This window comes from Mediterraneibacter hominis, assembly GCF_014287475.1.
Taxonomy (GTDB): domain Bacteria; phylum Bacillota; class Clostridia; order Lachnospirales; family Lachnospiraceae; genus Mediterraneibacter; species Mediterraneibacter hominis.
The window spans coordinates 115,343-173,013 of record NZ_JACOPF010000005.1 but is presented as its reverse complement, the minus strand read 5'-3'; the positions used below and the strand labels follow the sequence as shown (position 1 = coordinate 173,013).

Genomic DNA, 57,671 nt, shown 5'->3' with positions numbered 1-57,671 from the left:
GCCGCCGTTACCAGAATCACCTTTGATAAGACCGGCACCCTTACTTACGGGACGCCAAAGGTTATAAAAGTCCTCTCTGTCCTGCCCGAATATACGGAAACACAGTTGTACGCCATGACCGCCTCAGCCGAACAGTTCTCAGAACATCCCCTCGGCAAGGCCGTAGTGAACTGTTACCGGCGCTCCTTTGCCTGTCCGCCGGAGAAAGCCGAACAATTCCGGATGATCCCGGGTCGCGGTGTTTCCTGTCTCATATCTGGAAAAGAGGTGCTGGCGGGCAACACAGAACTGTTCCGTGAACACGGCATCCCTCTCCCTTCACAGCTTCTAAAGGAAGCAGAAAGCTATCTTATGCAGGGATGTACAATCATCTACACAGCGTTCGGACAGAAAGCTGCAGGATGTCTGATTCTCTCCGATACAGTGCGCAAGGAGAGCGCCAATATGATCAAACAGTTAAAAGCCTCCAGGGTATGTCCCGTCCTTCTAACAGGGGATCACGAAAATGCCGCCGCGGCAATCGCAGGCAGCTTGCAGATCCAGGAGGTACATGCAGGCTGTCTCCCGGAAGATAAATTAAAATGGATTGAACACTATCAGAAGCAGGCAGAATCGGTCTGCATGATAGGCGACGGTATCAACGACGCGCCCGCGCTGAAAAAGGCGGATGTCGGAATTGCCATGGGAAAGGTGGGGAGTGATATCGCTGTCGACGCGGCAGACATCGCCCTGGTGAACGACGAGGTAAAAGAACTTCCTCATCTGGTGGCACTCTCCAGAAGAATGATGATCACGATCAAATGTAATTTAAGCTTTTCTATGGGGCTGAACTTCCTTGCTATCGTACTTGCCATCACGGGGATTCTAAACCCTGTTGTCGGTGCGCTGGTACATAATGCGGGGAGCGTACTCGTCATTGCAAATTCCGCGTTACTGTTAAATTGGAAGCACCGCGGTTAATATTTATGAACACTCTCTTATTTTTACAAATCTCTAAAACCATAAAATAATACAGAAAGCAGTAAGTTTGAAAAAATTTACTGCTTTCTGTATATCCGCTTTTGAACAATGAATAATTTTTATCTATAAAGTAGAGAAAAAATACAGGCAACACATCCTATCCGTTCTTTCTACGCTGTAATCGTAAGAATCTCTTCAGCTATATTTCTGGAGTGGTCAGAGATCCTCTCCAAGCATACCAGCGCGTCTAAAAATACAATTCCCGCATCTGTATTGCATTGGTTCTTTGCAAGGCGTTTCATATGCTCTGCACGCAGTCGGATCTCCAATTCATCTGCCTGACTTTCCTTTTCAATCACTTTCAAGGCTTTCTCTTTACTGTGTTCTTCCAAAGCCTCTACCGCATAACGGAAACTGTCTGCGCAGACCTCTATCATTTCTTTTAGTTCTTTGCTTCCCACATCGGAAAACATCGTTTTTCTTTCCTTCAGTGTTTCCGCAAACTCAGAAATATTTTCACAATAATCACTGACACGCTCTATATCCGAAATAATCTGAAGCAGGCTGGCAATATGCTGATGCTCCTTTTCATTGATAGACAGAGAATTCAGTTTAATCACATAGTTGCTGATTCCTCTGCACAGCCCGTCAACCGTATTTTCTTCCTCTTTGATGTCAAGAATGTTCTGATAGTCCTTTGTAAACATTACCGATTTTGATTTGTCCATTGTTCCCTTCACAATTCTTCCCATACGGCATACTTCGCTTACAACTGACTGAAGCGCAATTCCCGGCGTCTCCAACATTCTTTCATCCAGAAGCACTTTGTTATCTTCCACTTCTGTCTTGTCTTCTTTTTCAATTTTCTTTGCAAGCTTAATAATCCAATCAGAAACAGGGAACAAAATAACGGTCGTTCCAATATTAAAAATCGTATGCACTGTACTGATCTCCGTCTGAGTAATCATCCCCAAACCGGCCTGCGGATTGATAACTGCAAAGAACAAGATTCCAGCTATACTGAAAATAATCGTGCCTATAATATTGAAAAGCAAATGCATAATTGCTGCTGTTTTTGCTGTTTTCTTCGCACCGATACTAGACATAATCGCCGTTACACAAGTACCGATATTCTGCCCCATAATAATATATACTGCGGCGTTGAATGGAACCAGCCCCGCAGCCGCAAGACTCTGCAAAATCCCCACTGACGCAGAAGAACTCTGGATTACTGCGGTCACAACTGCTCCAGCAATAATTCCCAGGAACGGGTTATGTCCTAAAGTTACGAAAATGTTGCGGAATCCTTCTGATTCCTCCAACGGCGCTACAGCCGATGACATAGTTGTAATACCAATAAATAAAAGTCCGAATCCAATGATAATACTTGCTATATCTTTTGTAGAACGTCTCTTTCCTGTCAGCATTACAATGACCCCAGCCATAACTGCAATCGGAGCAATATTGCCCGGACTTAAAAACTTTGCCCATTCTACACTGGACACAAGCCATCCCGTCACCGTTGTTCCGATATTTGCCCCCATTATAACGCCCATTGCCTGCGTCAAGTTCATAATGCCTGCATTTACAAACCCTACCACCATAACAGTCGTGGCCGATGAACTTTGGATTACTGCCGTAATCAGAGCACCGAGCAGTACACCAAAGAATTTATTCTTTGTCAGAGCTTCCAGCAGTGTTTTCATCTTGCTTCCGGCTGCATTTTCAAGTCCCTGCGCCATAATCTGCATACCGTAAATAAACATTCCCAGACCCCCGACAAAGGGGATGATGATGCTTACATAATTCATAATTTCCTCCTAAGGTGTTCCCTCATTTTATCCTTCATACCGTATAAAAACACAGTACATAATTACGATAACATTATCATCCTCAAAAAACAACAAAATTTTACTTATATTTGCATTATATTTTACTTTTATGTAACAGTTCAGCCATACAGGGTGCGGGAAGCATAAAACATGCCTGCATGTTTTTGCGGGCGTACATCTGTATGAGCTTAAGCGCCTATCAATGAGTAAAACGGTGGCGGCAGCCACGATAAGAACGCAGTGCGGTTTTACGAATGGCACGGGCTGAACTGTTGCCTTTTATTTTTTCATCTTCGGTTCAAAGATAAATGAGGCCAGATAACCAAAGATCAATGCCGCAGAAATTCCCACCGCGCTTGCTTTAAAGCCTCCCATAAAAATTCCTATAAATCCATGTTTGTCTACAGCTTCTTTTACTCCCTGCCACAGTACATTGCCAAAGCCAAGAAGAGGAACACTCGCGCCTGACTTAGCAAACTCCAAAAATGGTTCATAAATATTGCAGAAACCTAAAACGGCGCCCGAGCATACAAGAAGTACCATCACTCTTCCCGGCATTAGTTTTGTCCGATCTAATAAAATCTGTATTACCGCGCACAGCAAACCGCCGATTAAAAATGCTTTTACGTAATCCATTCTTCTGTCCTCCTATTAACAATGTTCCAATACAATCCCATGAGCAATACCAGGCACACTTGCACCTTCGTTAAAGCTTACCGTAGACATTAACGCACCCGTAGGTACGAAAAGTATACGTTTCCATTCTCCCTTTTCTATTTTGGGGAGGATAAACGCAGCAAGTGTCACTGCCGCACAACCGCAGCCGCTTCCGCCTGCATGTGTATCTTGTGTCTCCTGGTCAAAAATCGTCATGCCGCAGTCCATATGTTTGCTCTTTATGTCATATCCTTTTCCTTTTGCCAAATCAAATAAAATAGACTGTCCGATATACCCCAGATCTCCTGTAATAATTCTGTCGTAATCTTCTGGATTTCTCCCAAAGTCTTTCATATTCTGTACAATTGTGTCTGTTGCTGCGGGAGCCATGCATGCTCCCATATTCTGTGAATCCTTCAATCCATAGTCCACGATTTTTCCTACTGTTACGCCTGATATTCTTACATGGCTCTTTTGTGTTCCGACAAGAAATGCGCCGCTTCCCGTTACTGTCCAGTGTGCAGATAATGGTCTCTGATTTGCATATCCCAATGGAAAGCGGAATTCCTTTTCCGCACTTCCAAAATGACTAGATGTAACAGCCAGCATATACTCTCCATATCCTGCGGCAACACTCATTGCACTTAAAGCCAGCGCCTCTCCTGATGTCGAACATGCACCATATAAACCAAACATCGGAATTTGAAGGGCTTCCACTCCCATCGAAGTTGCAATTCCCTGACGCAATAAATCTCCCCCATACAAATATCGCACTTTTTCCGCGTCCACATGTGCTTTTCCCAATGCCAGCACACACGCCTCTTTCTGCATTGTACTTTCTGCTTCCTCCCATGTCTGCGCTCCAAACAAGTCATCCTGATTAACCATATCAAACAATTTTCCCAGAGGTCCCTCTGACTCTTTGCTGCCAACTACTGATGCACTGCTAAGCAAAAAAGGGGCCTGTGTAAATTCAATGCTCTGGCTTCCTCTAATCTGTTCCATAGTCTTTCCTCACTTTTTCCTGAAATTCCAGCTTTTTTCTTCTTTATTATCTCTAATATAATGTAAAAATATACATTTTCGGACAAAGCCCGTCCTCCCGAAGGAAATGTATTATGGCATGCCCTTTTGGGTATACATTTTCTATCATATGTATATTTTTCCTTTTTTTAAGAATACTAACCAAAAAGGAGGATTTTATAATGGATCGTGTACAAAAAATGAAACAGCAGAAACAATATGAAAAATATGTTAAAACAAAAACGCCTGTTCACAACGTATGGCTTAATATGATAAAAGCATTTTTCACTGGGGGTATGATTTGTTTTATCGGTCAAGTTATCTATCATTACTGTGAGCTGCAAAATCTTTCCAAGGATGATTGCAGCAGCTGGACTTCTATGCTTCTTATTTTAATGAGCGTCATTTTAACAGGAACAAATCTCTATCCGCGTTTGGCAAAGTGGGGTGGAGCTGGCGCGCTCGTGCCAATCACCGGTTTTGCTAACTCTGTAGCAGCCCCCGCAATTGAATACAAAAAAGAAGGTCAGGTTTTCGGTATCGGCTGCAAGATCTTTACCATAGCCGGCCCTGTAATACTGTATGGAATCACTATAAGCTGGGGACTTGGACTACTATACTGGATATGGACAATCATAAAATAAAATATAAATTTAACTAACAAAAATACCTTTCTCGTTTGGAAGAAAAGCTTTAACAGAAGGTACGCCAAAAACACTGTATCAGAACACAGGGCAGGACTCGCTTTACCTCATCCGTTCGAGTGGTTCTAAGCACAAAGTATCTGTGTGTCCATTGGAACACGCAGATGCTTTGCACTAAGAACCAGGCGAACTGTATTCGGAACGCTCCTTGTCAATGCCCTGCTTATCTGACACAGTGTTTTTGGCTGTCACTTCCAGTCAGAAGTTTTTACCTGTCATTCGGAAGGCAACTTTGTTAGTTAAATTTCATTAAAAAGAAATCAACTTCACGCTGCCGCGAGTTCCCAACCAGAAAAATTTGTTTACTTCTGATTGGAATATATAGCAGCGTGAAGTTGAGCTCTTCCGCCTGGAAATATAAACTTAAGCTGGCGAAAGTGTAAGCGCAAGAGGGCGTGTGTTGCAAAAGTGAGGAATTTCGGCGAAGCCCTGACGAATGTTGCAATACACGCCCTCTTGCGCGGATCATTTTCGTCGATTAAATTTATATATTTCTATCTTTCTTCTCTGAAGTAGTTATTTCCGCAGCTTTTTGGCTGTGCATGTTCTTTGCTTTGTCTCATACTTGTGACAATCAACACGATAATCGTTGCCACATATGGCAGCATATCATAAATCTGCGCGGGCAATCCAGGAATGTTTACATACATACGCATAATTGTCAAACCGCCGAAAATCAGCGCAACAAGCATGCCTCGCGCCGGACTCCAGGTAGCAAAAATAACTAAAGCAACTGCCAGCCAGCCGTAGCCGCTAACGCATCCGTGCACCCACACACCAGAGGTTGTAACCATGCTCATATACATACCGCCAATTCCACAGATGCCTCCGCCTACTACTGTTGCAATATACTTATATTTGGTGATTGAGATTCCCGCTGCGTCCGCAGTCGCCGGATCCTCTCCCACTGCCCTTAAATTCAATCCAATACGGGATTTATTAAATACCCACGCCATGATAATTGCAACAACAATGGCAAAATATACCACCCAATTGTACTGGAACAAAAGCTTTCCAAGTACCGGAATGTCTGACAGCACAGGAATATGCAGTTTAGAAAATGTATTCTTCGTCACTTCGGATACTGCCACATATCCTCCTGCTTTCTGCCCGATATATTCGCCAAAAAAATTGCCAAATCCTGTACCAAATATCGTGAGGGTCAGACCCGTTACATTCTGATTTGCCCGAAGTGATATGGTAAGGAAGGCATAAATCAATGCGCCAAGTGCTCCTGCCAGAAAAGAAACAATTAAGGCAATCAAAGCAGATAACACTCCACTGGGATCTCCGCCGGCCTTTACAACACCTTGTTCATAATAATAAGAACCAGCCAGCCCGGTAATCGCCCCCATAAACATCATACCTTCTACACCGAGATTTAAATTTCCAGATTTCTCTGTCAAAATCTCCCCCAACGCTCCTAGAAGGAGTGGAGTTCCCGCAAGTACTGCCGCAATAAACAGACTGTTTAATGTACTAAGCATGTGTCTCCTCCTTTCCTCTGCGAATCAGCCGGTAGGAAATAAAGAACTCACATCCCAGCATGAAAAACAGAATGATACCGATTAACAGGTCTGAAGCAGATGCCGGAATCTTAAAGTTTGTCTGAATTGTGTTTGCCCCTCTTTCCAGCATTGCGATAAATACAGATACAACCAGCATGCCGAACGGATTCATTTTCGCCAGCCAAGCCACCGTAATCGCAGTAAAACCAACACCTCCGGCAGTTCCCTCTGTAATCGTATAATCCGCCCCCGCAAACTGCAGCATCCCTACCAGACCGCACAGGGCGCCTGAGAGAAACATTGTACGGATAAACACTTTACTTACATTAATTCCCGCATAACGCGCCGTATTATTACTTTCTCCTACAACAGCAATCTCATACCCTTGTTTCGTCTTGTTAAAATAAATATAAGCTGCTACTACCAGAACCAGCGCAAGAATCCAGCCCCAGTGTACGCCAAATACCTTTGTCAATCTGGCGCCCGGCACAAGCATACCAATTTTAGGATAGCTGCTTCCTTCCGCTTTCCATGGCCCATTCATCAAATATTTTACAAAGGCCAGCGCTATATAGTTTAACATCAAAGTAAACAAAGTCTCATTTGTTCCCCATTTTGCTTTACAGACAGCAGGCAGTAACCCATAAATTCCTCCGGCTGCAATTCCGGCAAGCATCATCAAAATAACAAGCGGCAATTTGGGAAAAATGTGAGCAGTGAACAAGCCAAATGCGCCCGCAGCCACTGCGCCTACCAGGATCTGCCCTTCTCCGCCTATATTCCAAAACTTCATCTTGAATGCGAAAGAAATCCCAATTGCCGTAATTAGAAGAGGCACTGCTATTTTGATTGTTTCATGGATAACTGTGCGTGACCCCCAGGCTCCCTTTATCATCGAAGCATAGACAGAAAAAGGATTATGTCCCAATGCCAGAATCAAAAGTCCTCCTGTCACTAAAGAGAGAAGAAATGCAACGCCCCGTATCCCCCATGCTTTCTGTTGTGAAAGAGCATCTCTTTTTGCCATGCGAATAAACGGCTCTTTCATCTGTCCTGCATTTGAGCTCATGCGCTCACCTCCTTCTCATTTGTATCTTCCGTATGTATCATCATAAGCCCAATATCCTCTTTTGTGACTTCACAAGGATTCACAATTCCGCTTATCTTTCCGCCGCACATGACCATAATACGATCTGAAAGCTGCATGAGCACATCTAGATCCTCCCCGATAAAGATAACAGCTACGCCTTTTTTCTTCTGTTCATTTAATAAATCATAAATACGATACGAAGAATTAATGTCCAGTCCTCTTACAGGATACGCCACAATCAGTACAGAAGGATTACATGCAATCTCCCTGCCTAAAAGTACTTTCTGTACATTACCGCCTGATAATCTTCCCACAGGAGTCTCTACTCCCGGAGTGACGATTTCAAGCTCACCAATCAGTCTTTGTGCCAGTTCCTTTGGAGTTTTCCGGTCTACAAAAATCCCTTTCTTATTTTTGTAGCTGCGCAAAAGACAATTGTCCGTCATATCCATGTTCGCCACAAGTCCCATTCCGAGACGATCTTCTGGGACAAACGCCATAGAAATTCCTTTTTTTACAATTTCATCTGGCTTTAATCCAAGTATTCTCTCTTTCACAGGTTCCTTCTCATCTGAACCATTGTACAAGACAGAACCACCAATGGATGGATACAGCCCTGCGATTACCTCGCATAACTCTTTCTGCCCGCTTCCGGCAATCCCCGCAACTCCCAAAATTTCTCCTCCGTATGCGGTAAAGGAGACATTGTCCAGAGCTTTTACCCCATCTCCATTTAAACAGGTCAAATCGATCACCTGCAGTCTTTCCGGCCCTCGCTTGACAGCCGTTCTTTCAATCTCTAAACTAATCGGGCGCCCTACCATCATTTCCGTAAGCTGAGCCTGGTTTGTCTGCTCTGTATTCACTGCGCCAATATATTCTCCTTTTCTTAGGATAGCAACCCGATCTGAAATTGCCAGCACTTCCTGCAATTTATGTGTGATGATAATAATAGATTTACCATCTTTTTTCATATTCTTAAGCACCGCAAACAGTTTGTCCGTCTCCTGCGGGGTTAAAACTGCAGTAGGCTCATCCAATATCAGAATATCTGCACCTCTATACAGAACTTTCAATATTTCAACAGTCTGCTTTTCCGAAACAGACATGTTGTAAATCTTCTTCGCCGGTTCTATTTCAAATCCATAACGTGAAGCCAGCTCTGCCACTTTTTTATTGACTTCTTTCCTATTTACAACAGCCTTTCCTTCCAGTCCCAGGACAATGTTCTCCGCCGCTGTCAGGACATCCACCAATTTAAAATGCTGATGAATCATTCCAATTCCAAGAGAAAATGCATCTCTGGGCGAACGGATCGTGACCGCCTTCCCGTCTACATATATTTCTCCATGATCTGGAAAATATATTCCTGAGAGCATATTCATCAGAGTCGTTTTTCCACTCCCATTTTCTCCCAGGAGCGCCAGAATTTCCCCGTTTTTCAATTCCAGATTTACATCTTTATTTGCGGTTACTTTTCCGAATGTCTTTGTGACACCATGCATTTTCACAGCATATTCTGTCGTCGCACCCAATTCTTCACCCTCCTTTAGATTCTCATTTGTATTCCAGCGATAAAATTGAGAGGTGCCGAAAAACCGACACCCCTCTTTTTTAAATCGTTTGCATGTAAGCAGACTATTCCACTACATTGCATCCGTCAATAATATACAACCAGGACGGTGCGGACTGTTCTTCCTGCTCATGGTAATATTCGCCTTCTTTTACTTCGTATTCTTCTCCCTCTGGGCTTACGCCTTTCAGTGGGCCTGCGAATACATGAAGTTCTCCTGCTTCAATAGCAGCAGCGGCTTCATCAATTGCCTCCTGGGTTCCCTCAGCAGCAATCGCTTCGTTTAATGGAGAAAGATATACTGCTCCGTCTTTATATCCCTTGCACCAATCTACCGGAATTTCTTCTCCGTCGATCACCGCCTGTACTGCCTCTGTTACGTAGATTCCCCAGTCAATACGCGGAGAAATCAAAGAAGCATTCGGAGCTGCCTCACTCATATCATTGTTGTATCCAACCTGCCATACGCCGTTTTCTTCTGCTGTGGTAGCTGGTGCTGTGGAATCAGAATGTTGGGAAATCACATCACATCCACGCTCAATCAAAGCCTTTGCCACCTGTGATTCTACCGTTGGATCATTCCAGGAGTTTGTATACATAATGTCCATTGTGACATCTGGATTTACGCTTTTTGCCCCCAGATAAAATGCTGTATATCCACTGATTACTTCTGCAAATGGAAATGCTGCAACATATCCGAGTTTATTACTCTCTGTTTTCATTCCTGCCGCAATTCCTGCCAGATAACGTCCCTCATAAATAGAAGCAAAATAATTGTGGAAGTTATCTAAACCAGAATCCTTTGCCTGGAGTCCTGTCGCATGGCAGAACTGTATGTCCGGATATTCTGCTGCCACTTCTTTTACATAATCCTCATATCCAAAGCTCGTGGCAAAGATAATATTACATCCTGCGTCAACCAGTTCACGAAGAGCAGTATCACACTCCGCGCCTTCTGGCACATTATATTTGTTTACAATCTGGTCGTCTGAAAGTCCCAGTTCTTTCTGCATCTCTTGTGTGCCAAGATCCTGATTATAAGTATACCCCATATCACTTGGATCAGAAATATGCACAAATCCAACCTTAATGTCCTCTTTCGCGATTCCTCCTGAAGCTTCTGTTTTCTTCGCATCATCTGAACCGCCTGTCTCTGCCGCCGGAGCTCCGCATCCTGCAACAACGCCGACAATCATTGCCGCGCACAGCACTGCACTTAGCACTTTCTTTTTCATATGCTCTTTTTCCTCCTTTATGAATCCTTTTCCTGCAAGTTTCCTACAGAAAAAAAACAGCTATCCGAATGTTGAACTGCATTGTGGATAGCTTTATATTTACCATAAAAATTGTACACCTAAATACAAAAGAAGTCAATAGCGGAAACTACCATCTCTGAAAGAAGAACAGACAGGCTCCAATTCCTTTTCCTATCGCCATGCTCAATATAAAAAGCGGAATATATCTTACGATTTTGGCTCTTCTTATAAATACCGGAAAAACATTTAATATTTCCGCCAGAGCCATTGCCCAGCAGCCCACAAAGATTCCTGCAAGAAGACCGAATACAGGAAGCAGCCAGAATCCATACGGGATCTCTATCTGAAAGACGAAAAATAGATTCCCCAGAATCCCTCCAAACGCTACACTGTCCTCATACAAAAGTATTTTGTCCGCTGTGTGCGTACGATCCGCGAAATCTGCTACCACTCCCAGCTCTATAATAAATGAAAAAAGTCCCCCTGCAACTACTATGCCAGCACTAACTCCGATAACCGCCAGAAGAATTTGACTGCCCCACATCCAGTTCTTCCTCCTTTCTGGACGCGTCTTCCACTAGTGTCGTCTGAATGTCATTTTCATAGAGACGCATCTGCACCTCCATCGGAGTCGGATCCACTGTAAACCGCTTCTTTCCAAAGTGGTTAAAAAACACTAAAATGCCGATTGTAAGCCCGATTGAATAGGATACCTCCAGAATCGTAAATCCATCCGTAGAATTACCTGTCACCAGTTCATAAATCTGTGAAAACAGCTTCGTCACATCTACGTCATTATTAAATGACATAATGGAAAATGCGGCGCCGCAGAATGTAATCAGCACTACAACTGCCGTCTTTGCTATATGCCAAATGAATGCCGGAGTTTTTTGTTCTTCATATGTTACAATAATGTCCTGTTCTCCTAAATTTTGTATTTCCAACCCTGGATATTTTTCATGGATGCAAGCAATAATCTTTAATATAGAAATGACAAACCGCTGTTTTCCACTTTTACGTATTTTGAGAATACGCAAGGCTTTGATTTTTGGAATCAAGGTTTTGTCACTGCACTCAAAAGACACAATATCTCCCAGAGTAACATCCTGCTTTGTAACTTCTATATTACGTTCCCCTTTCAGATATAGTGTCTGATTAGACGGCATATTCCTGCACCTCCGTTCCCTGAATCAGCACTCCTTCACTGCTGTTTTGCCTGTCCGTATTTCCATAATAATAGATCGTTCCGGTCACAACTGCCGCCAATACGATAACCAGTAAGCAAAGCCAAACTCTCTTTCTTCCCTGCCCCATTCTTTTCACCTGTCCTTTCCATACAATTCTCATTTTCTGCCTTACGACGCTTTCTACATATAGTATCCAGTTTTTTGCTGAAAATATGCAGAAAAAGAACAAAGTGGGCAAGCCCACTTCAGCTCCTCTGCCCCTCACTCCTGAGAGACTTGTCCACTTTGCGCGCCGCCGTAATACCGCAAAGCGGTAAAATTTCCTTATTGCGGCGTGCGCAGTCTCCGCTGCCGCTTCGGTCGGTGCTAAACGCGTGCCACTGGCACGCAGCACCCCGCCCGGAGGGCTTTTTGTATAATAGGAAATTTATCGAAATTTCCTAATTATACAAAAACAGCCGGAGAGGTATTCCTACTTCTCCGGCTGTCTATGTTATTTTCTTTTATATTCTGCTCCTTTTTAACATAGGATGTGCTGATTTTTTTGGTCTTTTAAATTGCTTCTCTGTGTATAGTCTCCTTTGCAGCACTTCCCGGAGCAATGTTCTGCGGATATTTTTTCCAATGAACACTGCCTTTGAATCTGGCATCTCCTCTATACCGGTAATACTATATGCGTGCTCTACCACATCAAATCTAAGCCATGCTGTGCCCGTCTTCATATAGCCTTTTGCCCTGCATATATCTCCGAACACTCCAGCCACGACTCCCTGCAGAAACAAAAGCAGTTCGTTTTCATTTCTCAGCTCCACCTCTTTTAAGCCGATGCTTTCCAGAGGCGATGCTTTTTCCACATTTGACTCTTTTCCTTTTAATGCATGTATCCCTTCTTCTTGTTCTAAGAGGGCGTCCCACCATTCCCGCGGCTGTTTTGTATAGTGCGTGAGACAAATTTCTGCTTTTGGATTTATGCTGCTTAGTTCTTCGCCAAGCGCCGCAAGCTCCTTGGAATCTGCATTTTCCATTTTGGAAATCAAAACCGTTCCTGCTGCCTTTACCTGATCCTCATATATCTCCCGAAATTCCTCTTTATACCGACTGGACATCTTCCCATTCAGTATAGTCACCGGCCTTAGAATTCCAATGCGTTCATACTGAATTTTTCGGATATTTTCAATAATTCTGCTCAACATTCCTACGCCGGTAGGCTCTACGATCAGATATTCCGGATCCACTGTATTGGCAATTGTCAGAACAGAAGCAGCAAAATCTGTTTTCACCGAACAACAGATGCACCCTTCCGTCATCTCCCATATATTCAAGGTTTTATCTCCCTCAGAAAAGCCGTCTTCCAGGAAATCCGCATCTACCCCGACCGCGCCGAACTCATTTTCCATCACCGCAAAATCTTTTTTTGTACGCTTTGCCAGTTCTTTGATAAATGTCGTTTTCCCCGCTCCCAGAAATCCGGATACCACTAAAATTTTCATACCGCTGCCGCTTTCTTCATTAATCCGCAATCTTTACAACAGGCTTAATCAGATCCGCCGGCTTGTCTCTCATCATAAACAGCGCTTCTTCCAAATGCTCCCATCCGTCAAATACATGAGACGCCAAAGGATGCACGTCCAGTTTGCCCGCAGCCACTAAAGCTCCCAGCTTCTCCATACGCAGGCGTCCGCCCGGCATAAGGCCGCCGTTAATCTGTTTATGTCCCATTCCAACGCCCCACTCTACGCGTGGGAGCGTCACATAGGTTCCGCTTCCTAAATAATTGACATTTCCGATTTTCCCGCCTGGCTTTAAGCATTTAACAGCAGACTCGAATGTTTCACATCCTCCGCCCGCTATTACGACTTTGTCTACCCCTTTTCCGTCTGTCATTTCCAGCACCTGTTCCTCGATCGTGCCATTTTTATAGCTTACAAATTCTGTCGCTCCATACAATTTCGCAGCTTCCACGCAATTTTTACGTGTTCCCACCGCGATAATTCTGGAGGCGCCGCGCAGCGCCGTACCAGCCACAGACATAAGGCCAACCGGACCGATTCCTATTACGAGTACGGTATCTCCAAACTGTACGTCTGCAAGCTCTACTCCGTGAAATCCAGTAGGAACCATATCAGAAAGCATGCATGCATCTACAGTTGAAATATTAGATGGAAGAATCGCAAGATTGCCGTCTGCATCATTTACATGGAAATATTCTGAAAATACACCATCTTTAAAATTAGAAAATTTCCATCCTGCCAGCATACCGCCGGAATGCATAGAATATCCTGCCTGTGCTTCTAAGGAATTCCAATCTGGAGTGATCGCAGGGACAAGTACTCTGTCACCGGGTTTAAAGTCTTTTACTAATGTTCCTACTTCTACAACCTCCGCGCAACATTCGTGTCCAAGAATCATATTATGTCTTTCCCCAATAGCGCCTTCCCACAGAGTATGGACATCTGACGTACAGATTGCAACTGCCAGAGGACGGCAGATTGCATCCATAGGCCCGCACTGGGGTCTCTCTTTCTCAATCCATCCAGATGCGCCTATTTTAAGCATTGCATAGCCTTTCATATCATTTACCTCCTTAAGTATTATCATTTTCTGTTCCGTCGATTATAACAAAACATGATTGTAATTACAATTTAAAAATTGATAAGTTTTTGATTATTTTTATCAATAAGACCTACTTCTCTACTATCTGCTCATTTTTCGCAGATTTTCTATGATTTTTTTCTCCATTCTGGATACCTGAACTTGTGAAATTCCTAATATCTTTCCGACATCAGCCTGTGTTTTATCTGCAAAGTAACGCAGATATATCAATTGCCGGTCCTGGCTTTCCAGTGTTTCCAGCAGCTGCTTTAAAAGCATTGTATCCAGTATCCTCTCTTCTTTCTGTTCTTTTTCTTCCAGCTTGTCCACCAGACGGATCTCACTGCCCTCCTTCTGGTGAATCGGACGGTAAAGAGATTCAACCTCTCCCCCCGCTTCCATTGCCTGTACAAGCTCTTCTTTCTCTACCTGCATTTTATCTGCAAGTTCTTCCAGTGTCGGCTCTCTTCCAAGCTTTCCTGTCAATTCTTCTCTCGCCTGAAAGCTTTTATAGGACAATTCCTTTAATGAACGGCTTACTTTAATCATTCCATCGTCTCTTAAAAACCTCTTGATTTCACCAGAAATCATAGGAACAGCATAGGTAGAAAATTTCACATCATAGGATAAATCAAATTTGTCAATTGCTTTCAAAAGACCAATACTCCCTATCTGAAACAAGTCTTCCGCTTCTGCGCCCCTGCCATGAAACCGTTTCACCACACACCATATCAAGCCGATATTTTCTTCCACCAGCCTTTCCCTCGCTTCTTTATCCCCATCGTGAGATTTTTTAATTAAAGCGATTGTGTGGTCCATGACTCCCTTCCTTTTCCAATAGTTTTTTTCATTTTTACCTTCGTCCCCTGTCCAATCTCTGATTCAACCTCTACACTGTCCATAAATGCTTCCATAAAAGCAAATCCCATACCGGAACGTTCCAACTCAGGTTTTGTCGTGTACATCGGCTGCATTGCTTCCTCTACATTCTCGATTCCTTTTCCTGTGTCTTCCACTATCACACTAATCTGGTTTTCCTCTATCTGACAAAAAATAGAAATTTTATGTATTTCATTTTCATATCCATGAATAATCGCGTTTGTCACCGCTTCCGACACAGCCGTTTTTACATCGGAAACCTCCTCCACTGTAGGATTTAACTGCGTCATAAAAGATGCCACTGCCACACGCGCAAACCCCTCATTTGATGAACGACTGTCAAAAATAATCTCCATTTCATTTGTGTTTTTCATACTTTTTCCTCCTCATATATCTGCATAATTTTTGTCATCCCTGACAAAGTCAGTATTTTACGGATTCTTTTATTTGCATGTACTGCCCATATTTCTCCCCCTATCAGGCAGATTGTCTTATATCTTCCCATAATAACACCGATTCCCGAACTATCCATAAAGTCTGTGTCAGCAAAATCAAATATAATATATTTAATATGATCTTTCTCTATAATCTTATCCGCCTCTCTTTTCATAGCTTCTGCGTTATGATGATCTACCTCTCTTGGCAGATAGATAGTCAGGCAATTTTCCTGCACCTGATACTTCATAATTATACTCCTCCTGTTGGTTCCATTTAAAAAAGAAGGACATGCATCTGTTACATATCCTTCTCTTTCGTAATCTTTCTTTTTATTCTTCCGTATTTCCATCCTCTGCTGCCTGCTGCTGTGAAATTGTATCCAGATTTGCCTGCGCCTCCGCCGCCTTATCCGTATCAGGAAACAACTCCGTCAGACGCTTCAGATACGTAATGGCATTGTCGTTATCCCCATTTCCCATATAGGCAAGTCCAAGATTCAAGAGCGCGCCTCCGTTATCATAGGATTCATCCATCCGCACCACAGCGCTCAACTGCGTAATTGCGTTGTCATAGTTTGCAACCTCCAGAGATTCATTGCCGGCATTGTATTTTATATCACACGCTCTCGGATAAATATTTCCTGTCAGCTCATCATAGCGCGCCTGCCCTGATTCTCCCAGAACCTCTCTGTTTACATTTATCAGCGTATCTGCAATCACATCTTCTGAATAGCTGCCTGAGTCATACTGTGAGGAGGCTGCCATCAGATTTTCATAGCTTTCCACCGTCTGCGCCGCTGTCTGTGCATCTGCCTCGGCGTCCTCACCGGAAGCCCTGTAGTTATCCAATGTTTTCTGCAACGCACTTGCCTGGGATTCCAGAGAATTAATCTGCTCGCTGTATTCTAGTATTTCTTTATTATGTGACTCTGTTTTTGACTGATTTACGGCAGGTGCAATCAAAAACCACACGATAGCAGCTCCAATCGCTGCCCCCACCAGTATATTCATTACAGTAAAATGACCTGCCAGCTCTTTTATCGCAGAATTTTTCGGTTGTATGATCGTTTCGTTACCCAAATGATACTCAACGGTCTCGCCTTTTTTATTTTTCTCTGCCTTTCTGTTTCTTTTTCCCCTGACATTCATCAGCTCATGCATATAGCGCAGCGTCATCTCGTTGGTTGTATCCAGCTTCCGCGCCGTCTTTAGCACCTGCCGCGCTTTCGCATACTGTTCCGTATGCAGGTAAAGCAGGGCAAGCAGCTGATATGCTTTTAAAAAGGACGGATGGTCGGTCACTACCTTTTTCAACTGGATAACCGCCAGGTCTTCTCCATTCTGCGCGCAGTAGGAAAGACACTGGTTATATTTTTTTATCGCCTGGTTTATCGTCTCAAGCTTACTCGCAGAATTCTGTACTTTATTGATAAAATAATTCGCTATATTATCACGAGGCTTTAAATTCTTACTGATGATCCATTCCACAAGCCCCTCTGACACTTCACCTCTGCCATAATAGACAAGCCCCAAAAGATTACGCGCCGCAATGTTCCCCCGGTTATACTGCAAACTTCTGCGAAGGGATAAAACAGCACCGGACATGTCGCGTATCTGTGCTTTCTTAAGTCCATCATTATACCAGTAATTAGACTGATATATGATTTTCTTCGTATAATCCATTTATACTCACCATAATCTTTCTTTACTTCGTCTGGTCCATTACTTCTCTTAAAAGATCGGTCATATCTGACAAATCCTCCTGGTAAACAGCATCTTCAATATCTTCTACTTCCAGACTCGGCTTGAATTTCTTCAGTTCTTCTTCATAATTCAACATCTCTTGACCTCCTGCATAAGCTCTTTTATCCTGCCTGCCAGATAAAGAGAACCCAGACAGTAGACAGTCCGCCCCTGGCGATGTTCTCTTATATAGGACACTGCCTGCTTTATATCCTTTTGCATTATGACAGGCTTGTCTGTATACTTCTGAAAAATCTCTTTTAGTATCTCCGGCTGTACTGCCCGTATGTTCTCTATTGCTGTCACCACGTAAAAATCTGCCGGCACCTCCTTACAAAGGATATGTATCATTTCTGTATAATTTTTCTCCTGTACAGCAGAAAATAGAATGATTCTCTCTTTTTCCGCTTCTGATACACTTTTGGCGAACGCTTCTACTGCGCTTGTATTGTGTGCTCCGTCTATATAGAAATCTGGCAGTACTTCTTCCATCCTGCCTGCACGGCAAAGCTGTGAAAGCGCCCCTCTCCATCTGTCGGGATGTCCCTTTGCACCAAATAAAAACCGCATGGTTTCCATTGCAAGCATCGCATTTTCTGTCTGATAAATCCCAATATTTTTCAGGCTCCATGTGGTATCTCCATAATACGCATTTGAACAGGAAAATGCAATATGTTTCTTCTTGATTCCTAGAATTTCGTACGCATCTTTCCCTATTTTTTTACACATGCATTTCATTTCGTATGCCTTTTTTTCGATAATCTGGTTACTTTCTGTCTGTCCTTCTGCAAAAAATACCGGAACGCCGCTTTTTATAATTCCTGCCTTTTCCGCAGCAATCTCACTGAGCGTACTGCCTAAATATTCCATATGATCCATTCCAATTGAAGTAATAACAGTTGCAACAGGACATTTTACTACATTCGTCGCATCCAATCTTCCTCCAAGTCCGGTTTCCACGACCGCATACTCTACGCCGGCTCTGGCAAATGCAGTCATTGCCATGCCAAATAGAAACTCAAAAAAAGTAGGGTGCGGCAATCCAGCTTCTCTCATCTGTCCGACCACTTTTAATATTTCTTCAAAAAGTCTGACAAACGCATCATCATCTATTTCACAGTCGTTTATTATAATTCTTTCGTTTATTTTTATAAGATGCGGAGAAGTAAACATTCCTACCGTTCTCTTTTCACTTAAAAGCATGGCGTTTAAATACGCACACACAGAGCCTTTTCCATTCGTTCCCGCCACATGCACTACTTTTATATGCTCCTGTGGATTTCCCAGGTATGCAAGAAATTGTTCTGTATGTGCAGGTTTATTTTTCTTTGAAAATTTAGGTATATTTAAAATATAATCTGTCGCTTCCTCATATGTCATCTTATTTTTTCGTTTCCTTATCTATAAATGCATTTCGTCCGGTCTCTACGGCATCCGCCTCTTTGGCAACCTCTGTAAGTATTCCATCATTATACTCATATTCCACTGATTCCCTGAAAATCGTATTGCTGGATCCAACCTGAGCCACCTTGATAATATCACCATTCTCTAATTTGGAATCCTTTAGATCGATTCTTGTATTATTTAGGAATGTACCGCTTTGCTTTTCATCATTAATATATACCTTACTCTGTTTCGTAAAGTTTTCACCATATATGCTGTACGTACCGTCAAGCTGCTCCACTACCTCTGTGATGGCTGCATCTTTGACCCCCATTACCATATGCCCTTCCGTGACAGGACACCCTTCATCTCCATATACATACTGCTCTCCATAGAGCAGATCATACTGTAGAAGCTCTAAATCGGCCAGATAATTTTTTGTCTGTCTTCTCTCCTGATGATAATTAAATACTGTACCAGAATGAATATCCAGGCGTTCAAACACCTCCGCCATAATCTGGTATGCCGCCAGATTCATATCTTTTTTCTCCAAACCAATGTTATCCCAAATGACATAATTTGTATTGTACAGATATTTGCTCTTTAAATCTTTTGCCTCCAGTCCCATTGTCGGAAGATGATCCCCGTAGAATACCAGTACGGTCGGTTCGTCCCGTTCTTCTACTGCCTCGATCAACTCTCCTGCGAATTTGTCCATCTCATGCACCATGTTGACATAATATTCCCAGGCATTTCGTTCTCCCTCGTCTTCTACACCGCTGACTACAATCTCTGGGTTCTCAATCTTTTTCTCCGTTGGATATTCTCCGTGTCCCTGCACACTGATTGTAAATACAAAATCCTGCCCCTCTGTCGTGTCCATAGATTCCATGATATTCGGCACCAGAATATCATCTGTCGCCCATCCATTCGGCGTAGTCTGCAAGATATTCATAAACTCTTTGCTTGTAAAATGATCAAATCCCATATGATTGAATACCTGCGCACGGCTGTAGAAATTTCCGCCATTGTTGTGCAATGCTTCTGCGCCGTAGCCCAAACTGGTCAACGCCGTAGCGGCGCTCTCTAACGTCTTCGTCTTAGCATAGGTTTTATAGGGGTATTCTCCAGGCCCAAAGAAACGCATACTCATTCCTGTGAGAACCTCAAACTCTGTATTTGCCGTTCCCGCACCTACAGAAGGCGCTTTAAAATATCCACTGGAATATTCATCGAACAATTTTCTTAAATTTGGAATCGGATCCTCTGAAAACTGCAGCCACTCTACTTCTGTAGGATCAAAGAAGGATTCCAACTGTACAAACATAATATTGGGAAGCTGCTCCTGGCTTCTGTCAGTCTCATTCTTTGTAATTTCCCTGTCATTACTGATTTCCATCATCGTTTCTTCACTGTATCCGGACGGCTTGGAAATACCTGTATTAAAAATACTCGCCGTAAAGCAATATGGAAAACCGTAGTCTTCATAAGCAAACGCAATATTTCCAAAATAATTGGAAACAACTCTCTTATCAATTGCAAAATTTGTCAGAAGCACATAGGCGCCAATCCAAAACACCACGCCCAAAAGCGCTATAAAACGGTGCATTTTACCGGTATACTGTCCCCCGCGGCGCCACATAGATATGACCCACAGCACCACTGCGGCAATACCGACAATCAAAAGAATCAGTTCAAATGTATTAAAATAATTTCCCGTAAGTGACAGCGCGTCAGAGAGCACCTTCAGATCCTGCGCATTAAACGGCGTAACCCGTTTTAAAAGCAGGTATCCATTACAGGTTCCTAAAAATAGCCAGAATACACTTAAAAGAATACGTGCAAACAGTCTTCTTCTTACTAGATATACAATAGAAAATGTAGCAAATATTAAAAACGCGTTAAACAGGAATACCTTTGGTGAGCCTGTCAGATACTCCCAAGCCTCAAAAAAGGAATGTCTCGAAATTACTTCGATAAAGAAGTTCAATATACATGCAAGTACATAGTGAAGCGGCAGAGAAAACCGATCCATCATCCGGTACACAGGCTGCATCTTTTTTGCAAATCTGCTGTTCCGGCGTTCCTCTAATATTTTCTGACGGCGCTCTTTGCGTTCCTTCCAATGTCTTTTTATATCCTCTTTTTTCAAATTTCTTATCTTTGAAAAAAATCCTTTTATATCAGGCTTTTTGATATGAATGCGTTTCATGTATACCCTCTTTTCTTTACTTCTTTAATCCTGCCATTCTCTCCTGTACCTGCGTGAGCATCTGCGTATATTTTTCTAATTTTCCGCGTTCTTCTTCCACTTTAGCCTGCGGCGCCTTGCTGACAAATTTCTCGTTTGAGAGCATCCCCTGCGCCCTCTGAATCTCTTTTTTCAGCTTTTCTTCTTCTTTTTCAAGACGCTCTCTCTCCTGCTCAAAGTCCACTAAATCCTCCATGGGAAGATAGACCGAAGCGTCCGGCACTACAACCGAAACCGCATCGTCAGAAAGTGCCGGTTTTTCTACTAAAATAAATATCTCCGCCGCGTTCATAAGCGGTTTTACAGAATCTGTAAGAACAGCAAAGCCTTCTGAGAGCTCCTTGTCCTCCGTAATAATATATACCTTTGACTTTCTGTTATTCTCCACATTCATTTCCGCGCGGATGTTACGGATGCCGCGCACAATTTCTTTCATATGCTCGACAACTCTCTCTGCCTCTTTATACGCTCTCTCCTCTGCATAAACCGGCCAGGAAGCCATCATCAGAGAGTCCTCCTCCGGTACAAGCGCAGCATAAATTTCTTCTGTGACAAACGGCATAAACGGGTGCAGCATTTTCAAAGCCTGTCCCAACACGGTCTTTAATGTCCAGAGCGCCGCATTTGCCGCTTTCGGAGCTTCTTCTTTATGATAGATACGGTATTTCGCCATCTCAATGTACCAGTCACAGAACTCATCCCAGATAAAGTCATACACCTTCTGCACAGCAATGCCAAGTTCAAACTTGTCCATATTCTCTGTCACGTCTTTTGCTAAGATGTTGACTGCCGACAGAATCCATTTGTCAGCCAGTGTCAGTTCTGCCTCTGCGGGTGTTTCCAGGCTTTCATTTTCAATATTCATCAGAATAAACCGAGATGCATTCCACACCTTATTTGCGAAATTTCTGCTCGCCTCTACTCTCTCGGTATAGAAACGCATATCATTGCCAGGGGCGTTTCCTGTAACCAGGGTAAGCCTTAACGCATCTGCCCCGTACTGATCGATAATTTCCAGAGGATCGATTCCATTGCCAAGAGATTTGCTCATTTTACGTCCTAGTGAATCTCTGACGAGCCCGTGAATCAGTACTGTATGGAACGGCGATTTCCCTGTATGTGCATACCCAGAAAATACCATGCGGATTACCCAGAAGAAAATAATGTCATACCCTGTCACAAGAACATCTGTCGGATAAAAATAGTCCAGATCTTCTGTCTTTTCAGGCCATCCAAGCGTAGAGAACGGCCACAGCGCAGAGGAAAACCATGTATCCAGAGTATCTTCGTCCTGTGTAAAATGTGTGCATCCGCAGTGTGGACATTTTTCCGGTACTTCTCTTGCCACTGCAAATTCTCCACATTCGTCACAGTAGTACGCCGGAATCCGGTGCCCCCACCAGATCTGTCTGGAAATACACCAGTCTTTAATGTTTTCCAGCCAATGCAGATAGATTTTGTCAAAACGTTCTGGAACGAATTTAAGCTCTCCTGTCTTTAATGCGTTGATCGCAGGCTTCGCCAGTTCCTCCATCTTTACAAACCACTGCTGCTTAATCAGCGGCTCTACTGTCGTGCCGCAGCGGTCATGTGTACCGACATTGTGAGAATGCGGTTCAATTTTAACAAGATACCCCTGCTCCTCCAGATCTTTTACAATGGCCTTTCTCGCCTCATAGCGTTCCATACCCGCATATTTGCCGCCCTTTTCGTTAATGGTAGCATCGTCATTCATAATGTTGATTTCTTCTAAATTATGACGTTTTCCAACTTCAAAGTCATTCGGGTCATGTGCCGGTGTAATCTTAACCGCACCCGTACCAAATTCTTTGTCTACATAATAGTCTGCCACAATCGGAATTTCTTTATTTACAAGCGGCAGAAGAACTTTTTTCCCTACAATGTCTTTATACCTCTCATCATCAGGATGCACTGCAATCGCTGTATCCCCCAGCATAGTTTCCGGCCGGGTCGTCGCGATCTCCAGGAAACGATCTGTTCCTACAATTGGATATTTAATATGCCAGAAATGTCCTTCCTGTTCTTCATGCTCTACCTCTGCATCAGAAAGAGAAGTCTTACATTTCGGACACCAGTTAATAATTCTGGAGCCTTTATAAATATAACCCTTTTCATACAGACTGATAAAAACCTCTTCTACTGCTTTGGAGCATCCCTCATCCATCGTGAAACGCTCTCTGTCCCAGTCACAGGAGATTCCCAGCTTTTTCAATTGGTTTTCAATCGTACCCGCATATTCTTCTTTCCACTGCCAGGTTCTCTTTAAAAACCCTTCCCTGCCTAGTTCCTTTTTATCAATGCCTTCTTCTTTTAATTGGTTTGTAACCTTTACTTCCGTAGAAATTGCAGCGTGATCTGTTCCCGGCACCCAGAGGGCATTATACCCTTCCATTCTCTTATACCGGATCAAAATATCCTGGAGTGTATTGTCCAGGGCATGTCCCATGTGTAATTTTCCAGTAATATTCGGAGGCGGCATCACTGTCGTAAACGGTTTTCTGCTCCGGTCTGCTTCTGCATGGAAATACTTGTTCTCGCACCATCTTTCATACAGTTTTTCTTCAATCTCTTTTGGATTATAAGTCTTTGCCAATTCCTTACTCATAATATCCTCCTTATCGCCCTCTCATTTTTTCCATTCTTTGTTACAATTTGTGCTATACCGTACATATATTCAGGCAGACAGAATGTTTTCTTTTTGCATTTCACATAGAATTCACATTTTAAGAATGAAAAACGCCCTTTACATCTTGTAAAGGGCGAAGAATTCCGCGGTACCACCTTCATTTATATGCTTACAGATAATGACATGTGCTCATAAAATCTTCTTTGCCTGTACATTTACCTGTTCATACATCTCTTAGTCCTGTAACGTAGACTGCCAACGTGATTTCTTACTGATAGTTTTAAACAAAATGATAAACTATGCTGTCGATTCAGAAATCCGGTTCAGAAGCTACTTTCCATCATCCTTTTTCTTAAACTGCCTTCCAGCCTGCGGACAGTCCTCTCTGTAAGAAGTAATGCTGTACTCTTCTTCTTCAGCACCTTTATATTTTAACAAATTGTTAAGTAATAATTAACTAATGCTTATCATATCTTTCCAGCGCTGATTTGTCAAGAAGTTTAGACAATCTTAAGAAAAAGCAAATGAAAATAGAAGCTTTCATCTATTCTATATTTTTCATCTTATTGATCATATCTACAATCGAATATCCATAATTTTCTGCTGTAGCCCATCCGGCGCCTTCTGGATTCTCTTTTTGTCCCAGCCATTCTACATACGGCGCTGAACCTTTTTTAACATATTCATATCGGTCGTCTACACAGACTTGCGCCAGTGCGTCCTCTGTAGCATATGCCTTTAAATGCTGTATCTGCGCTCGTATCCCTGTTCTTACATCTGGATACGAGTTTCCAGGAACTCCCCCTCCGGTTGTTCCAAGTCCTGCAAAATTAAACTGTTCAATAGAAGCATCCCCTCCATACTGGAGCCATCCCGTTTCTTTCATCGTCTGTACAAACGCCACCTCTGGCCGCACACCTTCCGCGACCGCTTCGTCATAATACATCTGACAGAATGTTTCAATGCTGTCTGCGCCGCCTTTTCCAAGTGCTTCTGACGGATATTCCTCTCCGGACTCTTCAAAAAAAGAAATCATCTGTTCCACAGTAACCGAACTCTCTCCCATAATTGGGTACTGTCCGTCCGCAATTACTTCCTCCGTCTCCTGGGCTGCATTTTCCTCTGCTTTATCTTTTTTCTCTGCTTCCGAACCCTTTTCCTTCGCGTCCGCTCCCTTTTCTTGCTCCACCTTTGTCTTTGCACTTACCGATTTTTCCTCTATATCTTTTGCAAATATTCCTCTCGCCCCCGCCAAACCAAGAGTGAGAACTAAAAGCAAAGCAAGTCCTGCTTCCAACCAAAATTTTAATTTTTCGTTATTCCATTTATTCATAATTTTACTTCCACTCCCCGCCAACCTGCAAAGTCGCTTAGATTTACTGGCCTCTAAGCTCCATTAGAGCTTCCTATTATATACTATATTCCCCTCCCCGTCCAGCCATGCAATAAAGAAATAAATATAAATTTAACGAAGCAACAAGCAGTGCGAAAAGAATAGGAAGACTCTGTGTCATGCTTGCATGTAAGCAGAGGTCTTCCTGTTTCTTTTCATTCGGCGACTGCCGATAGCGAAATGAAGCGTATACCAAATTGAGCTGGCACTGCTTATCTGACACAGTGTTTTTGGCTGTCACTTTCAGTCAGAAGTTTTTCTCCCTCCATTCGGAAGGCACTTTGTTAGTTAAATTTCATTAAAAAGAAATCGACTTCACGCTGCCACGAGTTTCCAACCAGAAAAGTTTATTTACTTCCGATTGGAAATGTGTAGCAGCGTGAAGCCGGCTTTTTCCGTCTGGAACTATAAACTTAAGCTGGCGAAAGTGTGAGTGTGAAAGAGATGCTTTGCGCGAGTGAGGAATTTCGGCGAAGCCCTGACGAACGATGTAAAGCATCTCTTTCACACGTCCCTTTCATCACTTAAGTTTTATAGTCTTCTAATCTAAATGGAATACTTCTTGCAGGTCTATGCACACCGGGCTGTTATCTGGATTTGTTTCCATAATATCTGCCATGAAATCCCACCATTTACGGTTGATCGCAGTGTCAGCACTTTTATCCCATTTTTCCAGATCTTCTACTTCAATATATCCATACAAAACCAATGTTTCTTTATCTAGAAATATTGTATAATTTCTGCCGCCGTATTCGTGGATCATATCTTTCATTTCCTGCCAAAGTTCATTGTGGCGTTTTTCATACTCCTTTTCCATACCCGGATAAAGTTTCATTTTAAATCCTTTTCTTACCATAATCGTATCCTCCTACTCCTTGTATATTTCTGGTTTTCCGGCAGTAAACATGCACTGCCAGAAAGAGCAGACCAAAACACGGTCTGCTCTTTCTTAGGTTTTCACCTACATTACTCAATATATTTTAATATACATCTTTCCATTCGTCAATGTTGGATGGTTCAAATTTGAACGGAGGTCCAAGAATGATTTCTGTTCCGCCATCGCCAGCGTCTGTAATTGTATATTCTCCCATGTCGCCAGCTGTAAATGTTTCGCCTTCTGCTCCTGTAATGTCGCCATTAACAAGTGCTATAGATGTATAAGCGCCAAGGCGGCCTACATCGATTGGGTTCCACAGATACATATACGGGCAAGAATGAGCATCATCATCGCCAATATATTCTGCCATTTCTGAAGGAAGTCCAAGCCCTGTCAGTTTTACGTCAGAGCCTTCATCCTGAAGAACCTTTGCTGCTGCGTTAATACCAACTGTTGTAGGAGCACAGATCAGTTTCAAATCCGGATATTTCTGTAACAGTGCCAATGTCTGGTCTGTAGATTTCTGTGGCTCGTCATCACCATAGGCAACTTCTACAAGCTCCAGTTTGGAATACTTCTCATCTGTCATAACTTCTTTCATAGCTTCAATCCAAGCATTCTGGTTTGCTGCCTGAGATGTAGCAGACAGAATCGCCCACTGTCCTTCTCCACCTGTAATGTCTAATACAGCATCCATCAACGCCTGTCCGATTTCTTTTGTACCAGCCTGGTTAACGAATGTCATACGGCTGTCTGCATTTACCTTAGAATCAAGGCAGGATACTTTAATACCAGCATCCATAGCTTCTTCCAAAGCTGCCTGTAATGCATTTTCATCATTCGCTGCAATAGCAATAGAATCAACACCTTGAGAAATCAAAGACTGAATAACAGATACCTGAGCATCAGCTGTTGCTGCTTCAGGGTGCTTTACGATGCACTCTCCGCCCTCTGCTTCGATTACTTCCTGGAATCCTTCTGCCTCTTTCTCATTATAAGGATTACCAGCAGCTTTTGTTACGATCGCGTATGTTTTCTTTCCGGAATCGTCAGATTTTGCTGCTTCGCCATCTTTGGAATCTCCGCCTGAGCTTCCACAGCCGGCCGCCAGTGTTGCTACCATTGCTGTACACAACAGAGCACTTAATACTTTTTTCTTCATAGGTTTCTTTCCTCCCTTTCTGGAATTTTTTATATCAAACACACCCCTATTTTGTGCGCTTGGTACCTTATTTTGTATTTGCAGCTTTCTTCTTTACTTTCAATTCTCCTGCAATATTCGGAAGCAGTACCGCAAGAATCAACAAGGCTCCCAAAATAACCAGAATCAACTGTGGATTCATGTTAATCTGTCCAAGCCCGATTCTGAGCATGATAATTACAAATGCAGAGATAATTCCTCCTGCCAGGCGTCCTTTACCACCTGCTGTAGAAATGCCGCCGAATACCGCCATCGCGATTGCATCCATTTCAAACCCATTACCTGTTGTTGTATTTGCTCCGTACAATACAGAAGTTAAGAACAATGCTGCAAGACCGGACATAAATCCTAATGCAGTATAAATAATCAGGCGAATTCTCTGCACTGGAATTCCTGCATAATACGCGGCAAGTCTGTTAGAGCCAATTGCATATACACTTCTTCCAAATGTTGTCTTAGCAAGTACTACTGCAAATATCACCGCCAAAATTACTACCAAGAAGAAAATATATGGTATAATGCCTACCTTTCCTGCTATCATACGGAACCCATCTGTATTTGTCAGAGAAACAGAACCACCACTTCCAAGAGAAATCTCCGCAATTCCACGGAATATAATCTGTGTTGCCAGTGTTACAATCATTGGCGGAAGTTCTGTAAAATTTGTAAGTACAAGTCCGTTAATCAGACCGCACGCTGTTCCAACCAAGAGACATACAAGCACGACTGCTATAAACGGCAGCTCCTTATTACATGCCATACAAGTCATTGTTGCGGAAAGGCACACTGTAGCGCCTACGGAAATATCAATCTCACCAAGAATCAATACATATGCCATCGGAAGCATGATAAACGCTTCCGCAAGGTATTTTGGCATTTCTCTTAATACATTTTCTAAATGAAAGTTCGGAGAAATAGACCTGCAAAAAATCACCATCAAGATAAATACTACTACCAGCATTCCTTCCCAGCTCAATATATTCTTTCTAATTGCTTTCTCTGGTACATTTGAAATACTTCTACCGGATTTTCCTGCCATGATTACATCTCCCTTCCTTTCAGATTACTTCTGTCCATCGCTCTTTGTGCAAGTACATTCAGAATAATAACTGCCATAATGATAATACCCTTTACAGTATTCTGTGCTATGGACTCAATTCCTACAAGTGGAAGTGCCTTTGCAATAATCGCAAGAATCAAAGAACCAAGAAATGCTCCAACTACACTCCCGCGTCCTCCCTGCATGCTGACACCACCGATTACACATGCTGCGATAACATCCATTTCTTTTGCATACAGCATATTAGGCTGTGCAGAGGCATAAATGGAAACTGCAAGAGCGCCGCACAATCCGGAAAGTGTTCCCATCACTGTATACACAAGTACGTCAATTCTCTTTGTACTGATACCAGAAATCGCCGCAGCCTCTCTGTTACTTCCTACTGCGTATACTTTTCTTCCAATCTTCGTCCATTTCATTACAATAAAGAAAATCACATAAATGATAATCATTACCCAGATTACATTATTCAGTCCCAATACTTTGCCAAGTGCAAAATCTTTAAACGTCCCCAGATTCTCAGCACTCGCCCATTCACTATTACTGATAACGTAAGCAAGACCTCTGTATATGTACATAAAGCCCATCGTAGCAATAATCGGCAAAACCTTTCCATAAGCAATAACAAGGCCTGTCACACATCCACATACAAGCCCAATGGCAACAGCGATGACAAAAAGAAGTGGTGTACTTGTAACAACTTCATATTTCATTAACATACCTACTATCATACCTGTAAATCCAAGTACAGATGCTACGGAAATATCAATACCTCCAACAAGAAGCACACCCAACATCCCAAGCGCCATAATCATAATTACCACATTGTTTTTCAACATATCTGTGATAGATTTGAAGGTCATAAATGAAGGACTCTTTGCTGTAATTGCTATGCACAGAATAATCAAAACAATCAAAAGGCTGGCTTCGCGGGAACCTGTGATTTTTTTCAAAATAGATTTATTTTCTTTCATCTTTCCCTCTTCCTCCTTACTTTGATTTTTCCATTGCAAGCTCAAGAATTCCTTCCTGAGATGCTTCTTCTCTATTCAATTCACCAGTTACTTTCCCATTACACATAACGACGATCCTGTCGCTCATGCCAAGAATCTCCGGCATTTCAGAAGAAATCAGAATGATTCCATATCCCTGTTTTGCCAAATCTCCCATGATCTGATAGATTTCTGCTTTTGCACCAACATCGACACCCTTAGTTGGTTCGTCCATGATAACAACTTTCATTTCCTGTCCGAGTGCTTTGGCAACTACTACTTTTTGCTGGTTACCACCGGAAAGTGAAGACGCAGGATCAAAAATTGTAACTGCCTTTGTATCTACCTCTTCCAAAAGTTTCTTTGCAATATCCCGTTCTTTCTTATTGTCGTTAAAACCTGCTTTCGCATATTTTCCCATTGTAGGAAGCGTAACATTCTGTCCCAGCCCCCAGCTCAAAATCAATCCTTCTTTTTGCCGATCCTCTGGAAGCAGGATAATTCCTTTGCGCATCGCATCAACTGGTTTTTTGATATGTACTTGTTTTCCTTCCAGATATACTTTACCGCTGTCTGGTTTTGTAATACCACAGACACTTTCTACTACCTCTGTACGTCCAGCTCCTACCAGACCTGTAAGTCCTACGATTTCCCCTGCATGTACATTAAAGGATACATTTTTATAAAATCCGGTTCTGGATAAATCCTCCACGCGAAGCACTTCTGCTCCTATCTGCACATCCGGTTTCGGGAACAAATCACTGATTTCACGACCAACCATCGCTTTAATCAAATCGGCATTTGTAATCCCGTCTACATCGTACGTTCCAATGTACTGTGAGTCTCGGAATACTGTTACTCTGTCTGCCAGACGGTACATATCTTCAAATCGGTGAGAAATGAAGATGATAGACACGCCCTCTTCTTTCAATTTATCTACAATCTTGTATAATTTCTCTGACTCATTCTTTGTCAAAGCTGCTGTCGGCTCATCCAAAATAATAATTTTTGCATTCATGGAAAGTGCTTTTGCTATCTCCACCATCTGCTGATGCGCCACGCTTAAGGCTCCCATCTCATCTGTTGGCTTGAACTCGGCATCCAACTGTGCTAAAAGCTCTGCTGCTCTTTTGTTCATTTCTCTCCACTGAATCATTCCTGACTTTATCACTTCATGTCCCATGAATATGTTTTCAGCTACTGTCAAATCTGGATAAGAAGTCGGATGCTGGTATACGGCTGCAATTCCTGCTGCCTGCGCATCTCTTGGTCCCTTAAAGTCTACTTTTTTGCCCTCCAGGAACATCTCTCCTTCTTCTGCTTTATGTACACCGGTAATAACCTTGATAAATGTAGATTTTCCTGCTCCGTTCTCGCCCATCAGCGCGTGAACTTCGCCCGGTTTAAGCTGGAAGTGCACATTGTCCAATGCTTTTACACCTGGAAATATTTTCGTGATACCCTTTAATTCCAAAATATAATCAGACACGGTTTTCTCCTCCCTTTTGTTTATGTATATAGTTTACCATTGGTCTTTTTTTTCTAAAATAGCAAAATATTTCGATTCCGGGTAATTTATTTTTGATTTTTCCAATTTATTTACATATTGCAATTTATTCTAATTTTGATAGAATGAAAAAAGATACTTGTTTTTGCTTCTATATATAATAGGAAGAAACTGTTTTAGGAGAACCGTTTTATGAAATTATTGATCGCAGATGACGAGGAATTAACCAGAGAGGGACTTATCTCTTCTATAGACTGGGATGCTCTGGGTGTAGAACAAATTTTTCAGGCAGACGACGGGTTAAAGGCATTGCAGATTGCCACTGTCCACAAGCCGGACATTATTCTCTCTGATATCCGTATGCCCCGCCTGTCTGGCATTGAAATGGCGGAAGAGGTGGAAAAAGTTCTGCCCGATACCAGCCTGATTTTTATGAGCGGATATTCTGACAAAGAATATTTAAAGGCTGCCATAAAATTAAAAGCAGTAAACTATGTAGAAAAGCCGTTGAATCCTGATGAAATTAAAGAAGCTGTCCAAGAAGCCTGCAAGCAGCGCCAGGAAAAATTAAGAACCAGACAAAATGAAGCCCTTTATTCTCTGGAAACTTTCTCGCATCTTGCATTTTTACTTACCAGACCCTATAAAGACAATGAATCGGAAATCCTTTCTCTGGCAGATGAACTTTCTCTGCGCTTGAAACCCGGCTGCAGTTTTACTACCTATATTATTAAGACCAAGTCTACAGATATAGCTTCTGGAATTTTAAAAGAGCTGCGCGAAGATTTAGATGATTTTTTACATCATTATCATCTTTGCGCATTTTATATAAGAATGCATGCAGTTCATCATGTATTTCATATCAAGGGTGAAGCCGCACCTTCCGCTACTGCTTTTGCCGCTGTAGAAAGCTACATGAAGCAAAAATTTTCTGAATTCGGCAGTTTCTTTATTGTAAAAGGAGAAACTGTCACAGGCATCTCCCGAGTATACCAATCTTACACCAGTGCAGTAATTACCCTGCAAAGTAGCTTTTTCTTCTCCTCCGGAACCATATTAAAAGCACGAAAAAAGGAAGATCTTTCACCGGAAAATACAAAAAACATGCTTTCTCCAGAATTTATACAGTCTTTTTCAGAGCTCCTTCTTTCAAAAGACAAGACCGCATGTACTGCTCTGTTGGACCAACTATATCATCTTTACTATCAGAATTTGAGCATACTGCCTAATCAGGTAAAGGATACATATTATAAGCTTTTTATGATTTTAAATGACTGCCGTCAAAAAATGAAGCTATCTTCTGCACGTAAAAATGCTGGTGCAGAACAAAGTATTCTAACCTATCTGGAAGGGTGTTTTTCATATCAGGAGCTCCATCAAAATCTTCAGGATACATTAGAAGAGTATTTTCACTCTGTCAATACCTATGAACCGGAGGATTCTACTATTTTTCTGATTAAAGACTACATTAGTAAACATTATGCAAAGGAAAGCCTTTCTATCAAAGAGATAGGAGATCATGTTTTTTTATCTGCCTCTTATGTCTGTACGTATTTTAAGACACAGACTGGTCAGACTTTAAATCAGTATCTTACTGAATACCGGATGGAAAAGGCAATGCAGCTTTTGGGTGATTCCCGCTATCAGATTGCGGATATTTCTTCAAAAGTAGGTTACAGCAATGGCAATTATTTCAGTAAGAGTTTTAAAAAATTTACAGGGTTGTCCCCTTCAAAATACAGGGAGAAAATACTTGGATGAAAACAAAGCAACGACGAATCATCAAATTTTATAAAAATTTACGTTTACAGTCTAAACTTACTATCACACATCTCGTAATCGTAATTCTTCCTATGATTGTACTTGGCATCTTTTCCTACACCCGTATGTATGACATGATTGTTTCAGATACAATCAGAAAGGAGCAGTCTGCCTCTATTCAGACTGCTCCTTTAATTGAAGATACCGTAGATATGATTTTAGACGCACATCAGCAGATTACTGATTTAGAATTTTACCGTATCATCACAGGCTCGTATTCTTCAAATTCTCTGGCTTCTATGCTTTCTTCTTCTGCCAGACAGAACTTTGATAATACAGTGGCACAACTGAAAGCTTCTGATCTCGTTACGGACGTGAGATTCTATCTGGAAGTTCCCAAGGATGAGCCTATTCTTTCCAGAGATCCCAAAAACTCCATTCTGCTTTCTCTGGAAAAAGCACGTGGAACATATTGGTACGGTATTTTTGAAGGTTCCCCTTCTACCTCATCCCTTTTTTGTCCTTCTTTTTATTTAAGTCCTTATGAGATCAGCCATTATGGAGATATGGCATATATCACAGAATCTACAATGATGTATGAAGGAGAAATGCGTTCCTGCTATCTCGCTGTTTACTTTTCTAATGAGCATCTTACAGAGCTGCTGAAAAACAACTTAAATTCCAATGATAATGTGGCTTATATTATTAATGCCCGCGACAGTCTTGTAGCAACTACCAATAGTTCTATGTCCTCCATTTATCATTTTGATTATAATGTTGTTGAAGATTCTTTTATGTCATCCAACAACTTTATTACCAAAAATGTACTGGGTGAAGAAGTATATGCAGGCTTTTACAGTATCAAAAATACAGACTGGTATATGGTTGTAGCCATGCCAGCCACTCCCCTTATCCATAAAAGCCTGGGGATGATTATTGGCTTTTTCCTGATTTACGGCGCCTGCATTGTCGCGGCGTTTTTGATTGCCACACTGCTCTCTCACTCTATATCAAACCGCCTTTCTCTTGTTATCAACCAGATGGCACAGTCCCGTATCGGCCCGCCTGTTGCTCTGCCGGCTCCAGAAACACAGGATGAGATCGGGGATCTGATTGACACTTACAACTATATGTCCCGTGTCATCAATGAGCTTATGGATCGGCAGGCACAGGCGGCAGAGGATTTGCGCGTAGCAGAGTTTAATTCCCTACAGTCCCAGATCAACCCGCATTTTCTTTATAATACAATGGATATGATCAACTGGCTCTCACAGCAGGGGAGAGCAAATGAAGTTACTACGGCAATCCAGAAGCTCTCCCGTTTTTATAAACTGACCTTAAGCCGGAAAAAGAGTTTAAGTACTATCGCTGATGAAGTCGAACACGCCTCTATTTATGTGCAGCTTCAAAATATGCGTTTCCATGATATGATTGACTTTCTCGTTGATATTCCCGATGTGCTGATGGAATACACGATTCCAAAGCTTACTTTCCAGCCAGTTATCGAAAATAGTATATTGCACGGTATTTTAGAAAAAGAAGAAAAACAAGGAACGATTGTTTTGACCGGATGGATAGAGGGCAGCACCATTGTAATTTTGATTTCAGATGATGGCGTTGGAATTCCGAAAGAGCGTCTGGACTCTATATTGACAGGCAGCGGGGCTTCTTCTAAGTCCTCTGGAAGCAATATTGCAATCTATAATACACACAAACGGCTTCAGCTTCTCTACGGGCCTGATTATGGACTTAAGTATTCCAGTACTCCTGGTGAGGGAACGGAAGTAGAGATACGTATTCCTGCGCGTCTTCCTGACGAGGAAAAGGAGACTTCTCCAGCTTCCTCTGCCTCCAGCGTAATAAAAGAAAGTCATTTTATCCAGGCACTTCATCTTCTGTCACGCCCTGATGTTACAATTCAGGAGGTCGCTAAAGAATGTGGATACGACAACCTGCAGCAGTTCTATTCCGAATTCGAGCAACGCTTCGGATATACACCGGAAGAATATCGCACGCATATTATGTAATTGTAAGTAACAGTTCAGGCATACAGTGTGCGGGAAGCATAAAACATGCTTGTATGGTTTTGCGAGCGTACATCTGTATGGTTGAACTGTTACAATTTTAATGAAGCAGCGGCCTTTTCTACTTGTGCCAAGTGCTTCGAATGGTTTACCCCATTATCTGCTTTATATGCCCAAATATATACTCATATATTTGTAAAACTTGTATATGCGCCTATATATCAAAATATGATATAATACGTTTGTAGCGTCAGTGTACAAAAGGGGGGGCAATACGGTCGATGAATGTGATGACTTCCTTATCTAAATTTTTTACTCAAAACAATATTAGAATATGGGCTAATTACATTACGTTAATTTGCTTTGTAATTTCCTTATATATTCTTCGTAACAAAGGAAAAAAAGTTAAATGGATAACACGTTTCATATTTGCAGCACTTTTTGTTATTATAGGCATTTGCGGATTTTATTTATCCTAATAAATCAGTCTGGCGCGTGAAAAATTTTCACGCGCCTCGTTTTTTTAGTCTCTATTTATCCAGAATCACATAAGGTATTTCGAGCAAATCTGCTACTTTTTCGTAAAGACTTGCATTATGTCCTACACTCATAGCAAAATGATGTGTCGGAGATTCTGCAAACCACTCATCCATATAGGTATCTGGATCATGCTTGAATTTTACCGGAGTCTGCGTATTTCCGATGGTCATAATATCTCCGTCTGTAGATTCCGCCTCTGTGATGATAAATTTCAGTTTCCCGTCGATTGTCTGTGTGCACCCTAAATTTGTAATGTTACCTGTACGCACCTTCGCCTCTACGGATACGCCGGTTCCCTGTTTTCCATGATAGAGCCCCATTCCTCTTAAAATCGGTTTTCCTTTTGCAATCTCCAGATGGAATGGCCCGTCATGTCCAAGTAAGATTGTACCGTCCTCATAATCTACTGTAACAATCTCGCAGAAGCTTCCGCCTTTTCCGAGAATATCGCATATTTTCATTGCAAGACATGTTTTCAAATCTCCCTCTCCTGCACACGGAATTCCATCCGCGGTCAACAGAGAATGTCCTACAATAAATCCTCCCTGCACATCTTCATAGTGATTTCCAGGAGCTCCATGATAATAGTAAGTCAGTGCGTCCAAATCGAATTCTTCTACCAATTTTTCCTGTGCCACTGCCACTTTTGCAGACCAGTTCAGCTGTTCATCTGTTGGCTTCTGTGCAAGTGGATCTGCCGCCACATCATCACTGATTAAGAAAAATTCTTCAATCTCTTTACGTTTTTCTTTTATTTCTTCTTCTGTTACGGTCTGCAGATGTCTGTCCAAGTCACACATTTCCAGAACCTGCAGATGTGCTCCTGTCTGTCCCTGGAACATCGTAAAGTCACTGTACATATCCAGCATGCCGCTGTATGTATTTCCAAGGAACCCGAATCTTGCACCGCTTAAATTTCTCTTTACTTTCGCCGCAAGTACCCATTCCTCTATCTTTTTCCATGCACGGATCGCTTCTGGTCTGCTGCATGTCACTTCATCTGTCATAGAAATCTCTGGTGTATAGTCAAGACCCAGCATGCCGTTTACAACCCGATATTTGATTCCTGCTCTGTTAAACGCGTTGGAAATCTCCGGTACAGGGCACGCTCCGCAATGCGCAAGCCACTCTCCTGTGGTCGTCTTTTCATAGTTGATACGCGCTGTCGGCTGCAAATTTAAAACAACGGTCGGAGCTTTACAAATCTGATGAACCGGCAGTACAGACGCACTGGTTACATAGGTAGCTGAATGTGCAAAAATCAAGTCTACATTTTTTTCATTAAAGTATTCGCCTGCCTTCTTTCCTTCCTGTTCACAGTCTACAAGGCCATAGAAAAATACCTCTGCACCAAAGCTCTCTACTTTTTTCGTGATAAACTGTCCATACTCAATCATTCTCTCACGCAGCCCTGGGAACTGTCCCCAATAGTGTTTCAGTCCCATTGAATACACTCCAATTCTTGGTTTCTTTGCTTCTTTTCTTGCTTTCATGGCAATCCCTCCTGATTCTGATTTTACATGTAAGGCAGAAAGAAAAAATATCTTAATCTTGCTTTTTCGCTGCCTCTTGTTCATTTCGTGCCTATCTTTTTCTTGATATTTGCATTATAATCTATTATTATAAAAAATACATCCAAACAAATTGTTCAAAAATAACAGAATCTTGTGGTGATTATATGAAAAAACAAATACAGCTTTTAGAACGCGGCATTCATACTTGGAGTGCTGATTCCGTAAGACTGATACTTACACCGAGTGCTACAGCAAAAAATCTCTATTTTTATACGCAGGAAACCGGATACTTTAAAACCAGTTATCCTTATTTTTCCGAGCGCCAGAATCTGGACTCTTTTCTGATCGTATATACCGTCTCCGGTAAAGGATACCTGGAATACGAAGGACAGACTTACACTTTAACCAAAGGGCAGTGTTTCTATATAAACTGTCAGGAGCATCATCTCTATCGGACAGATAAGAAAGAGGACTGGGAATTTCTCTGGATCCATTTCAATGGAGGAAATGCGCTCGGATATTATAAGGAATATGTAAGAAATGGGTTTCATATTGCAGACTGCCAGGATGATGACTACATAGAAAATACAATCCGGGAGGTTCTTTCCCGACACCAAAAAAAGGACTCAACCACCGAGCCTGTCGTCTCTCACCTGATTGATGGACTTCTCACGAAGCTGTTAGTACAAAATTCAGCCGGAAGCAGTGATGATTTCATCCTTCCAGATTTTATCAGAGAAATTGCAAGAGAGATTGATAAAGATTTTCGAAATCAGCTGTCCCTCTCCTACTTTGAAGAGAATTACCACCGCAGCCGCTTTCATATTGCAAAAGAATTTAAAAAATATATGGGAATCACAGTAAATGAATATTTAATTAACGCCAGAATTTCCTATGCGAAAGAACTGTTGAAATATACAGATATGCCTGTGGGAGAGATTGCTTTTGCCTCTGGAATGAATAATGTCACACACTTTATCAATTTATTTAAAAGCCGGGAAGAAATAACTCCCCTCGCATACCGCAAGGCATGGAGGGGATAAATGCTTTCTATATTTTTCTTGGACCTTTTATTGTTGTTTTATCTTTTCTTCCAGAAGTACTTTCGCCTGTTTTTGGATTTCTTTTGTAATTGCAGGATATGGCCCATACTGAAGCAAATTATACGCTGCGGAAATATTCGCCATCATAGCTGTCCGATATAAAGAATTTCCTTCACACCATGCATACATTGCAGCGGCTGTAGAGCAATTTCCACACCCTGTAGGATCTATGACTTCTCCTACTGTCAGGCTTTTCGCAAATGCTGCCTCTTTGCCGTCGATCATGTAAGATCCCCTGCTTCCCGTCCGGAAAAAGCAGGGAATTCCTAACTCTATTATTTTCTGAACAGCTTCCTCTTCTGTTTCAATCTGAAAAAGGCTTTTTGCTTCCGGATAATTCACAGAGTATATATCTGCTTTTTTTATACATTCTATTACTTTCTGATGTCGGCTTTCTGTCATTGCCGCCGAGGTCGGGATCTCCCACATGATTTTCGCATCTGTTTTACTTCGTATCGCTAGCAGCTCATCCCAGAAGCCACTTGTTTCAGCCGCTTCAATATAAATTCCTTTTGTCCCGGAATCACAGTAGGAAGAAATCACTTCAGCAGAAATTCTATCTAACGCCTCCACCTCTGCTTCTTCTTCCGCCCCATATATAGAATATTCAGAATGAAGCCCTTCTGCTCCGTAGACAAGCTCTGTATATTGTGTATGAGGAAGAATATACTGTAGCCCTTGCAAAGAACATTGATTCGTTTCCATCCATTTTCCATAGAATGTTTCAAAATCTTTTCCAACATTCGATACATACAGAATATCATCTTCCCATATTTTGATCCCTTCCACACAATAAATAGAACCTCCAAGATGCCCTGTGCTCTTGCTGCCATCTGCAAACAAAATATCGTTGACAATGGTAGGCCCTGCTACAATATACTTCATCTTCCTCCCTCTCTTTCATCTTTCCATAGTTCTGCTCTTTGCTTCTTCAAAGCCTGCACCTGGTTTCTACTGTTTTTCAGCTCATGCAGAATCACCAGATCCGGATTTACCTCCTGTATTCTTCCTATTAGACGTCTCATAATAATTCCACTTAGAATACCTTCTGATAAGACTTCATGTGAATCATATTCTTTTAGCACAATCCCTACGCCATATTCTTCCATGTCTTCCCATCTTTCCAGACTTTGAATTATCTCATTATATTTTCCTATAAGTATTCCATTTTTAAAGTATGCTGTCGTTTTCATCCTGCAATCTGAAAGATGAAGAGAACCTGTTTTTCCTATAATGCTTCTATTCAGAAGATTTTTCTCCAACCACTTTTCTACAAATACCTGCTGGATATTTCCATATCTGTCCTCCAAGCCTTTCATTTCTTCTGTCATCTCTTGATATGTAAGGAAGAACTCTGCCCTTTGGTCTTTCTCTGAAAATCCGACTGCGTGGAGTAAGTGATTGACGTCCCATCCTATCCGTACCCGATCAAACGGATCATATAACTGCCGGAACATCTTCTCGAAATCCTCCGCTGTCTGAAGCCCATATTCTAGCCCCCATCCGGCATTTTCTACTTCGATCTGTGGAGAATCTTCTGTCAAAAGTCCCTTTTCCATCAAGCGGTTTATAAGTTCTTGAATCATGTAAATCATCGCTTGAGAGATTTCTTCTCTGGAAATCGTAAATTCCCATTTTCCATCAATAGGCGCATAATCAATCAGATGGAACGTATATGCCTGTGCTTTAAGCACACATGCCATTTCATACTCCTGTATCCATCTTTCAAACATATGATTACCTGTCAAATCTCCATAGTAATCTCTTACCAATTCTAAGCTGCCAAAACGATTCACCAGCTCTGCGAAATGATTCTTCGTAAGAAAGCTGGTTGGATATGCCCAGTAAGAGCAATGAATTCTTTTCACATTCATACTCTGTAGCTTATTTATCAACGCCACTTTCTCCGCATCGTCCGCATAAAGCATTTTATCCCTGGAAATCACGTCATCCATAAATACTTCCATGCCAGCAAGTTTATTTTCCTCGCAGAATTCAAAAAGATTTACATCTTCTAAAAATAACTCTTTCTTATATGTAGAATACTCTTTCCCTTCTTTTATATTAATCCCTGGCTTTTTCAGCACATTCTTCCGTACTTCCTTTACTTCATCCATAAACTCTTTCACATGATTTCCACATATATCTCCAGTGTCTTTATACGTATCTTTAAAATAACTTCCCACAATCGCACCATCTGCATATTCTAACTGTTCTTCTGCATTGCCTGGTGTCATTCCTGCTCCTACAAACAGAGGAAATTCTCCAATCAAATTACGAAATGTACGGATTTTCGATAAGTCAGTTTCTTGTCCTGTTGCATCACCCGTTACGACAATCGCATCACATCTCTTCATTCCTACTGCCAAGTCCTCATCTAAACGCCGCCCTGATCTATAAGGCTGATATTTAAATCTTACGCCTCCGAGCACAAATGCATTGCAGCTTTTCCGTACCTTTTCAATAAAATCTCCAAATTCTTCATCTTCTTCCGGACTTAGATGCCCTGACACCGAATCTAATTGAATAAATTTTGCACGATATTTTTCTGCCAGTTTAAAACCAAGTGCGTCATCATGCAGAAGATTAATCCCATAGCAGATGTCAGGATATGTCTCACTGACATATTTTAAAGCCATCTCTGCCTGTTGTGCTGAACCAAAGTAGTTTTCTACGAGAACACAGTCTGCTCCGTTCTCCAAAAGAGTCTCCAATTCTTTTCTTACTGTTTCCAGTATCTCTTTATCTGAGTCTCCTTTTAAATGGAGCATACCGATAATCGGCTTGTCCGTTCCAAATACTTCCTTTATGTTTTTACTCATTGTCTTCTACCTCTCCATTTTTTTCTTTTGCCTTTGTCCATATGTAATATGCAGGCATTCCTGTTACTACAACTACAGCTGCTGCAATAATACTCTGTACCGCAGACCACATAAATGTAGAAACTACCAAGATTAAACTGGTAAGTATAGAAATAACTGCCATGAACTTCCATGCGGGTGCCTTCCAAAGTGGATTATAGTCCGTTTTTTTGCGATGTACAAAAATAGTAAGGAATGCCATCGTGTTTTTCAGCAGCAAAACTACGGTAAAGTACCCGAGAAGCTCCGAAATATTAGAGGCAAATACCATTAAAATTGCTAACATACACTGCACAATGATCGAAAAATACGGTGTGTTATATTTGGGGTGGACTTTCCCAAAGCTCTTGAAGAACAATCCATCCTTTGCCATCGCATATTCCAGCCTAGGCTGAAACATAATGACAGAGGAGGTTGCCCCTAATACCACTATGATACCAGCAATCGCTATAAAACTACCAGCAAAATCTCCGATTAGAGGAAGGCCGGCAGCCGCATCTGCAAGCGGAGCTGTTGATTCCACCAGTTTGTTAAATGGAATGATTCCTGTAATAACGGTTGTCAAAACTACATATAAAAGAATAATAATCACAACTGAACCAATCAAAGCTCTTGGCATCGTTTTTTTCGGATCTTTTATCTCCCCTGTCATATAGCAGCATGCACTCATTCCATCATAAGACCATGTAGTCGCTGAAATTCCTGCCAATAAAGCCATAATTCCAACCGGAGCTCCAGCTGCAGCCGGTTCTGTAATCAACTCCCCTTTTAAGAAAAAAATTCCCACCCCTATGATAATAATAAATGGTAGAATCTTTACAAACGTTAAGATCGTGTTCATCTTACTTCCTGCCTCTACAGAACGTACATGCATCAGCATAAAGAGCAGGATCACCACTACTGCCAGAAGCTTTACAGCCAATCCATTCATCGGAATTAAAAATGCTGCGTATTGCGCAGTTGCCAAAGCTACCACTGCAATTCCCGGCGGATCATTTGCCCAGAAAGTTGCCCAGCCGGTCAAAAATGCCAGCTTTTTCCAACCTGCATGTTTCACATATACATAATGGCCACCATCTTCCGGATATGCAGTCGCAAGTTCCGCATAAATCAGATTCTGTGGTATAATAATCAGACCGCCTATCGCAAACGCGAGTATTGTAAAAAGTGCAGAGCCAGCCGCACCCGCCACCTCACTGATAGAAGTAAATATACCGGCACCGATTGTCGTACCGATAGATACACCAATAGTTGCCCATAATCCCAGTTTTCGTTTTAACTGATTTGACATATTCATATCCTCCTAGTATAATATGTATGATGTATTTTCTTAGTACATCTGTAACTATATGGATATGTTTATCTTCATTTTTAGGCAGAAAGTAGCAGAGCACGATTTTTATCAAAACCGTGTTTTGTGAAATATCCCACCGGAAGACTATCTGTAAAACAAATGATTGGCGTCGTATGTTTTCATTTAGAAGTCTTCTGGTGTTGGACTTTTATTCTTGCCTCCTTTCTCTAATTTCTTTGTACTTTCTTTTGAAAATAAACAGTATTCCCCTTTTTATATCATAATGTTTTATACTTCAGGTTTATAATGTACAACCAGACGGTTTCTGTCACTTCGCGTATAGGAACGATTAAATTCTATTTCTTTCCCTTTTTCATCATAGCTGGTATATTCAAACATAAGTACCGGCGTATCTCGTCCTATTTTTAACAGTCGTGCTTCCTTCGCCGCCGGCATAGTAATAGAAAGACTCTGCTTCGCTGTTTTGGGAACTACACCGTGGAATTCTAACGTCTCATACAGAGAAAATACCGTCATATCGACCTTTTCTAATTCCGGACATACAGCATATGGAATATATGTCTCTTCGATTGAATACGGCTCATTATTTGTCAAGAATAATCTGCGCAGATAAATCATTGGTTCTTCCTCCTCAATATCAAGAAGGCGCGCATATTTGATTCCCGCGGGACGCACTTCACGAAACAAAAGCTTTCGTCCGGGAAATGCATCCTCTTTCCTCACAGTCTGGGTAAACCCTCCAAGCTCTCCTAGGTTCCTTTCTTTTAATCGTCCTGCTGCAAACAGTCCTTTTCCTTGTATTCGTTTTACCATCCCTTCATTTACCAGTGCGGTAACAGCGTTATGAACCGTAAGCCGGTTAATTCCATATTCTTTCGCCAGTTGAATTTCTGAAGGCATCTCATCTCCTGGCTGATACACACCTTCTTCTATTTGTTCCCGAATCTGTTCTCGGACTTGGATATGTATCGGAGACTGATTATTAATCTGTTTTGTTATCTTTGTCACTCTTATTTCCACTCCCTATTTCAAAACGCTTACAAACTGAATCTTATCTGGCCTTACCATTGCCTGTGTGTAAATAACCGATTCAGTCTTTGTCTTCCCTGTCTTCTGTACAAAAAACAAAGGTGTATTATCGTCTATCTCCAGATATTCTGCTTCTTCTTCCTGAGCACTGGTAATTCCGATTGTTTCACTACCATATTCCAAGTCTATATGATACTGTTTTTGAAAGACCTCATATATCTCTTCCTTGCCCAGGTGTTCGCCGCTGATTTCTGGATATTTTTCTGCGCACAGCCAGCTTGTCTCAAATATAACCGGTATATCCTGCAATATCACGATTGTCTTTGTCTCCCATACAGAACTCCCTGGTAAAATTCCTAAATGTCTCGCAATCTTAGGAACAGCTTCTTCTTTCTTCACTGACAGAATTTCTAGAGCTGGCTGCTGATGCAGTTTACACAAGTGCTGATAAAAAGAATTATACTGGACCAGACAAATTTCTATCTTTTTCTCTGCCACATAATTTCCCATCCCCTGTATACTATACGTCTTTCCCGCATTTTCCAGACATTCAAAAGCATTTCGCAATGTCACTCTATTACATCCAAATATTTCGCATAGTTTTCTTTCTCCTGGAAATTTGTCATGGCTTTTTAAATGATTTTTCAATATATAACATTCTATTTGCTCCATCACTTGATAAAGTGGGCTAATACCATATTTCATCACATTCATCGTTCACTTTCTATATAACTGCTTTAGATTTTGTTCCATATTATATATCTATTTGATTCTTTATACCTATATAGATATTTATTCATTTTTTTATACCACTCATATAGTGATATTAACATGTAAAAAGCTTTCTGTCAATCCATTTATATATATTTTGCATAAAAAAGAGACTACGATAATCATTACCATAGTCTCCTAATTAGCCTAATTGTACTATTTTTCTAAGCAGTCAGCCCTTCTGCCTCAATCACTTTTATCACCTGCTCTACATATTTCTCACAGATTTCATCAGAAGCTGCCTCTACCATTACACGGATAACCGGCTCTGTCCCACTCTCTCTTACAAGGATTCTTCCTTCTGTTCCGAGCGCTGCTGCCACATCATCTACCGCCTTTTGCACGGCCAGATTTTCTCTGGCAGTCTTCTTATCTGTCACGCGCACATTTTTCAGAAGCTGCGGATAAATCTTTACTTCCTCACACAGCTTTGCGAGTGACTGTTTTTTCTCGAGAATCACTTCCATAATCATAAGAGAGGTTAAGATTCCATCACCTGTTCTCGCATGCTTGCTGAAAATAATATGTCCGGACTGTTCTCCGCCCAAAACAAATCCATTCTTCAGCATATTTTCATACACATACTTGTCTCCCACTGCCGTCTGCTCATATTTCATGCCAATCTTTTCGCACGCTTTGTACAATCCCAGATTGGACATAACTGTAGTAACGATCGTGTCCCCTGCCAGACGTCCCTGTTCCATCAGATATTTTCCGCATACATAGAGCACTTTGTCACCGTCTACTACGTTCCCATTTTCATCAACAGCGATACATCTGTCCGCGTCACCGTCATAGGCAAAGCCTACGTCCAGTTTCTTTTCTTTGACATATTCCTGGAGCACTTCAATATGTGTAGAACCACAATTCGTATTGATGTTCATTCCATCCGGATCATTGTTGATAACGTATGTCTTTGCACCCAGAGCGTCAAATACGCTTTTTGCAATACTGAACGCACTTCCATTTGCACAGTCCAACCCAATCCGCATATCTTTAAATGAACGGGTCGCAAGTGAAATCAGATAGCCTGTGTAACGGTTTCTGCCCGCAGCATAGTCGATAGTACGTCCTATTTTTTCTTTTGTTGCCAGAGGAAGCTCTTCTGTCTTACCGTCAATATATGCTTCGATTTTCTCCTCTACCTCTGCCTCCATCTTATGTCCCATCCGGTTAATCACTTTGATCCCATTGTCATAAAATGGATTATGACTCGCTGAAATCATCAGTCCGCAGTCGAAGTCCTCCGACCTTACTACATAGGAAACACTCGGGGTTGTCGTAACATGCAGAAGATATGCGTCTGCACCTGATGCGGTCAGTCCTGCTGCCAATGCATATTCAAACATATAACTGCTTCTTCTCGTATCCTTTCCAATTACGACTCTTGCCTTATGCTCCTGTCCAAAGTACCATCCAAGGTAACGTCCGACCTTAAAAGCATGTTCTACCGTCAATGCTACATTTGCTTCTCCTCTGAAGCCGTCTGTTCCAAAATATTTGCCCATTTTACTTTCCTCTTATCTTCTTTAATCTGTAAAATCTATGCTTCTTAACAGATAAAAATATCTGCATAAGAACAAATACCTGCCTGTATTTAACAAGCAACCACATTTATTATATACTTCTTACAGAAAAGTTACAACTATTTCTTTTTTATTACACTTTTATCCCTTTTTGATTACAATCTGAAATCCTGATTCTATATTTATAAGACTAATCTTCCGCCGCGTTTCTTCTTTTTTCAATAATTGCCCTCGCGACTTTCAAGCCGTTTGCGGAAGCCTGCTGTAGTCCTCTCGTAATAGATGCCCCGTCTCCCATCGCACGCAGCCCGTGTATATTGGTTTCAAACTCTTTGTTTACAAGCACCTTATTGGAATAAAATTTTACCTCGACACCATACAAAAGCGTTTCATCACTTGCAATCCCCGGAGTTACCTTGTCAAGCGCCTGAATCATCTCATCAATCGCAACCATGATCCTATGCGGAAATACTAAAGAAAGATCTCCCGGAACTGCATCCTTCAAGGTCGGTGTAATATTATTTCTATTAAGTCTTTCTTCTGTTGTTCTTCTTCCTCTTCGGAAGTCGCCGTATCTCTGAAGAAGAATTTTCCCATCACACAGCATATTCCCAAGCTGTGCTATATGCTTGCCATATTCAATCGGAGATTTAAATGGCTCTGTAAAATTTTTAGAGACAAGAAGCGCAAAATTTGTATTATTTGTCTTCATGTCTTTCGACTTATAGGCATGCCCGTTTACAACCGCAAGACCATTTTCATAGTACTCTGTGGCCACTTCCCCGGAAGGATTTGTACAGAATACCCGCACCTTGTCATCAAATGTAGGTGTATAGTAGACGAGCTTTGCCTCGTAGAGCTTCTCGTTGAGTTCTTTCATAATCTCGTCTCTTACCTCTACCCGAACGCCTACATCTACCGTTCCATTCTTTGTCTCTATATCATGCGCCTTGCAAATATTCGCAAACCATTCTGAACCTTCTCTGCCTACACCAGATACGATTTCCGGAGCATAATAGGTTTCTCCTTTATCTGTCACTACTCCTTCTGCCTTCTCTTCGTGAATGAGAATATCCGTTACCATTGTACGGAATAAAATCTCCACTCCACTATCCAGAAGGTGCTTTTGCAGCCTGGTATAGATCTTATAGCCCTCTTCTGTCCCCAGATGACGGATGGGACATTCAATCAGCTTTAAATTTGCACGAATCGCCTTGGTTCTGATCTCTGTAATTGCATGCTCATCTTCGATTCCATATACTTTTTTGTCGGCACCAAATTCCAGGTAAATATCATCTGCTTCACGGATCAACTCTGTTGTCTCTTCATATCCTAATATCTCCGGAAGTGTTCCGCCTACATCCGGTGAAAGAGACAGCTTCCCATCCGAAAAAGCTCCGGCCCCTGCGAATCCTGTTGTAATGGAGCATGGCTTACATCCCACACAGACCTTTGTCTTTCTCTTCGGGCATTGCCTGTCCTCAATATTCCGTCCCTTCTCTATCATCAGAACCTTCATGTCCGGACATCTCTTTTTCAGTTCATAGGCGCAGAAGATTCCCGACGGACCTGCGCCGATAATAATCACATCATACTGTTTTTTATCCATACCTTTCTCTTCCTTTCACCAACCAATGGTACTACTTTTTTCATCATACCATACAAAAACCACCCCAACAAGGCTATACAAATAAGCTTTTTTACTGTATGATGAAAGAAACATGAAAAATCGGAGGTTCTGATGATAAAATTAATTGCCAGTGATTTGGATGGAACACTTCTCCAAAACGGTTCTCAAAGGCTTACAGATCGTGCAGTCCAGCTTATCCATGAACTAACGCAGAAGGGAATTCACTTTGTCGCCGCCAGCGGCAGGCAGTATGACAATGAAAGACGTATGTTTGACGCCATTAAAGATGAAATTTCTTATATCGGTGAAAATGGTTCCCTCTGTGTCCATCAAGGAAAGGTTATATCTCGTGGAACAATAGACGACGCGCTCGCTTTTCGTATCATCCATGAGGTAAAAAAACAGAACCATTTTGAGATTGCTGTCTCCCGCGAAGACGCCTGTATCATTGAAAATAACAATACCGAATTTGTAAACCATATCGTAAATGTTATGCGTAATACGACCAAAATCGTCGACGACATTACAAAAATCGAAGGCCCTATACTGAAAATTGCGATCTGCAATATGATAGACGGTCCGCATATCGTAGACAAATACCTTAAATATCTAAAAGATCTATTTCAGTCCGAAATTAGTGTTGTCACTTCTGGAAATATTTGGATTGACTTTATTGCGCCAGACGCCAACAAAGGAAGCGCTTTGAAAAATCTAATCGATTTGCTTGGCATTACCCCGGAAGAATGTGTCGCCTTTGGCGATCAATATAATGATGTAGAGATGCTGCAGCTTGTCGGAACCAGCTATGCCATGTCTAACGCTGCGCCGGGAATTTCCTACTACGCCGATTACGTCACAGACTCTGTGGAGGATGTATTGGAAGATATACTGGCGGATCTTCCTTAAGCAAAAGCAAAACGACAGGTATATCTTTACGCACATTACCGTTTGATATACCTGCCGTTTTTTACTTTATTCAAATTTTTTCTCAAAAATCCGTCTCAATGATTCTTCATAAGGAGGATACGCCACTCCATACTCTGTCACAATCCCAGTAATCAATTCCTTCTCTGTCACATCAAAGCATGGATTGTAAACCTTTATGTTCTCTGGAGCCATCCTTTTTTCATACCACATTTCTGTTATCTCTGTTTCTTTGCGTTCTTCAATCGGTATCTCTGATCCTGATTTCAATGTCATGTCTATTGTGGAAGTCGGCGCACAGATATAAAATGGTATTCTATAATAGGATGCAAGGGCGGCCACACCGGAAGTACCGATTTTATTTGCCGCGTCTCCATTGGATGCAACTCTGTCACAGCCTACAAAAACAGCCTGCACAAGTCTCTTTTTCATAATATCTGCTGCCATATTATCACAAATTAAGGTTACATCCATTCCTGCCGCCGCCAGTTCAAAAGCCGTCAGCCTCGCGCCTTGCAGCAAGGGTCTCGTCTCATCTACATAGATATGAAATCCATATCCTCTCTCTTGTCCCAGATACATAGGTGCGGTTGCCGTACCGTATTTTACCGCTGCCAGCTTCCCCGCATTACAGTGTGTCAAAATTCCATCACCGGAATTTAAAAGCTTCAATCCGTATTCCCCAATACGCCGGCAGACTTCTATATCTTCATCATGTATCTGCATTGCTTCTCTATTAAGAAGCTTCTTTATCTCTCCGACGCCTTTTCCTCGGTTCTTCTTTACAACAGCTTCCATTTTCTCCAGCGCCCAGAATAGATTTACCGCTGTAGGACGTGCTGTTTCCAGATATTTCTTTTTCTCCTTAAACTGTTGATAAAATAGTTCTTCATCCACAGTGTCAATCTGTTCTGCCGCCACATACAGACCAATGGCCGCCGCCACGCCGATTGCCGGAGCGCCGCGCACCTTCAGAAGGTAAATAGCTTCCCATATATCCTCAATTTCCGTAAGAGACAGCAGCCGTACCTGCCCTGGAAGCAGTGTCTGATCAATAATCACAAGCGCACGCTTCTCTGGGTCAAAGGAAACCGTCTCATACTCTAGAATTGTTTTTCTACGCATCCGATCCCCCGCTAAATTTATTTTTTCTCTTCTTCAATCTCCATGATCATATCTACTCTTCTCTGATGACGGCCGCCTTCAAATTCCGTATTCAGCCATGTGTCGACTATCATCTTGGCAAGTTCCGCGCCTACAACCCGCGCCCCAAACGCAAGTATATTACAATTGTTGTGTGCTCTGGACATCTTTGCTGTAAACGGTTCACTGCACACAGCCGCGCGGATACCTTTCACTTTATTTGCAGCCAATGAAATACCAAGCCCAGTACCGCAAATCAAAATACCAAGCTCTACTTCCTTTGCCACAACCGCGCGGGCTACCATTTCACCATATTTGGGATAGTCACAGCTTTCTGATGAATTTGTTCCATAATCCGCAACCTCATGTCCTTTTTCTTTCAAAAATTCTATAATTTCTGCTTTCAATTCCAGTGCCGAGTGATCGTTTCCTATTCCTATTTTCATCTGCTTCTTTCTCCTTTTTATACTAATTCATAATCCTCTTTTGTAAAGGGAATTTCAAATGTACCACACGCTTCTTCTAAGCTTTCTGCTCCTCTTGGCCCATACAACGGAAGACACGCAAAATCCTGGCATGTAAAAAATCCCAAAACTGCCTGTGTCGCTGTCGCACCGTACTTTTCCATAATCTGTTTCAGCTTTTGCGCTATACGAATATTTCCTTCTGTATAATAGGGGGAATCTTTCACTGCCTCCTCGCCTTTTGAGAGTATTTTGTTAAAAAATCCACTGCATACCCCCATATACGGCATAGCAAGATTTCCCGGATTTTCTTTATGGAATTTCTGCATAGGACCGTCTATAGCAAGCATTGTATCGTCATCCAGGGGATTCATATGGGCATATCCTACATTGTAAAGCGCCTGGTTCGCTACAAAGCCGCGATAGCCTTTCTCCTTACAGTATTTGGCCGCTTTTTCCATTCTTTGTGTCGTCCAGTTTGAACAGCCATAATAACGAATTTTTCCCGACTTTACAAACGCTTCCATGGTTTCTATTAATTCTTCCACCGGTATAGATTCATCATCTCTGTGATAAAAATAAATATCAATATAATCTGTGCGCAGGGCCTTTAGAGACAACTCAATGTCCGTTCTCATTTCTGCCCTGTAAACTCTGCTTTTATGTGTGTCCGGGTTGTCGCCTGTCATGTCAGGATGTCCGCCTTTTGTGATAATAACAATCTGATTTCGCTTCTTACTGCGTGTAAGCCAGTCTCCCAGCACCCGTTCACTTCTTCCAATCTCCGGCGGTATCCAGTCAGAATATACTCTTGCCGTATCATATAAATTGCCTCCCATATCCAAAAAGGCATCAAACAGATAATCTGCCTCCTTTCCATCCCATTTCAGACCTGCATTCACACAGCCAAGCCCAATCGGAGAGAGCTTCAATTCTGTATCCGGTATAGTCATTTTTCTCATAGATTTTCTCCTTATCTTTTCACTTCTGGCAGTCCGTACCTTTTTACAATTACCGCCCGCAATTATTATAGCATATCACATTTTAAAAAACAGATATATTTTACTATTCGCATATTTAAAAGTAATATATCCGCCGTTTCTTTATCCTTATATTTTCTAAAAGCAAAAACCGCAATCTCTATTTTAAGAGATTGCGGTTTCTTCTCATAATATTTAATTCTAAGTCAAGATTACTCAATAATCTTAGCTACCTTACCTGATCCAACTGTACGTCCGCCTTCACGAATAGCGAATCCAAGACCTTCTTCCATAGCTACCGGATGAATCAGTTCAACTGTCATTTCTACATTATCTCCAGGCATGCACATTTCTGTTCCTGCAGGGAGTTCGCAAACACCTGTTACGTCTGTTGTTCTGAAATAGAACTGTGGGCGATAGTTGTTGAAGAACGGTGTGTGACGTCCACCTTCATCTTTTGTCAAAACGTAAACCTGGCATGTAAATTTCTTATGGCATGTTACTGTACCTGGTTTAATCAGAACCTGACCTCTTTCGATTTCTGTTCTCTGAATACCACGAAGCAGAGCACCAATGTTGTCACCAGCCTGAGCTTCATCAAGCAGTTTACGGAACATTTCAATACCTGTTACAACTGTCTTCTTAATATCTTCATGGATACCAATGATCTCAACTTCATCAGATACATGAAGTGTACCACGCTCTACTCTACCCGTTGCAACTGTACCACGTCCTGTAATAGAGAATACGTCCTCTACAGGCATCAGGAACGGTTTATCTGTATCACGCTGTGGATCTGGGATCCATTCGTCAACAGCATCCATAAGCTCCATGATCTTGTCGCCCCATTCTCCGTCTGGATCTTCCAGAGCTTTCAGAGCAGACCCCTGGATAACCGGTGTATCATCTCCTGGGAACTCATATTCATTCAGAAGCTCACGGATTTCCATTTCTACTAATTCAAGCAGTTCTTCATCGTCTACCATATCACATTTGTTCATAAATACTACGATGTATGGTACACCTACCTGACGAGACAGAAGGATATGCTCTTTTGTCTGAGCCATAACACCGTCAGTAGCAGCTACAACAAGGATAGCTCCGTCCATCTGCGCAGCACCTGTGATCATGTTCTTTACATAGTCAGCATGTCCTGGGCAGTCAACGTGTGCATAGTGACGTTTCTCTGTCTCATACTCAACGTGTGCTGTAGAAATTGTAATTCCACGCTCTCTTTCTTCTGGAGCCTTGTCAATGTTTTCGAAATCAACTGCTGCATTTCCTTCTACTCTGTGAGAAAGTGTCTTTGTAATAGCAGCTGTCAAAGTTGTTTTACCATGGTCAACGTGGCCAATGGTTCCAATATTAGCATGTGGTTTTGTTCTTTCAAATTTAGCTTTTGCCATTTTGAATATCCTCCTTAATTATAGCACCCGGATTACGGGCATTTTACTAATTTTTTTCGCTTTTACTCGGCTAACTTTGATTATATTTCAAAGCCAGCCGTTTTTCAACCCTTTTATGAGATTTTAAGCATTTTTGTTGGACAATACCTTCTCTTGTACAGATTTCGGTACCGGCTCATATTTCTCAAAGAACATAGAGTAGTTTCCGCGTCCCTGTGTTCTGGAACGTAAATCTGTAGAGTATCCGAACATTTCAGACAATGGAACGAATGCACGTACAATCTTTCCGCCTCCTAAATCGTCCATACCCTCGATACGGCCGCGGCGTGAATTCAAGTCCCCGATAATATCTCCCATATATTCCTCTGGCATTGTAACTTCTACCTTCATAATAGGCTCAAGAAGTACCGGAGCACCCTTCTTCATTGCATCCTTAAAAGCAAGGGAACCGGCAATATGGAATGCCATTTCACTGGAATCGACTTCATGGTAGGAACCGTCGAATACTGTCGCATGGACACCTACAACGGGGAATCCGCCGAGAAGTCCTGACTTCATGGCTTCCTCGATACCTTCTCCTACTGCCGGAATGTATTCCTTCGGAATAGCTCCTCCGACTACAGTAGAGTCAAATTTATATGTCTCTTCTCCGTTGACATCCATAGGCTCAAATTTCACCTTACAATGTCCATACTGTCCACGTCCACCGGACTGTTTTGCATATTTGCTGTCAACATCCACTGCCTTTGTGATAGATTCCTTGTAAGCAACCTGAGGCGCGCCTACATTCGCCTCTACCTTAAATTCACGCAGAAGTCTGTCTACGATAATCTCAAGGTGAAGCTCACCCATACCTGCAATGATTGTCTGCCCTGTTTCTTTGTCAGTGTGTGCACGGAATGTCGGATCTTCCTCTGCAAGTTTCGCAAGAGATTCGCCAAGTTTTCCCTGGGAAGCCTTTGTTTTAGGCTCAATCGCAAGCTCGATAACCGGTTCTGGGAATTCCATGGACTCCAGAATAACCGGATGCTGTTCATCACAGATTGTATCTCCTGTTGAGGAGAATTTAAATCCGATTGCTGCTGCGATATCTCCGGAATACACCTTATCTAACTCTTCTCTTTTATTTGCATGCATCTGCAAAATACGTCCCACACGTTCCTTTTTGCCTTTTGTAGCATTCAGAACATAGGAGCCTGAATTCATCGTTCCTGAATATACCCTGAAGTAAGCAAGCTTACCTACAAACGGGTCTGTCATAATCTTAAATACCAGCGCGGAGAACGGCTCTTCATCAGAAGAATGTCTCTCCACCTCATTGCCGTCTTCATCAACACCTTTGATTGCAGGGATGTCTGTCGGAGCCGGCATGAATTCCAAAATTGCATCCAACAGTTTCTGTACACCTTTATTTCTGTAAGCAGAACCACAGCATACCGGAACAGCCGTACATTCACATGTAGCTTTGCGAAGCACCGCCTTAAGTGCATCTACTGAAGGTTCTTCCCCTTCCAGATATTCCATCATCAGATCGTCATCCAGTTCACAGATTTTCTCTACCAATTCTGTGTGGTACAGCTCTGCTTCATCTTTCATTTCTTCCGGAATATCAACTACGGAGATATCATCTCCCTTATCATCATTATAGATATAAGCCTGCATTTCAAACAGGTCAATAATTCCTTTAAATTCGTCTTCTTTTCCAATTGGTAACTGAAGACAAATTGCATTTTTGCCAAGTCTTGTTTTAATCTGGTCTACTGCGTTGAAAAAATCAGCTCCCAAAATGTCCATCTTATTGATGAACGCCATTCTTGGCACATTGTACGTGTCTGCCTGACGCCATACGTTTTCTGACTGGGGCTCTACACCACCCTTAGCACAGAATACACCTACAGCACCATCCAGTACACGGAGTGAACGTTCAACTTCTACAGTAAAATCAACGTGTCCAGGAGTATCAATGATATTGATACGATGTTCCAGGGCATCTGCCTTTGGTTTTGTCTTTTCTTCCAAAGTCCAGTGACATGTTGTAGCAGCTGAAGTAATCGTGATACCTCTTTCCTGCTCCTGTTCCATCCAGTCCATAGTAGCAGTACCTTCATGGGTATCTCCAATCTTATAATTAACACCGGTATAGTAGAGAATACGCTCTGTCAGCGTCGTCTTACCCGCATCGATATGCGCCATGATACCGATATTTCTGGTTCTCTCTAATGGATATTCTCTTCCAGCCAAGGTTTTTTCCTCCTATTAGAAACGATAGTGAGCAAACGCCTTGTTTGCTTCTGCCATCTTGTGCATATCTTCTTTCTTCTTCACAGCTGCTCCTGTATTATTGGCAGCATCCAGGATTTCATTCGCCAGCCTTTCTTCCATTGTTTTTTCTCCTCTGTTACGGGAGTACAATGTAAGCCAGCGAAGCGCCAGAGCCTGTCTTCTGTCTGCTCTTACTTCGATTGGCACCTGGTAAGTTGCACCACCGATACGTCTTGCCTTAACTTCTAGTACAGGCATAATGTTGTTCATTGCTTCCTCGAACACCTCGATGGCTGGCTTCTCAGCCTTTGCTTCTACTCTTTCAAATGCTCCGTATACAATTTTCTGTGCAACACCTTTCTTACCGTCCAACATGATATTGTTGATCAGTTTGGTAACCACTTTATTATTGTATATCGGATCTGCTAATACATCTCTTTTCTGAGTATGTCCTTTACGTGGCACGGTCCTTCCCTCCTTAATCATTATTTCCGGTTTTTTCCGGGATTAATTCATCGGTACTCACATGTGTCTCTCTATGGAATCGCATAGCATGTGCTCGCGGCCGCGGGACTCTATATTAAGTGTTTCACTTAAAATCCGCAACCAATACCTGCCGGATTCTTCCTTCACGACAGGGTATGCCTATCAGTTTTTGTCCGATAAGCTACGATAATCATAGTTCTGTTTGTGATACGATATTTAACACTTTAGTTACATTTTTATTTTGCGTCTTTTGGTCTCTTAGCGCCGTATTTGGAACGAGCCTGTCTTCTCTTCGCAACACCTGCTGTATCCAGTGTACCTCTTACGATATGGTATCTTGTACCTGGCAGGTCTTTTACTCTTCCTCCACGAATCAGGACAACGCTGTGCTCCTGAAGATTGTGTCCTTCTCCTGGAATATAACTTGTCACTTCGATTCCATTAGAAAGACGAACTCTGGCGATCTTTCTCAGAGCTGAGTTAGGCTTCTTAGGTGTGGCTGTCTTAACAGCAGTACATACACCTCTCTTCTGCGGTGCAGATACATCTGTCGCACGCTTCTTCAGAGAATTATATCCTTTCTGAAGTGCCGGTGCTGTCGATTTCTTTTCTGAAGTCTGACGTCCTTTTCTAACTAACTGGTTAAATGTTGGCATTTTTTTCACCTCCTATGATAAATTCATCTGCTCCGGACTTATCCCCCGGAGTGGTTGCGGATAATCTGCATTATCCTTTCCACGCACACGAAAATAACGGCATTTTCATGCACGCTAAATTAGTTTATTACGTTTTCTCCCAAAAGTCAAGGGTTTTCTATCTTTTTTGCTTATGATTCAGACGCTTTATCCTAACAGCAGACACCAGATTGGCAGCGTAAATAAGGACAGCAGCGTCGTTATAAAAATCATACCTGTCGCGTACATCTCATTTCCACCGTATTTAGAAGAGAGCAGCGCTGTTGTCACCGGAGCAGGCATTCCCGCCATAATTACTCCAGTTCCTCTTAGGACAGAAGGAAGGGGTAAGAACGCCGTCACCGCAAACATAACCGCAGGAAGCGCCAGCAAGCGAACCGCTACATAATATATCATTGTCCGATCCCAAATTCCTCTTGGATTCATCTCCGAAAGCATCATTCCTACAAGCATCATACTTAACGGTGTATTACAAGAACTAATTCCTGCTATTGTACTATCTAAAAAAGCAGGAAATTCGATCCCTAAAATCATTACTGTAAGTCCTAAATATATGGATACAATACATGGATGCGTAAGAACCTTCTTTAGAATCTCTCCCGGATTCTGTTTGTCTTTCATAAAACAGGAGGTACCAATGCTCCACATTACAATCCGCACGGGAAGCAGGAATACAGAGGCATAAAGTAATCCCCGCGTCCCATAAATCCCTTCGACCACAGGATTCCCCAAAAAGCCTCCGTTAGATACAATGGTTCCATAGCGCAGAGGTTTTTGTTTAGAAGTTGCCGTTTTTCTGTAACTAAAAAAACTGACCGCTATCGACAGGACATTATATCCTGCCGAAAGCAGCAGTATTTCCGCAAGCTCTGTCAGCATACTCCCTTCCCATTCCATTTGAAAAGAATGAAAAGTATTAAACGGCAAGGTTACATATAGACAGAAATCCACCAACTCTTTTCTTGCTGTGCTTCCAATAATGTTTTTCCTCCTGACAAGAAATCCGATTCCCACCAAAAGGAACATCATCATTTGCATATTTGCCATATTACGAAATGCCATAATTAATATGCTTTACCCCAATATACCATGTGCTTCGCCGGCTTTCCACAGCAGACACATACATCTGATAAGTGTTCTTCTTCCTCTGGAATACATCTGGAGGTGACACCGCCAGTCTGCTCTTTGATCGTTTCCTCGCACGCTTCATCTCCACACCACATTGCCTTGATAAAGCCTGTTTCCTCTTGTGCTGTTTTCACCATATCTTCCATTGTCAGCACAGTGTGGATATGAGAATCTAAAAATGCCTTTGCTTTCCTATACATATCCTTTTGGATTGTTTCCAAAATTTCTGTAAGCTTTTCTGTAATTTCTTCTAAGGATACCACTATCTTTTCTCTTGTATCGCGCCGTACTACGACCACCTGGTTATTCTCAATATCCTTTGGTCCAATCTCGATACGCGTTGGGATTCCAAGCATTTCCTGTTCGCTGAACTTCCAGCCCGGGCTCTTCTCCGACTTATCTATTTCTACTCTGTATCCTGCTGCCTTTAAATTTGCAAGCAATTCTTCTGCCTTTTCAAGAACCCCTTCCTTATGCTGCGCAATCGGCACCACTCTTGTCTGCACCGGAGCTATGTGAGGCGGAAGCACCAGTCCGCTGTCATCACCATGTACCATGATAATCGCCCCGATAATCCTTGTCGAAAGCCCCCAGGATGTCTCATACACACTGTGCAGCTCATTATTTTTATCAGAATACTTAATGTCAAACGCATCTGCAAACGCATTTCCAAAGAAATGGCTCGTTCCTGACTGCAGCGCCTTACCGTCATGCATAAGCGCCTCAATTGTATATGTGTCCTGCGCTCCTGCAAATTTTTCGCTGGGTGTCTTTTTTCCTGTCACAAGCGGAATCGCCAAATCCTCTTCCACAAAATTTTTATACACATCTCTCATCAAGAGAGTTCTTTCTTCCGCTTCTTCATACGTCGCATGGATCGTATGCCCTTCCTGCCACAAAAATTCCCTGGAACGCAAAAACGGCCGCGTCGTTTTCTCCCATCTCAAAACCGAGCACCACTGATTCCATACTTTGGGAAGATCTCTGTAGGACTGTACGGTCTTGCTCCATACATCACAGAACAACGTTTCTGACGTAGGGCGGATACAGAATCTCTCCTGTAATTCTTCCGTACCTCCATGTGTTACCCACGCCACCTCCGGAGCAAATCCTTCGATATGATCCTTCTCTTTCTGAAGCAGGCTCTCCGGAATCAAAACCGGAAGATAGACATTTTCTACCCCTGTCTCTTTAAACCTCTTATCCAGATTAGACTGGATATTTTCCCAGATTGCATATCCGTTCGGAAGATAATTTAAGCATCCCTTCACGCCCGAATAATCACACAGTTTCGCCTCCCTTACCACATCGGTATACCACTGCGCAAAATCCTCATCCCTTGCGGTGATTGACTCTA

At 42.1% G+C, this 57,671-nt stretch carries 49 protein-coding genes and 1 other annotated feature (2 of these 50 running past the window's edge); of the genes, 6 read left to right on the top strand and 43 right to left on the bottom strand.

What is annotated here, in order from left to right; genetic code table 11:
* A protein-coding gene (locus H8S37_RS16640; RefSeq protein ID WP_186877187.1) for a heavy metal translocating P-type ATPase crosses the window boundary here: on the top strand, positions 1 to 960 show its 3' portion. 924 nt of this gene lie to the left of the window's left edge; the window shows 960 of its 1,884 coding nt (coding positions 925-1,884); the start codon falls outside the window, past its left edge; the stop codon is at positions 958 to 960.
* Positions 961 to 1,130: 170 nt separating this feature from the next.
* Here H8S37_RS16640 and H8S37_RS16635 read toward each other — a convergent pair whose 3' ends face one another.
* From H8S37_RS16635 to H8S37_RS16625, 3 genes are all read right to left on the bottom strand, one after another.
* The gene (locus H8S37_RS16635) at positions 1,131 to 2,771 is read right to left on the bottom strand and encodes a Na/Pi cotransporter family protein (RefSeq protein ID WP_186877186.1); all 1,641 of its coding nucleotides are present in this window, start codon (positions 2,769 to 2,771) and stop codon (positions 1,131 to 1,133) included.
* Between the two features lie 300 nt (positions 2,772 to 3,071).
* Positions 3,072 to 3,428, bottom strand: coding sequence for a stage V sporulation protein AE (gene spoVAE, locus H8S37_RS16630; protein ID WP_186877185.1), 357 nt, complete (start codon positions 3,426 to 3,428; stop codon positions 3,072 to 3,074).
* A gap of 15 nt (positions 3,429 to 3,443) precedes the next feature.
* The gene (locus H8S37_RS16625) at positions 3,444 to 4,454 is read right to left on the bottom strand and encodes a stage V sporulation protein AD (RefSeq protein WP_186877184.1); all 1,011 of its coding nucleotides are present in this window, start codon (positions 4,452 to 4,454) and stop codon (positions 3,444 to 3,446) included.
* Positions 4,455 to 4,654: 200 nt separating this feature from the next.
* Here H8S37_RS16625 and H8S37_RS16620 point away from each other — a divergent pair, with 200 nt between their 5' ends.
* Entirely contained in the window at positions 4,655 to 5,116 is a 462-nt protein-coding gene (locus H8S37_RS16620; RefSeq protein ID WP_186877183.1) for a SpoVA/SpoVAEb family sporulation membrane protein, read from the top strand.
* A 554-nt stretch (positions 5,117 to 5,670) separates the two neighbouring features.
* On the opposite strand, the gene H8S37_RS16615 is transcribed toward H8S37_RS16620, so the two are convergent.
* The 23 genes from H8S37_RS16615 to H8S37_RS16510 form a co-directional block, all read right to left on the bottom strand.
* A complete protein-coding gene (locus H8S37_RS16615; protein ID WP_186877182.1) occupies positions 5,671 to 6,663 on the bottom strand; it encodes an ABC transporter permease in 993 nt (330 codons plus the stop codon).
* The gene (locus H8S37_RS16610) at positions 6,656 to 7,753 is read right to left on the bottom strand and encodes an ABC transporter permease (RefSeq protein WP_186877181.1); all 1,098 of its coding nucleotides are present in this window, start codon (positions 7,751 to 7,753) and stop codon (positions 6,656 to 6,658) included. The genes H8S37_RS16615 and H8S37_RS16610 overlap by 8 nt, the downstream gene beginning before the upstream one ends.
* Positions 7,750 to 9,279, bottom strand: a complete 1,530-nt coding sequence (locus H8S37_RS16605; RefSeq protein WP_186877214.1) for an ABC transporter ATP-binding protein — start codon at positions 9,277 to 9,279, stop codon at positions 7,750 to 7,752. The genes H8S37_RS16610 and H8S37_RS16605 overlap by 4 nt, the downstream gene beginning before the upstream one ends.
* Before the next feature lie 133 nt (positions 9,280 to 9,412).
* Positions 9,413 to 10,582: a BMP family ABC transporter substrate-binding protein gene (locus H8S37_RS16600; RefSeq protein WP_186877180.1), complete on the bottom strand. Its 1,170-nt coding sequence runs from the start codon at positions 10,580 to 10,582 to the stop codon at positions 9,413 to 9,415.
* 148 nt (positions 10,583 to 10,730) lie between these two features.
* Entirely contained in the window at positions 10,731 to 11,147 is a 417-nt protein-coding gene (locus H8S37_RS16595; RefSeq protein ID WP_186877179.1) for a stage V sporulation protein AB, read from the bottom strand.
* Complete coding sequence (locus tag H8S37_RS16590; RefSeq protein WP_186877178.1) at positions 11,107 to 11,769, bottom strand: stage V sporulation protein AA; 663 nt, start codon at positions 11,767 to 11,769, stop codon at positions 11,107 to 11,109. Before H8S37_RS16590 ends, H8S37_RS16595 begins: the two co-directional genes overlap by 41 nt.
* Positions 11,759 to 11,950: a hypothetical protein gene (locus H8S37_RS16585; protein ID WP_186877216.1), complete on the bottom strand. Its 192-nt coding sequence runs from the start codon at positions 11,948 to 11,950 to the stop codon at positions 11,759 to 11,761. The genes H8S37_RS16590 and H8S37_RS16585 overlap by 11 nt, the downstream gene beginning before the upstream one ends.
* A 343-nt stretch (positions 11,951 to 12,293) precedes the next feature.
* Complete coding sequence (locus H8S37_RS16580; RefSeq protein WP_186877177.1) at positions 12,294 to 13,280, bottom strand: GTP-binding protein; 987 nt, start codon at positions 13,278 to 13,280, stop codon at positions 12,294 to 12,296.
* 19 nt (positions 13,281 to 13,299) lie between these two features.
* The gene (locus H8S37_RS16575; RefSeq protein ID WP_186877176.1) at positions 13,300 to 14,361 is read right to left on the bottom strand and encodes an NAD(P)-dependent alcohol dehydrogenase; all 1,062 of its coding nucleotides are present in this window, start codon (positions 14,359 to 14,361) and stop codon (positions 13,300 to 13,302) included.
* Positions 14,362 to 14,484: 123 nt separating this feature from the next.
* Positions 14,485 to 15,201, bottom strand: coding sequence for an RNA polymerase sporulation sigma factor SigF (gene sigF / locus H8S37_RS16570; protein WP_186877175.1), 717 nt, complete (start codon positions 15,199 to 15,201; stop codon positions 14,485 to 14,487).
* Positions 15,180 to 15,635: an anti-sigma F factor gene (gene spoIIAB / locus H8S37_RS16565; RefSeq protein ID WP_186877174.1), complete on the bottom strand. Its 456-nt coding sequence runs from the start codon at positions 15,633 to 15,635 to the stop codon at positions 15,180 to 15,182. Before spoIIAB ends, sigF begins: the two co-directional genes overlap by 22 nt.
* Entirely contained in the window at positions 15,632 to 15,946 is a 315-nt protein-coding gene (locus H8S37_RS16560) for an STAS domain-containing protein (RefSeq protein WP_186877213.1), read from the bottom strand. The genes spoIIAB and H8S37_RS16560 overlap by 4 nt, the downstream gene beginning before the upstream one ends.
* Positions 15,947 to 16,028: 82 nt before the next feature.
* Positions 16,029 to 17,381, bottom strand: a complete 1,353-nt coding sequence (locus H8S37_RS16555) for a tetratricopeptide repeat protein (protein WP_186877173.1) — start codon at positions 17,379 to 17,381, stop codon at positions 16,029 to 16,031.
* Positions 17,382 to 17,403: 22 nt separating this feature from the next.
* Positions 17,404 to 17,538: a hypothetical protein gene (locus tag H8S37_RS17445; protein ID WP_279287382.1), complete on the bottom strand. Its 135-nt coding sequence runs from the start codon at positions 17,536 to 17,538 to the stop codon at positions 17,404 to 17,406.
* On the bottom strand, positions 17,532 to 18,821 hold the full coding sequence (locus H8S37_RS16550) for a bifunctional folylpolyglutamate synthase/dihydrofolate synthase (RefSeq protein ID WP_186877172.1): 1,290 nt from the start codon (positions 18,819 to 18,821) through the stop codon (positions 17,532 to 17,534). Before H8S37_RS16550 ends, H8S37_RS17445 begins: the two co-directional genes overlap by 7 nt.
* A gap of 1 nt (position 18,822) precedes the next feature.
* Positions 18,823 to 21,036: an LTA synthase family protein gene (locus H8S37_RS16545; protein WP_186877171.1), complete on the bottom strand. Its 2,214-nt coding sequence runs from the start codon at positions 21,034 to 21,036 to the stop codon at positions 18,823 to 18,825.
* Positions 21,037 to 21,052: 16 nt separating this feature from the next.
* Positions 21,053 to 23,701: a valine--tRNA ligase gene (locus tag H8S37_RS16540; protein WP_186877170.1), complete on the bottom strand. Its 2,649-nt coding sequence runs from the start codon at positions 23,699 to 23,701 to the stop codon at positions 21,053 to 21,055.
* A 147-nt stretch (positions 23,702 to 23,848) separates the two neighbouring features.
* Positions 23,849 to 24,150 (bottom strand) — a binding site (T-box leader).
* A gap of 116 nt (positions 24,151 to 24,266) precedes the next feature.
* On the bottom strand, positions 24,267 to 25,055 hold the full coding sequence (locus H8S37_RS16535; protein WP_186877169.1) for a glucosaminidase domain-containing protein: 789 nt from the start codon (positions 25,053 to 25,055) through the stop codon (positions 24,267 to 24,269).
* A gap of 601 nt (positions 25,056 to 25,656) precedes the next feature.
* Positions 25,657 to 25,971 (bottom strand): L-rhamnose mutarotase, encoded by a 315-nt coding sequence (rhaM, locus tag H8S37_RS16530; protein ID WP_186877168.1) that lies wholly within the window; start codon positions 25,969 to 25,971, stop codon positions 25,657 to 25,659.
* 124 nt (positions 25,972 to 26,095) lie between these two features.
* Positions 26,096 to 27,154 (bottom strand): rhamnose ABC transporter substrate-binding protein, encoded by a 1,059-nt coding sequence (locus H8S37_RS16525; RefSeq protein WP_186877167.1) that lies wholly within the window; start codon positions 27,152 to 27,154, stop codon positions 26,096 to 26,098.
* A gap of 67 nt (positions 27,155 to 27,221) precedes the next feature.
* Positions 27,222 to 28,232: an ABC transporter permease gene (locus H8S37_RS16520; RefSeq protein ID WP_186877166.1), complete on the bottom strand. Its 1,011-nt coding sequence runs from the start codon at positions 28,230 to 28,232 to the stop codon at positions 27,222 to 27,224.
* Between the two features lie 2 nt (positions 28,233 to 28,234).
* A complete protein-coding gene (locus H8S37_RS16515) occupies positions 28,235 to 29,227 on the bottom strand; it encodes an ABC transporter permease (RefSeq protein ID WP_186877165.1) in 993 nt (330 codons plus the stop codon).
* A 16-nt stretch (positions 29,228 to 29,243) separates the two neighbouring features.
* Entirely contained in the window at positions 29,244 to 30,734 is a 1,491-nt protein-coding gene (locus H8S37_RS16510) for a sugar ABC transporter ATP-binding protein (RefSeq protein ID WP_186877164.1), read from the bottom strand.
* Positions 30,735 to 30,944: 210 nt separating this feature from the next.
* Between H8S37_RS16510 and H8S37_RS16505 the strand changes: the two genes are divergently transcribed.
* Both H8S37_RS16505 and H8S37_RS16500 read left to right on the top strand, forming a co-directional pair.
* Positions 30,945 to 32,513 (top strand): response regulator transcription factor, encoded by a 1,569-nt coding sequence (locus H8S37_RS16505; protein WP_186877163.1) that lies wholly within the window; start codon positions 30,945 to 30,947, stop codon positions 32,511 to 32,513.
* Positions 32,510 to 34,540, top strand: coding sequence for a histidine kinase (locus tag H8S37_RS16500; protein WP_186877162.1), 2,031 nt, complete (start codon positions 32,510 to 32,512; stop codon positions 34,538 to 34,540). Before H8S37_RS16505 ends, H8S37_RS16500 begins: the two co-directional genes overlap by 4 nt.
* A gap of 527 nt (positions 34,541 to 35,067) precedes the next feature.
* Here the strand turns inward: H8S37_RS16500 and H8S37_RS16495 are convergent.
* Positions 35,068 to 36,570, bottom strand: a complete 1,503-nt coding sequence (locus tag H8S37_RS16495) for an L-fucose/L-arabinose isomerase family protein (RefSeq protein ID WP_186877161.1) — start codon at positions 36,568 to 36,570, stop codon at positions 35,068 to 35,070.
* Positions 36,571 to 36,755: 185 nt separating this feature from the next.
* Between H8S37_RS16495 and H8S37_RS16490 the strand changes: the two genes are divergently transcribed.
* Positions 36,756 to 37,634 (top strand): helix-turn-helix transcriptional regulator, encoded by an 879-nt coding sequence (locus tag H8S37_RS16490; RefSeq protein ID WP_186877160.1) that lies wholly within the window; start codon positions 36,756 to 36,758, stop codon positions 37,632 to 37,634.
* 27 nt (positions 37,635 to 37,661) lie between these two features.
* Here the strand turns inward: H8S37_RS16490 and H8S37_RS16485 are convergent, their stop codons facing one another.
* The 7 genes from H8S37_RS16485 to H8S37_RS16455 all read right to left on the bottom strand — a co-directional run bounded on the left by H8S37_RS16485 (position 37,662) and on the right by H8S37_RS16455 (position 46,805).
* Entirely contained in the window at positions 37,662 to 38,579 is a 918-nt protein-coding gene (locus H8S37_RS16485; RefSeq protein ID WP_186877159.1) for a carbohydrate kinase family protein, read from the bottom strand.
* Positions 38,576 to 40,516 (bottom strand): BtpA/SgcQ family protein, encoded by a 1,941-nt coding sequence (locus H8S37_RS16480; protein ID WP_186877158.1) that lies wholly within the window; start codon positions 40,514 to 40,516, stop codon positions 38,576 to 38,578. The genes H8S37_RS16485 and H8S37_RS16480 overlap by 4 nt, the downstream gene beginning before the upstream one ends.
* Positions 40,509 to 41,846, bottom strand: a complete 1,338-nt coding sequence (locus H8S37_RS16475; RefSeq protein ID WP_186877157.1) for an amino acid permease — start codon at positions 41,844 to 41,846, stop codon at positions 40,509 to 40,511. The genes H8S37_RS16480 and H8S37_RS16475 overlap by 8 nt, the downstream gene beginning before the upstream one ends.
* A 291-nt stretch (positions 41,847 to 42,137) precedes the next feature.
* Positions 42,138 to 42,878 carry a GntR family transcriptional regulator gene (locus tag H8S37_RS16470; protein WP_186877156.1) on the bottom strand — a complete coding sequence of 247 codons (741 nt, stop codon included), beginning with the start codon at positions 42,876 to 42,878 and terminating at the stop codon, positions 42,138 to 42,140.
* A 15-nt stretch (positions 42,879 to 42,893) separates the two neighbouring features.
* Positions 42,894 to 43,613, bottom strand: coding sequence for a GntR family transcriptional regulator (locus H8S37_RS16465; RefSeq protein WP_186877155.1), 720 nt, complete (start codon positions 43,611 to 43,613; stop codon positions 42,894 to 42,896).
* Between the two features lie 221 nt (positions 43,614 to 43,834).
* A complete protein-coding gene (glmM, locus tag H8S37_RS16460) occupies positions 43,835 to 45,178 on the bottom strand; it encodes a phosphoglucosamine mutase (RefSeq protein WP_186877154.1) in 1,344 nt (447 codons plus the stop codon).
* 208 nt (positions 45,179 to 45,386) lie between these two features.
* Positions 45,387 to 46,805, bottom strand: coding sequence for an NAD(P)/FAD-dependent oxidoreductase (locus tag H8S37_RS16455; protein ID WP_186877153.1), 1,419 nt, complete (start codon positions 46,803 to 46,805; stop codon positions 45,387 to 45,389).
* A gap of 132 nt (positions 46,806 to 46,937) precedes the next feature.
* Here H8S37_RS16455 and H8S37_RS16450 point away from each other — a divergent pair, with 132 nt between their 5' ends.
* Positions 46,938 to 47,732 (top strand): HAD family hydrolase, encoded by a 795-nt coding sequence (locus tag H8S37_RS16450; RefSeq protein WP_186877152.1) that lies wholly within the window; start codon positions 46,938 to 46,940, stop codon positions 47,730 to 47,732.
* A 66-nt stretch (positions 47,733 to 47,798) separates the two neighbouring features.
* Here the strand turns inward: H8S37_RS16450 and mtnA are convergent, their stop codons facing one another.
* The 9 genes from mtnA to proS form a co-directional block, all read right to left on the bottom strand.
* The gene (gene mtnA / locus H8S37_RS16445) at positions 47,799 to 48,875 is read right to left on the bottom strand and encodes an S-methyl-5-thioribose-1-phosphate isomerase (RefSeq protein WP_186877151.1); all 1,077 of its coding nucleotides are present in this window, start codon (positions 48,873 to 48,875) and stop codon (positions 47,799 to 47,801) included.
* A gap of 17 nt (positions 48,876 to 48,892) precedes the next feature.
* Positions 48,893 to 49,339: a ribose 5-phosphate isomerase B gene (gene rpiB / locus H8S37_RS16440; protein WP_186877150.1), complete on the bottom strand. Its 447-nt coding sequence runs from the start codon at positions 49,337 to 49,339 to the stop codon at positions 48,893 to 48,895.
* Between the two features lie 17 nt (positions 49,340 to 49,356).
* Entirely contained in the window at positions 49,357 to 50,319 is a 963-nt protein-coding gene (locus tag H8S37_RS16435) for an aldo/keto reductase (protein WP_186877149.1), read from the bottom strand.
* 230 nt (positions 50,320 to 50,549) lie between these two features.
* The gene (tuf, locus tag H8S37_RS16430) at positions 50,550 to 51,743 is read right to left on the bottom strand and encodes an elongation factor Tu (protein WP_186877148.1); all 1,194 of its coding nucleotides are present in this window, start codon (positions 51,741 to 51,743) and stop codon (positions 50,550 to 50,552) included.
* A gap of 123 nt (positions 51,744 to 51,866) precedes the next feature.
* Positions 51,867 to 53,984: an elongation factor G gene (gene fusA / locus H8S37_RS16425; protein ID WP_186877147.1), complete on the bottom strand. Its 2,118-nt coding sequence runs from the start codon at positions 53,982 to 53,984 to the stop codon at positions 51,867 to 51,869.
* Between the two features lie 15 nt (positions 53,985 to 53,999).
* Positions 54,000 to 54,470, bottom strand: coding sequence for a 30S ribosomal protein S7 (rpsG, locus tag H8S37_RS16420; protein WP_330605035.1), 471 nt, complete (start codon positions 54,468 to 54,470; stop codon positions 54,000 to 54,002).
* A 257-nt stretch (positions 54,471 to 54,727) separates the two neighbouring features.
* Positions 54,728 to 55,147: a 30S ribosomal protein S12 gene (gene rpsL / locus H8S37_RS16415; protein ID WP_117990228.1), complete on the bottom strand. Its 420-nt coding sequence runs from the start codon at positions 55,145 to 55,147 to the stop codon at positions 54,728 to 54,730.
* A 186-nt stretch (positions 55,148 to 55,333) separates the two neighbouring features.
* Positions 55,334 to 56,248, bottom strand: coding sequence for an AEC family transporter (locus H8S37_RS16410; RefSeq protein ID WP_186877145.1), 915 nt, complete (start codon positions 56,246 to 56,248; stop codon positions 55,334 to 55,336).
* 2 nt (positions 56,249 to 56,250) lie between these two features.
* Positions 56,251 to 57,671, bottom strand: partial view of a proline--tRNA ligase gene (proS, locus tag H8S37_RS16405; RefSeq protein WP_186877144.1) — the 3' portion only. The gene runs 22 nt beyond the window's last position; 1,421 of the gene's 1,443 nt are visible here — the last part of the coding sequence; the start codon falls outside the window, past its right edge; it ends in the stop codon at positions 56,251 to 56,253.

Coding starts and splice junctions, on each gene's coding strand:
- H8S37_RS16635 (WP_186877186.1), bottom strand. CDS start 2,771: ATGAATTATGTAAGCATCATCATCCCCTTTGTCGGGGGTCTGGGAATG.
- spoVAE (WP_186877185.1), bottom strand. CDS start 3,428: ATGGATTACGTAAAAGCATTTTTAATCGGCGGTTTGCTGTGCGCGGTA.
- H8S37_RS16625 (WP_186877184.1), bottom strand. CDS start 4,454: ATGGAACAGATTAGAGGAAGCCAGAGCATTGAATTTACACAGGCCCCT.
- H8S37_RS16620 (WP_186877183.1), top strand. CDS start 4,655: ATGGATCGTGTACAAAAAATGAAACAGCAGAAACAATATGAAAAATAT.
- H8S37_RS16615 (WP_186877182.1), bottom strand. CDS start 6,663: ATGCTTAGTACATTAAACAGTCTGTTTATTGCGGCAGTACTTGCGGGA.
- H8S37_RS16610 (WP_186877181.1), bottom strand. CDS start 7,753: ATGAGCTCAAATGCAGGACAGATGAAAGAGCCGTTTATTCGCATGGCA.
- H8S37_RS16605 (WP_186877214.1), bottom strand. CDS start 9,279: ATGCATGGTGTCACAAAGACATTCGGAAAAGTAACCGCAAATAAAGAT.
- H8S37_RS16600 (WP_186877180.1), bottom strand. CDS start 10,582: ATGAAAAAGAAAGTGCTAAGTGCAGTGCTGTGCGCGGCAATGATTGTC.
- H8S37_RS16595 (WP_186877179.1), bottom strand. CDS start 11,147: ATGTGGGGCAGTCAAATTCTTCTGGCGGTTATCGGAGTTAGTGCTGGC.
- H8S37_RS16590 (WP_186877178.1), bottom strand. CDS start 11,769: ATGCCGTCTAATCAGACACTATATCTGAAAGGGGAACGTAATATAGAA.
- H8S37_RS16585 (WP_186877216.1), bottom strand. CDS start 11,950: ATGAGAATTGTATGGAAAGGACAGGTGAAAAGAATGGGGCAGGGAAGA.
- H8S37_RS16580 (WP_186877177.1), bottom strand. CDS start 13,280: ATGAAAATTTTAGTGGTATCCGGATTTCTGGGAGCGGGGAAAACGACA.
- H8S37_RS16575 (WP_186877176.1), bottom strand. CDS start 14,361: ATGAAAGGCTATGCAATGCTTAAAATAGGCGCATCTGGATGGATTGAG.
- sigF (WP_186877175.1), bottom strand. CDS start 15,201: ATGGACCACACAATCGCTTTAATTAAAAAATCTCACGATGGGGATAAA.
- spoIIAB (WP_186877174.1), bottom strand. CDS start 15,635: ATGAAAAACACAAATGAAATGGAGATTATTTTTGACAGTCGTTCATCA.
- H8S37_RS16560 (WP_186877213.1), bottom strand. CDS start 15,946: ATGAAGTATCAGGTGCAGGAAAATTGCCTGACTATCTATCTGCCAAGA.
- H8S37_RS16555 (WP_186877173.1), bottom strand. CDS start 17,381: ATGGATTATACGAAGAAAATCATATATCAGTCTAATTACTGGTATAAT.
- H8S37_RS17445 (WP_279287382.1), bottom strand. CDS start 17,538: ATGTTGAATTATGAAGAAGAACTGAAGAAATTCAAGCCGAGTCTGGAA.
- H8S37_RS16550 (WP_186877172.1), bottom strand. CDS start 18,821: ATGACATATGAGGAAGCGACAGATTATATTTTAAATATACCTAAATTT.
- H8S37_RS16545 (WP_186877171.1), bottom strand. CDS start 21,036: ATGAAACGCATTCATATCAAAAAGCCTGATATAAAAGGATTTTTTTCA.
- H8S37_RS16540 (WP_186877170.1), bottom strand. CDS start 23,701: ATGAGTAAGGAATTGGCAAAGACTTATAATCCAAAAGAGATTGAAGAA.
- H8S37_RS16535 (WP_186877169.1), bottom strand. CDS start 25,055: ATGAATAAATGGAATAACGAAAAATTAAAATTTTGGTTGGAAGCAGGA.
- rhaM (WP_186877168.1), bottom strand. CDS start 25,971: ATGGTAAGAAAAGGATTTAAAATGAAACTTTATCCGGGTATGGAAAAG.
- H8S37_RS16525 (WP_186877167.1), bottom strand. CDS start 27,154: ATGAAGAAAAAAGTATTAAGTGCTCTGTTGTGTACAGCAATGGTAGCA.
- H8S37_RS16520 (WP_186877166.1), bottom strand. CDS start 28,232: ATGGCAGGAAAATCCGGTAGAAGTATTTCAAATGTACCAGAGAAAGCA.
- H8S37_RS16515 (WP_186877165.1), bottom strand. CDS start 29,227: ATGAAAGAAAATAAATCTATTTTGAAAAAAATCACAGGTTCCCGCGAA.
- H8S37_RS16505 (WP_186877163.1), top strand. CDS start 30,945: ATGAAATTATTGATCGCAGATGACGAGGAATTAACCAGAGAGGGACTT.
- H8S37_RS16500 (WP_186877162.1), top strand. CDS start 32,510: ATGAAAACAAAGCAACGACGAATCATCAAATTTTATAAAAATTTACGT.
- H8S37_RS16495 (WP_186877161.1), bottom strand. CDS start 36,570: ATGAAAGCAAGAAAAGAAGCAAAGAAACCAAGAATTGGAGTGTATTCA.
- H8S37_RS16490 (WP_186877160.1), top strand. CDS start 36,756: ATGAAAAAACAAATACAGCTTTTAGAACGCGGCATTCATACTTGGAGT.
- H8S37_RS16485 (WP_186877159.1), bottom strand. CDS start 38,579: ATGAAGTATATTGTAGCAGGGCCTACCATTGTCAACGATATTTTGTTT.
- H8S37_RS16480 (WP_186877158.1), bottom strand. CDS start 40,516: ATGAGTAAAAACATAAAGGAAGTATTTGGAACGGACAAGCCGATTATC.
- H8S37_RS16475 (WP_186877157.1), bottom strand. CDS start 41,846: ATGTCAAATCAGTTAAAACGAAAACTGGGATTATGGGCAACTATTGGT.
- H8S37_RS16465 (WP_186877155.1), bottom strand. CDS start 43,613: ATGAATGTGATGAAATATGGTATTAGCCCACTTTATCAAGTGATGGAG.
- glmM (WP_186877154.1), bottom strand. CDS start 45,178: ATGGGCAAATATTTTGGAACAGACGGCTTCAGAGGAGAAGCAAATGTA.
- H8S37_RS16455 (WP_186877153.1), bottom strand. CDS start 46,805: ATGGATAAAAAACAGTATGATGTGATTATTATCGGCGCAGGTCCGTCG.
- H8S37_RS16450 (WP_186877152.1), top strand. CDS start 46,938: ATGATAAAATTAATTGCCAGTGATTTGGATGGAACACTTCTCCAAAAC.
- mtnA (WP_186877151.1), bottom strand. CDS start 48,875: ATGCGTAGAAAAACAATTCTAGAGTATGAGACGGTTTCCTTTGACCCA.
- rpiB (WP_186877150.1), bottom strand. CDS start 49,339: ATGAAAATAGGAATAGGAAACGATCACTCGGCACTGGAATTGAAAGCA.
- H8S37_RS16435 (WP_186877149.1), bottom strand. CDS start 50,319: ATGAGAAAAATGACTATACCGGATACAGAATTGAAGCTCTCTCCGATT.
- tuf (WP_186877148.1), bottom strand. CDS start 51,743: ATGGCAAAAGCTAAATTTGAAAGAACAAAACCACATGCTAATATTGGA.
- rpsL (WP_117990228.1), bottom strand. CDS start 55,147: ATGCCAACATTTAACCAGTTAGTTAGAAAAGGACGTCAGACTTCAGAA.
- H8S37_RS16410 (WP_186877145.1), bottom strand. CDS start 56,248: ATGGCATTTCGTAATATGGCAAATATGCAAATGATGATGTTCCTTTTG.